This is a genomic window from SAR86 cluster bacterium (assembly GCA_023703575.1).
Taxonomy (GTDB): Bacteria; Pseudomonadota; Gammaproteobacteria; order Magnimaribacterales; family Magnimaribacteraceae; genus Magnimaribacter.
The window spans coordinates 1498594-1556264 of sequence record CP097969.1; the positions used below are offsets into that span (position 1 = coordinate 1498594).

General features: G+C 36.5%; 63 protein-coding genes (2 of these 63 only partly in view). 38 read left to right on the forward strand and 25 right to left on the reverse strand.

Features of this window, described 5'->3' with window-relative positions; all coding sequences use genetic code 11:
* The 3 genes from M9C83_07670 to zapE form a co-directional block, all read left to right on the forward strand.
* Positions 1–304: the final stretch of a hypothetical protein gene (locus M9C83_07670; GenBank protein ID URQ66516.1), read on the forward strand. Its footprint begins 365 nt before the window's first position; only the last 304 of its 669 coding nucleotides appear in the window; its start codon lies beyond the left edge, outside the window; its stop codon occupies positions 302–304.
* 63 nt (positions 305–367) lie between these two features.
* On the forward strand, positions 368–1237 hold the full coding sequence (locus M9C83_07675; GenBank protein ID URQ66517.1) for a DUF1295 domain-containing protein: 870 nt from the start codon (positions 368–370) through the stop codon (positions 1235–1237).
* Between the two features lie 13 nt (positions 1238–1250).
* Positions 1251–2309, forward strand: a complete 1059-nt coding sequence (zapE, locus tag M9C83_07680) for a cell division protein ZapE (protein ID URQ66518.1) — start codon at positions 1251–1253, stop codon at positions 2307–2309.
* Here zapE and M9C83_07685 read toward each other — a convergent pair whose 3' ends face one another.
* The gene (locus tag M9C83_07685; protein URQ66519.1) at positions 2310–2591 is read right to left on the reverse strand and encodes an antibiotic biosynthesis monooxygenase; all 282 of its coding nucleotides are present in this window, start codon (positions 2589–2591) and stop codon (positions 2310–2312) included.
* A gap of 75 nt (positions 2592–2666) precedes the next feature.
* On the opposite strand from M9C83_07685, the gene M9C83_07690 reads away from it, so the two are divergent.
* Together M9C83_07690 and hspQ are read left to right on the forward strand one after the other, a co-directional pair.
* The gene (locus M9C83_07690; protein URQ66520.1) at positions 2667–3878 is read left to right on the forward strand and encodes an FAD-dependent oxidoreductase; all 1212 of its coding nucleotides are present in this window, start codon (positions 2667–2669) and stop codon (positions 3876–3878) included.
* Positions 3878–4210, forward strand: a complete 333-nt coding sequence (hspQ, locus tag M9C83_07695) for a heat shock protein HspQ (GenBank protein URQ66521.1) — start codon at positions 3878–3880, stop codon at positions 4208–4210. The genes M9C83_07690 and hspQ overlap by 1 nt, the downstream gene beginning before the upstream one ends.
* Positions 4211–4214: 4 nt before the next feature.
* Here hspQ and M9C83_07700 read toward each other — a convergent pair whose 3' ends face one another.
* Positions 4215–5411, reverse strand: a complete 1197-nt coding sequence (locus tag M9C83_07700) for an aminotransferase class I/II-fold pyridoxal phosphate-dependent enzyme (GenBank protein URQ66522.1) — start codon at positions 5409–5411, stop codon at positions 4215–4217.
* 223 nt (positions 5412–5634) lie between these two features.
* Between M9C83_07700 and gcvT the strand changes: the two genes are divergently transcribed.
* Genes gcvT through gcvP form a run of 3 tightly spaced genes read left to right on the forward strand, consistent with a single transcriptional unit; the run spans position 5635 to position 9946 of the window.
* Positions 5635–6729, forward strand: coding sequence for a glycine cleavage system aminomethyltransferase GcvT (gcvT, locus tag M9C83_07705; protein ID URQ66523.1), 1095 nt, complete (start codon positions 5635–5637; stop codon positions 6727–6729).
* Positions 6726–7109 (forward strand): glycine cleavage system protein GcvH, encoded by a 384-nt coding sequence (gene gcvH, locus M9C83_07710; protein ID URQ66524.1) that lies wholly within the window; start codon positions 6726–6728, stop codon positions 7107–7109. Before gcvT ends, gcvH begins: the two co-directional genes overlap by 4 nt.
* A 5-nt stretch (positions 7110–7114) precedes the next feature.
* Positions 7115–9946: an aminomethyl-transferring glycine dehydrogenase gene (gcvP, locus tag M9C83_07715; protein URQ66525.1), complete on the forward strand. Its 2832-nt coding sequence runs from the start codon at positions 7115–7117 to the stop codon at positions 9944–9946.
* Here gcvP and M9C83_07720 read toward each other — a convergent pair.
* A complete protein-coding gene (locus M9C83_07720; GenBank protein ID URQ66526.1) occupies positions 9927–10598 on the reverse strand; it encodes an HAD-IB family hydrolase in 672 nt (223 codons plus the stop codon). The genes gcvP and M9C83_07720 overlap by 20 nt on opposite strands.
* 28 nt (positions 10599–10626) lie before the next feature.
* On the opposite strand from M9C83_07720, the gene M9C83_07725 reads away from it, so the two are divergent.
* Entirely contained in the window at positions 10627–11121 is a 495-nt protein-coding gene (locus tag M9C83_07725) for an RNA pyrophosphohydrolase (GenBank protein ID URQ66527.1), read from the forward strand.
* Here the strand turns inward: M9C83_07725 and M9C83_07730 are convergent.
* Positions 11118–11876: an NRDE family protein gene (locus tag M9C83_07730; protein URQ66528.1), complete on the reverse strand. Its 759-nt coding sequence runs from the start codon at positions 11874–11876 to the stop codon at positions 11118–11120. The two genes, M9C83_07725 and M9C83_07730, sit on opposite strands and share 4 nt — an antisense overlap.
* A gap of 56 nt (positions 11877–11932) precedes the next feature.
* Here M9C83_07730 and M9C83_07735 point away from each other — a divergent pair, with 56 nt between their 5' ends.
* Genes M9C83_07735 through M9C83_07760 form a run of 6 tightly spaced genes read left to right on the forward strand, consistent with a single transcriptional unit; the run spans position 11933 to position 16874 of the window.
* Positions 11933–12718 carry a sulfite exporter TauE/SafE family protein gene (locus M9C83_07735; GenBank protein ID URQ66529.1) on the forward strand — a complete coding sequence of 262 codons (786 nt, stop codon included), beginning with the start codon at positions 11933–11935 and terminating at the stop codon, positions 12716–12718.
* Positions 12719–12976, forward strand: coding sequence for a DUF4212 domain-containing protein (locus tag M9C83_07740; GenBank protein ID URQ66530.1), 258 nt, complete (start codon positions 12719–12721; stop codon positions 12974–12976).
* The gene (locus M9C83_07745; GenBank protein URQ66531.1) at positions 12973–14721 is read left to right on the forward strand and encodes a cation acetate symporter; all 1749 of its coding nucleotides are present in this window, start codon (positions 12973–12975) and stop codon (positions 14719–14721) included. Before M9C83_07740 ends, M9C83_07745 begins: the two co-directional genes overlap by 4 nt.
* Complete coding sequence (lgt, locus tag M9C83_07750) at positions 14721–15488, forward strand: prolipoprotein diacylglyceryl transferase (protein ID URQ66532.1); 768 nt, start codon at positions 14721–14723, stop codon at positions 15486–15488. The genes M9C83_07745 and lgt overlap by 1 nt, the downstream gene beginning before the upstream one ends.
* 4 nt (positions 15489–15492) lie before the next feature.
* Positions 15493–16395: a thymidylate synthase gene (locus M9C83_07755; protein URQ66533.1), complete on the forward strand. Its 903-nt coding sequence runs from the start codon at positions 15493–15495 to the stop codon at positions 16393–16395.
* Positions 16395–16874 carry a dihydrofolate reductase gene (locus tag M9C83_07760; GenBank protein ID URQ66534.1) on the forward strand — a complete coding sequence of 160 codons (480 nt, stop codon included), beginning with the start codon at positions 16395–16397 and terminating at the stop codon, positions 16872–16874. The genes M9C83_07755 and M9C83_07760 overlap by 1 nt, the downstream gene beginning before the upstream one ends.
* Here M9C83_07760 and M9C83_07765 read toward each other — a convergent pair.
* The 6 genes from M9C83_07765 to M9C83_07790 all read right to left on the reverse strand — a co-directional run bounded on the left by M9C83_07765 (position 16871) and on the right by M9C83_07790 (position 22116).
* Positions 16871–18340 (reverse strand): tetratricopeptide repeat protein, encoded by a 1470-nt coding sequence (locus tag M9C83_07765; GenBank protein ID URQ66535.1) that lies wholly within the window; start codon positions 18338–18340, stop codon positions 16871–16873. The genes M9C83_07760 and M9C83_07765 overlap by 4 nt on opposite strands.
* 6 nt (positions 18341–18346) lie before the next feature.
* Complete coding sequence (locus tag M9C83_07770; GenBank protein ID URQ66536.1) at positions 18347–18901, reverse strand: energy transducer TonB; 555 nt, start codon at positions 18899–18901, stop codon at positions 18347–18349.
* A 92-nt stretch (positions 18902–18993) separates the two neighbouring features.
* Positions 18994–19404 carry a biopolymer transporter ExbD gene (locus M9C83_07775; GenBank protein ID URQ66537.1) on the reverse strand — a complete coding sequence of 137 codons (411 nt, stop codon included), beginning with the start codon at positions 19402–19404 and terminating at the stop codon, positions 18994–18996.
* Positions 19405–19414: 10 nt separating this feature from the next.
* Positions 19415–19939 (reverse strand): MotA/TolQ/ExbB proton channel family protein, encoded by a 525-nt coding sequence (locus M9C83_07780; GenBank protein ID URQ66538.1) that lies wholly within the window; start codon positions 19937–19939, stop codon positions 19415–19417.
* A 19-nt stretch (positions 19940–19958) separates the two neighbouring features.
* Positions 19959–21350, reverse strand: coding sequence for a MotA/TolQ/ExbB proton channel family protein (locus M9C83_07785; GenBank protein ID URQ66539.1), 1392 nt, complete (start codon positions 21348–21350; stop codon positions 19959–19961).
* A 1-nt stretch (position 21351) separates the two neighbouring features.
* On the reverse strand, positions 21352–22116 hold the full coding sequence (locus tag M9C83_07790) for a DUF3450 domain-containing protein (GenBank protein ID URQ66540.1): 765 nt from the start codon (positions 22114–22116) through the stop codon (positions 21352–21354).
* 339 nt (positions 22117–22455) lie between these two features.
* On the opposite strand from M9C83_07790, the gene M9C83_07795 reads away from it, so the two are divergent.
* The 10 genes from M9C83_07795 (at position 22456) to rdgB (ending at position 30717) form a co-directional block, all read left to right on the forward strand.
* Entirely contained in the window at positions 22456–23085 is a 630-nt protein-coding gene (locus M9C83_07795) for a DUF1295 domain-containing protein (GenBank protein URQ67412.1), read from the forward strand.
* A complete protein-coding gene (gene asd / locus M9C83_07800) occupies positions 23082–23915 on the forward strand; it encodes an archaetidylserine decarboxylase (GenBank protein ID URQ66541.1) in 834 nt (277 codons plus the stop codon). The genes M9C83_07795 and asd overlap by 4 nt, the downstream gene beginning before the upstream one ends.
* A gap of 9 nt (positions 23916–23924) precedes the next feature.
* Positions 23925–24488, forward strand: coding sequence for an elongation factor P (efp, locus tag M9C83_07805; GenBank protein ID URQ66542.1), 564 nt, complete (start codon positions 23925–23927; stop codon positions 24486–24488).
* Positions 24489–24520: 32 nt separating this feature from the next.
* Entirely contained in the window at positions 24521–26242 is a 1722-nt protein-coding gene (gene argS / locus M9C83_07810; protein URQ66543.1) for an arginine--tRNA ligase, read from the forward strand.
* Positions 26243–26245: 3 nt separating this feature from the next.
* Positions 26246–26920 carry a YggS family pyridoxal phosphate-dependent enzyme gene (locus M9C83_07815; GenBank protein URQ66544.1) on the forward strand — a complete coding sequence of 225 codons (675 nt, stop codon included), beginning with the start codon at positions 26246–26248 and terminating at the stop codon, positions 26918–26920.
* Entirely contained in the window at positions 26917–27735 is an 819-nt protein-coding gene (gene proC, locus M9C83_07820) for a pyrroline-5-carboxylate reductase (protein ID URQ66545.1), read from the forward strand. Before M9C83_07815 ends, proC begins: the two co-directional genes overlap by 4 nt.
* Positions 27735–28310: a YggT family protein gene (locus M9C83_07825; protein ID URQ66546.1), complete on the forward strand. Its 576-nt coding sequence runs from the start codon at positions 27735–27737 to the stop codon at positions 28308–28310. Before proC ends, M9C83_07825 begins: the two co-directional genes overlap by 1 nt.
* 116 nt (positions 28311–28426) lie before the next feature.
* Positions 28427–29536, forward strand: a complete 1110-nt coding sequence (locus M9C83_07830; protein ID URQ66547.1) for a homoserine O-acetyltransferase — start codon at positions 28427–28429, stop codon at positions 29534–29536.
* A complete protein-coding gene (gene metW, locus M9C83_07835) occupies positions 29537–30124 on the forward strand; it encodes a methionine biosynthesis protein MetW (GenBank protein ID URQ66548.1) in 588 nt (195 codons plus the stop codon).
* The gene (gene rdgB / locus M9C83_07840; GenBank protein ID URQ66549.1) at positions 30121–30717 is read left to right on the forward strand and encodes an RdgB/HAM1 family non-canonical purine NTP pyrophosphatase; all 597 of its coding nucleotides are present in this window, start codon (positions 30121–30123) and stop codon (positions 30715–30717) included. The genes metW and rdgB overlap by 4 nt, the downstream gene beginning before the upstream one ends.
* Here the strand turns inward: rdgB and trmB are convergent.
* Together trmB and rpoH are read right to left on the reverse strand one after the other, a co-directional pair.
* Positions 30695–31360, reverse strand: a complete 666-nt coding sequence (gene trmB, locus M9C83_07845) for a tRNA (guanosine(46)-N7)-methyltransferase TrmB (GenBank protein URQ66550.1) — start codon at positions 31358–31360, stop codon at positions 30695–30697. The two genes, rdgB and trmB, sit on opposite strands and share 23 nt — an antisense overlap.
* A gap of 1 nt (position 31361) precedes the next feature.
* Complete coding sequence (rpoH, locus tag M9C83_07850) at positions 31362–32255, reverse strand: RNA polymerase sigma factor RpoH (protein ID URQ66551.1); 894 nt, start codon at positions 32253–32255, stop codon at positions 31362–31364.
* Positions 32256–32316: 61 nt separating this feature from the next.
* Here rpoH and M9C83_07855 point away from each other — a divergent pair, with 61 nt between their 5' ends.
* On the forward strand, positions 32317–33312 hold the full coding sequence (locus M9C83_07855) for an NAD(P)H-quinone oxidoreductase (GenBank protein ID URQ66552.1): 996 nt from the start codon (positions 32317–32319) through the stop codon (positions 33310–33312).
* On the opposite strand, the gene cysQ is transcribed toward M9C83_07855, so the two are convergent.
* A complete protein-coding gene (cysQ, locus tag M9C83_07860) occupies positions 33304–34113 on the reverse strand; it encodes a 3'(2'),5'-bisphosphate nucleotidase CysQ (protein URQ66553.1) in 810 nt (269 codons plus the stop codon). The two genes, M9C83_07855 and cysQ, sit on opposite strands and share 9 nt — an antisense overlap.
* Positions 34114–34173: 60 nt before the next feature.
* Between cysQ and M9C83_07865 the strand changes: the two genes are divergently transcribed.
* Both M9C83_07865 and M9C83_07870 read left to right on the forward strand, forming a co-directional pair.
* Positions 34174–34341 (forward strand): hypothetical protein, encoded by a 168-nt coding sequence (locus tag M9C83_07865; GenBank protein URQ66554.1) that lies wholly within the window; start codon positions 34174–34176, stop codon positions 34339–34341.
* A 16-nt stretch (positions 34342–34357) separates the two neighbouring features.
* On the forward strand, positions 34358–35209 hold the full coding sequence (locus M9C83_07870; GenBank protein ID URQ66555.1) for a crotonase/enoyl-CoA hydratase family protein: 852 nt from the start codon (positions 34358–34360) through the stop codon (positions 35207–35209).
* Here M9C83_07870 and yaaA read toward each other — a convergent pair.
* Complete coding sequence (gene yaaA, locus M9C83_07875; protein URQ66556.1) at positions 35206–35979, reverse strand: peroxide stress protein YaaA; 774 nt, start codon at positions 35977–35979, stop codon at positions 35206–35208. The two genes, M9C83_07870 and yaaA, sit on opposite strands and share 4 nt — an antisense overlap.
* Positions 35979–37193 (reverse strand): acyl-CoA dehydrogenase family protein, encoded by a 1215-nt coding sequence (locus tag M9C83_07880; GenBank protein URQ66557.1) that lies wholly within the window; start codon positions 37191–37193, stop codon positions 35979–35981. The genes yaaA and M9C83_07880 overlap by 1 nt, the downstream gene beginning before the upstream one ends.
* A 54-nt stretch (positions 37194–37247) precedes the next feature.
* Here M9C83_07880 and M9C83_07885 point away from each other — a divergent pair, with 54 nt between their 5' ends.
* Positions 37248–37748, forward strand: a complete 501-nt coding sequence (locus tag M9C83_07885) for a TRAP transporter small permease subunit (GenBank protein URQ66558.1) — start codon at positions 37248–37250, stop codon at positions 37746–37748.
* On the forward strand, positions 37741–39114 hold the full coding sequence (locus M9C83_07890; GenBank protein ID URQ66559.1) for a TRAP transporter large permease subunit: 1374 nt from the start codon (positions 37741–37743) through the stop codon (positions 39112–39114). The genes M9C83_07885 and M9C83_07890 overlap by 8 nt, the downstream gene beginning before the upstream one ends.
* 3 nt (positions 39115–39117) lie before the next feature.
* Here the strand turns inward: M9C83_07890 and lipA are convergent, their stop codons facing one another.
* Genes lipA through uvrD form a run of 4 tightly spaced genes read right to left on the reverse strand, consistent with a single transcriptional unit; the run spans position 39118 to position 43963 of the window.
* Entirely contained in the window at positions 39118–40068 is a 951-nt protein-coding gene (lipA, locus tag M9C83_07895; protein ID URQ66560.1) for a lipoyl synthase, read from the reverse strand.
* Positions 40068–40682 (reverse strand): lipoyl(octanoyl) transferase LipB, encoded by a 615-nt coding sequence (lipB, locus tag M9C83_07900; GenBank protein URQ66561.1) that lies wholly within the window; start codon positions 40680–40682, stop codon positions 40068–40070. The genes lipA and lipB overlap by 1 nt, the downstream gene beginning before the upstream one ends.
* Positions 40679–41776 (reverse strand): TRAP transporter substrate-binding protein, encoded by a 1098-nt coding sequence (locus M9C83_07905; GenBank protein ID URQ66562.1) that lies wholly within the window; start codon positions 41774–41776, stop codon positions 40679–40681. Before M9C83_07905 ends, lipB begins: the two co-directional genes overlap by 4 nt.
* A 15-nt stretch (positions 41777–41791) precedes the next feature.
* Complete coding sequence (uvrD, locus tag M9C83_07910) at positions 41792–43963, reverse strand: DNA helicase II (GenBank protein URQ67413.1); 2172 nt, start codon at positions 43961–43963, stop codon at positions 41792–41794.
* 119 nt (positions 43964–44082) lie between these two features.
* On the opposite strand from uvrD, the gene M9C83_07915 reads away from it, so the two are divergent.
* The gene (locus M9C83_07915; protein URQ66563.1) at positions 44083–44496 is read left to right on the forward strand and encodes a nucleoside triphosphate pyrophosphohydrolase family protein; all 414 of its coding nucleotides are present in this window, start codon (positions 44083–44085) and stop codon (positions 44494–44496) included.
* On the opposite strand, the gene hemA is transcribed toward M9C83_07915, so the two are convergent.
* The gene (hemA, locus tag M9C83_07920; protein ID URQ66564.1) at positions 44497–45747 is read right to left on the reverse strand and encodes a 5-aminolevulinate synthase; all 1251 of its coding nucleotides are present in this window, start codon (positions 45745–45747) and stop codon (positions 44497–44499) included.
* 108 nt (positions 45748–45855) lie between these two features.
* Between hemA and hemC the strand changes: the two genes are divergently transcribed.
* Genes hemC through hemJ form a run of 5 tightly spaced genes read left to right on the forward strand, consistent with a single transcriptional unit; the run spans position 45856 to position 50663 of the window.
* On the forward strand, positions 45856–47352 hold the full coding sequence (hemC, locus tag M9C83_07925) for a hydroxymethylbilane synthase (GenBank protein URQ66565.1): 1497 nt from the start codon (positions 45856–45858) through the stop codon (positions 47350–47352).
* A 49-nt stretch (positions 47353–47401) separates the two neighbouring features.
* Positions 47402–48397, forward strand: a complete 996-nt coding sequence (hemB, locus tag M9C83_07930) for a porphobilinogen synthase (protein URQ66566.1) — start codon at positions 47402–47404, stop codon at positions 48395–48397.
* Positions 48398–48401: 4 nt separating this feature from the next.
* Positions 48402–49421 (forward strand): uroporphyrinogen decarboxylase, encoded by a 1020-nt coding sequence (locus M9C83_07935; GenBank protein ID URQ66567.1) that lies wholly within the window; start codon positions 48402–48404, stop codon positions 49419–49421.
* 3 nt (positions 49422–49424) lie between these two features.
* Positions 49425–50237 (forward strand): oxygen-dependent coproporphyrinogen oxidase, encoded by an 813-nt coding sequence (gene hemF / locus M9C83_07940; GenBank protein URQ66568.1) that lies wholly within the window; start codon positions 49425–49427, stop codon positions 50235–50237.
* A complete protein-coding gene (gene hemJ / locus M9C83_07945; protein ID URQ66569.1) occupies positions 50238–50663 on the forward strand; it encodes a protoporphyrinogen oxidase HemJ in 426 nt (141 codons plus the stop codon).
* Between the two features lie 111 nt (positions 50664–50774).
* Here hemJ and M9C83_07950 read toward each other — a convergent pair whose 3' ends face one another.
* Positions 50775–51758, reverse strand: coding sequence for an aldo/keto reductase (locus M9C83_07950; protein ID URQ66570.1), 984 nt, complete (start codon positions 51756–51758; stop codon positions 50775–50777).
* Between the two features lie 88 nt (positions 51759–51846).
* Between M9C83_07950 and M9C83_07955 the strand changes: the two genes are divergently transcribed.
* On the forward strand, positions 51847–52830 hold the full coding sequence (locus tag M9C83_07955) for a phytanoyl-CoA dioxygenase family protein (protein URQ66571.1): 984 nt from the start codon (positions 51847–51849) through the stop codon (positions 52828–52830).
* On the forward strand, positions 52827–53708 hold the full coding sequence (locus M9C83_07960; protein ID URQ66572.1) for a phytanoyl-CoA dioxygenase family protein: 882 nt from the start codon (positions 52827–52829) through the stop codon (positions 53706–53708). The genes M9C83_07955 and M9C83_07960 overlap by 4 nt, the downstream gene beginning before the upstream one ends.
* Position 53709: 1 nt before the next feature.
* On the opposite strand, the gene M9C83_07965 is transcribed toward M9C83_07960, so the two are convergent.
* The 4 genes in view from M9C83_07965 to rlmN are tightly spaced (at most 6 nt apart) and all read right to left on the reverse strand, a layout consistent with a single transcriptional unit that may run on beyond the window.
* On the reverse strand, positions 53710–54342 hold the full coding sequence (locus M9C83_07965; GenBank protein ID URQ66573.1) for a VTT domain-containing protein: 633 nt from the start codon (positions 54340–54342) through the stop codon (positions 53710–53712).
* Complete coding sequence (locus M9C83_07970; GenBank protein URQ66574.1) at positions 54342–55700, reverse strand: MFS transporter; 1359 nt, start codon at positions 55698–55700, stop codon at positions 54342–54344. The genes M9C83_07965 and M9C83_07970 overlap by 1 nt, the downstream gene beginning before the upstream one ends.
* A gap of 6 nt (positions 55701–55706) precedes the next feature.
* Positions 55707–56858, reverse strand: coding sequence for an FAD-dependent monooxygenase (locus M9C83_07975; protein ID URQ66575.1), 1152 nt, complete (start codon positions 56856–56858; stop codon positions 55707–55709).
* Positions 56858–57671: the 3' portion of a 23S rRNA (adenine(2503)-C(2))-methyltransferase RlmN gene (gene rlmN, locus M9C83_07980; protein ID URQ66576.1), read on the reverse strand. Its footprint extends 308 nt past the window's final position; the window shows 814 of its 1122 coding nt (coding positions 309–1122); its start codon lies beyond the right edge, outside the window; its stop codon occupies positions 56858–56860. The genes M9C83_07975 and rlmN overlap by 1 nt, the downstream gene beginning before the upstream one ends.

Below are 57671 nucleotides of genomic sequence, written 5' to 3' on the forward strand. Positions count from 1 at the left end.
AAATGATACTTACTTAAAGCTATTACAAGCATGCATGGGGATATTTGTTGTAGGTTTGGGAAGTGGAATCTACCTGATCAGTAATCTTGGACCCGGACCGAGAGATGGCTTGATGATAGGGCTACAAAAGCAGACTGGTACTTCAATACCGCTAATAAGAACCATTTTAGAATTGTCGGCTGTAATTTCGGGATGGTTCCTTGGCGGAGTTGTAGGCATTGGGACGGTTCTATTTGTTTTTGGTATTGGCCCTTGTGTAGGGATAGGACTCACACTTGTAGAAAAGATTTCAAAGAAACCTTAAATTAAAGACTTGAAAAGAAGGTTATTGTTCCTTCTAATGACCTAATAACTAATAGAGATACACATGAAAAGAACTGTAACCATACCAGCAACATTTATAAGTATAGCCTTAGGAGTCATTATTGCTCTAGCGGGCAGTCAAGGGTCAGAGCTCTACAACGGAGTAGCACTATTTGCTATATGTGCAAGTGTTAGCTATTTGCTGCACTGGATAATATTCATACCCTCTTATATTTATCAAACAGAACATTATTTTGATCTAACAGGTTCAATTTCTTATCTTAGTGCTATAGGTTTGGGTTTTTATCTCAATCCATCTATGGACCCTAGGGACTTACTCATTGGTGTTTTGATAGTGATTTGGGCTGTAAGACTTGGGACATTTCTTTTCTCAAGAGTTAAACAAGATGGGAAAGATGGAAGATTCACAATCATGAAAACTCAATTCCATTGGTACATCATGACTTGGACTTTGGGAGGTCTATGGGTCTTTCTAACAATGGCAGCAGGATTAGCTGCAATTACATCTAATGTAAATATTCCTCTTGGAGTCATGGCTTATCTGGGATTAGCTTTATGGATTCTAGGCTTTTCGATTGAGGTTATTGCTGATAAGCAAAAAAGGGATTTCAAGAAACAACAAAATAAAGAAAAAGAATATATAACTTCTGGTCTTTGGGCCTGGTCTAGACATCCCAACTATTTTGGAGAAATCACCTTATGGGCAGGACTGACTTTAATAGCACTTCCAGTATTGAGCGGGTGGCAGTTAGTCACCCTCATCTCTCCAATTTTTGTCTATGTTCTCTTAACAAGAATAAGCGGCATTCCGATGCTTGAAAATAGAGGAATGAAAAAATGGGGCTCTGATCCAGAATATATCGACTATTTGGAAAGGACGCCTTCATTGCTTCTAAAAAAACCCAATAAATAGTTTATTTCTCACATTGAAGCCCACCGATCTTTATTCCAACTTGATTGCAGATGGGCAACTAAGCTTTGATAAAGAGCAAAAAACTCTCCTTAACAAGCTAGATAAATTAAATGGGGCTCTAATAAAGCGCTCTAAGTCTTGGTTTAAACGTAAAAGTATAAAAGGGTTATACATCAGAGGAGAAGTCGGAAGAGGCAAAACTCAAATGATGGATATCTTCTTTGAAACTTTAGATTTGAAAAAGAAGAAAAGAATTCATTTCCATAGGTTTATGAAATTACTGCATGAAGATCTAGATGAGCTTTCAGGAAAGAAAGACCCACTTAAGATTGCAGCCGACAATATATCTAAAGATACTGAAGTGTTATGTTTTGATGAGTTTTATGTTGAGGATATTGGTGATGCTATGCTTCTTGGTAGATTCATTAACGAACTATTTGAAAAAAAAGTAACTCTAGTTACTACTTCTAATACTCATCCCGATAATCTTTATAAAGATGGTCTTCACAGAAGTAGATTCCTGCCTGCAATTGAATCAATCAAGAAAAATTGTGAGATTTACGAATTAGACTCTGCGCAAGATTATCGTCTTAGAACTCTAGAACAACTAGAAATATTTGTCATTGGGAAAAAAGAGGAAGGGGCAAGTGAACTTGAATCAAATTTTTCAGAACTTACAAATGATGACTATCTTGAAGGAGAAAATATTGAAGTTCTTGGAAGAAAGATTAAGACAATAAAGCTTTCACAAGGTTCCGTTTGGTTATCTTTCAGCGAGATTTGCGAAGGTCCCAGAAGTGCTAAGGATTACATTGAAATTTGCAGTGAATTTCATACTCTCTTTGTATCTGATGTTCCGGTCTTTCAATCATCTAATGATGATTCAGCACGAAGGTTTATCGCTTTAGTAGACGAATGTTACGAGAGAAATGTAAACCTAATCCTTTCTATGAAGACGGGATTAAGTGAATTGTATGCAGGAGAAAGGTTATCTGAACCTTTCAAGAGAACTATTAGTCGTCTTGAAGAAATGAGGTCAAGAGAGTATCTCTCGAGACCTCACATCATGTAATTAGACTGATTGAAGCATTTTTATTTCAGGCGCCCCTGCCATGAATGCACCCATTTTTGCACCAAGCTCTCTGAAATAATCAGTTTTCCCGTGAGCATCTTGTGCCTCTTGGTCTTTATATCTTTCAAGAAAAACATAAGTTGTGTCATCTTCTTTATATAAATCGTAATAGACCACACCATCTTCATTTGCATTCACTTTCTCAACCAATTGAGATGCTACGGCTTCGAAATCTGCTCCAGAACCTTCTTTAATTTTTAAAGTAGCAACTACTCCTATCATTTTTTTCTCCCTTATTTATAAATTAAATGTAGACTTTAGATAGTTTCAAAGAAATAATCGAGAACTTTTTTTAGCATGGAAAACTTACTTATTATTGGAGCGGGACAATCCGCTATCCAATGCATTTCGACTTTAAAGAAAGAAGGTTACTCTGGCTCAATCACTTTAGTTGGAGAAGAGGAACACCTTCCATATCAAAGACCGCCTTTGTCGAAAGGGTTTCTAGAAGATAGTCTCAACAAAGAAAGACTATATTTTAAGAAACTTGAATTTTTTAAAGAAAATAAAGTTCAACTCTATCTTGGGTTATCTGCTGAAAAATTGGAAATCAATAATCAAAAAGTTTACCTCTCAGATAATTCAGTGCTTGAATTTGATAAATTAGTTTTTGCTACTGGCAGTAGAGTTAGATATCTAGATTTTCCGGGCAGTGAGCTTAAATCAATATTCTATTTGAGAGATCTAGATGATGCCGAGGCAATAAAAAAAGATTTAGAAACTAGTGAAAATTTAGTAATCATAGGTGCTGGTTATATCGGACTTGAAGCTGCAGCAATCGTGGCAAAAAAGAATAAAAAAGTCACTATTATTGAAATGGCTGATCGAGTGATGAATCGAACAGTTGACCCTCAGATATCTGAATATTATTTAAATCTGCATAAAAGTTATGGGGTTAAATTCCATTTCAATACCAGCTTAGAAACTATTAATGAAGTATCTGATTCGTTGGAGGTAGTTTGCTCTGATGGTACTGAAGTGAAAGCAGATTCTGTACTTATTGGTGCTGGCGTTGTTCCTAATATAGAGCTTGCAGAAGAAGCTGGTATCAATTGTGACAATGGAATAATCGTAAATGAATTTGGTCAAACTAACTTTAAAAATATATATGCTTGTGGAGATTGCACAAATCATCCTAATAAAATTTTAAATAAGAATCTTAGATTAGAGTCAGTTCATAATGCTATGGAGCAAGCAAAAACTGTAGCCTCCTCTTTGATGAATAATCCGATGGAATATAATCAAGTGCCTTGGTTTTGGTCAGATCAATATGATCACAAGCTTCAGATTGTTGGACTTTCTGGCGATCATGACGTGGTTACCATGAGGGGTAACACTAATGATGCCAAATTCATGCTTTTTTATACTAAAGATGAGGAATTAATAGCTGTTGACGCAATAAATAATCCAAAAGAGTTCTTAATTAGTAGAAAGCTTGTAGCAAATAAAGTTAAAATAAAACCCAAGGTAATTTCCGATCTAAATACAAACTTAAACGATTTAATTTGATGAAAAAAACTATCGAGACCGAATACGCGCTTGGACAAGTTGTTAAGCATAAATACCTCGACTTTAGAGGAGTGATTTATGATGTCGATCCTGAATTCAATAATACTGAAGAATGGTATCAATCAATTCCAGTTGCCATAAGACCTAAAAAAGATCAGCCTTTTTATCACGTATTTGCTGAGAATGATCAAGTATTTTATTCTGCGTATGTCTCTCAGCAGAATCTATTAGTTGATGATAGTCGTATTCCAGTAGAACATCCTGATGTTCCAATTTTCTTTGGGGGCTTTGATGGAAAGTCTTACGAGATACTGGAAAATAGTAAAAACTAGACTTTTACTGGGCCTGTTCATAGGCCAAACCTATACAACATAAGAAAACATCCATAGCAGTATCTAGCTCATCTAAAGAACAGGCTGTGGGAGCTATTCTGATAAATCTGTCTTCTTCGTCTATGCCATAAGGATGAGTAGCTCCAGCTGGAGTTAGTTTCAACCCAAGCTCTGAAGCCAAGTTAATTATTTTTTTTGCTAAGCCTTTGTTAGCTTCGAAAAGTAAAAAATAGCCTCCTTTAGGTCTTGTCCATTTCCCAAATTTTTGTGACTCTAATTTATTGATAACAAGATCAAACTTAGGCTTGATTATGTCAGCATGTCTTTTCATATGATCCTTTAAATCAACTTGATTAAAAAATCTTACATGCCTCGCTTGATTTAATTTATCAGGACCTATCATTAAGGAAGAATAGAATGGTAGAAAAATATTCTGATTATTAAGCGACATAGCAATGAATGCTATTCCAGCACCAGCAAAAGTGATCTTAGAACTAGAACCAAACTGGACAACCACATCTTCGCAGCCTTTGGTTTTAGCCATAGCAAATATGTCATCAAAAGATGGGTCACCGTACAGATCATGAACAGCGTAAGCATTATCCCAGAATATCAGTGTTTTATTTTTTGTTTTGCTAAAGATTTCAAGTAAACCATCTATTGTCTGATGACTGTAAATTTCTCCAGTTGGGTTTGAGTATTTTGGTACACACCACATCCCTCTAATAGAATCATCTGAATCAATTAATCTTTTAACTTCCTCTAAATCAGGTCCAGTACCTGTCAAAGAAACTGGGATCATATTAATACCGAATTTTTCGCAGAGATTAAAATGTCTATCATAACCAGGGACGGGACATAATACTGATACTCTTTTCTTGCTATTCCAAGGGCCCTCTCCAATGCCCTCTACAAATAGAAAAGACATAAATTGAGACATTAAAGATAGGCTGCTATTGCCTCCAGCCCATACATATTCTTTGGAACATCCTAAAATCTCTGCTCCTAACTCACGACAAGAATCTAAGCCTTTAATTTCGCCATAATTTCTTATATCGACACCATCATATAAAAAGTCATTTTCGGAGAAACTCATCAATCCATTTGATAAATCAAGCTGATCTGATGATGGTTTGCCCCGAGTAAGATCTAGTGAAAGTTCCTTAGATTTGAGCTCTTCAAACTTTGAAAGATAGTCCATTTATTTGAGTTGGATTTAAAAAAAATGAGATTTTAACATTGGCTTTAGTCGATAGATATATAAAAGACGTATGATCAAATTTCATACAATCACTTCTTAAGCTGATAATAATTGACTATCAAGAATCCGTTAACAAACTTATCCACATAAATGGGGGATAAAGATCATATTCCGTGAGACATATTTTAGAGGAAATAGTACAATCTACGTTCAGCAAAGACCCTTGAATAAGAAAACTTCTCTATATCAAAACCACCTGGAAGCCAAGGCTAAAATGGTAGACTTTCATGGCTGGGATATGCCAATTAATTATGGCTCTCAAATCGAAGAGCACCATGCAGTGAGACAAGGTTGTGGTATTTTTGATGTATCTCACATGACAATTCTTGATTTTGAAGGCAGCGAATCCGAACTTTTTATCAGAAAACTGATTGCAAATGACGTAAGAAAACTTCAAGAGAACTATTCTGGTCTTTATTCTGCTATGTTGAACGATAAAGGCTTTGTAATAGATGACCTAATAGCCTATCGCATGGATAAAGGATTTAGACTGGTTGTTAACTGTGCAACCAGAGGTGAGGACTTAAAATGGATATCTGCGAGGGCTAAAGAATATGAAGTAAATATGCTAGAAAGAGATGATCTGTCAATGGTCGCTATTCAAGGTCCTCAATCTCCAAATGTCCTTAAGAACTTTCCTGCACCAATAGATTTTCTTAAAGAGAAAAAGAGACAGCAAGGAATTTTTCAAGATGATATCTTTGCAGCAAAAACCGGTTACACCGGGGAATTAGGTTTTGAAGTGATACTGCCTAATGAAAAAGCCATAGATCTTTGGAATATAGCAATCAGTGAAGGAGCCAAACCAATCGGCCTTGCAGCTAGAGATACACTTAGACTTGAAGCTGGAATGAATTTGTATGGTTTTGAGATGGATGAGACCATCTCGCCTTTCGAATGTAATATGGGCTGGACAGTTTGTTGGCAAGATGAGCAAAGAGATTTTTTTGGTAAAGAAAGTTTAATAAAACAGAAAGAATCAAATGATCTTAAAGAACTTGTTGGTATAATTACAGACGAAAAGGTGATCCTAAGGCAAGGACAGAAAATACACCTTGAGAAAGAGAATCATGCACGCGGAGTTGTCACTAGCGGAACTTACTCACCAAGCCTAAAGATGCCTATAGCATTAGCAAGATTACCAAAAAGTGATAGCACTTCTTGTTTTGCTGAAATTAGAGGTAAAAGAGTAAAAGCTATAATAGGTTCACCGAAATTTATTAAAGAGGGAAAAGTTATTTTCAAGGAAAAAGTATGAGTTCAGATAACGAAGTGAGATATTTATCAAGTCATGAATGGGGCAGAATAGACGAAGAAGGAATTCTTACTGTAGGGATCAGTGATCACGCACAAGATCTTCTCGGAGATATTGTATTTGTAGAGTTGCCAGAAGTTGGTGATATGTTAGAAGCAGAGGGAGAGTCTGCAATAGTGGAGTCTGTCAAGGCAGCCTCTGATGTATATTCACCTCTTACTGGTGAAGTTATCGAGATTAATGAAAAGCTACTTGATGAACCGGAAATAATTAATAATTCTCCATTAGAAGATGGTTGGTTTTTCAAAATTAAAATTGATGATGATCTACAATTTACTGACTTGCTAACAGAAGAAGAATATAACGATACTTGCGAAGATTAAAATTATTGGAAAATTTAAATAAAATAAATCTCTTTTCAAAACGCCACCTTGGTTCGAGTGAAGCCGATATTAATTATATGCTTCGGGAGGTTGGATACGACTCTATGAGCTCTTTTATTGATTCAGTAGTTCCCGGATCAATCCTCAAAAGAAATGCCGTTCAAATAGGTGAAGAAAGGACTGAAGAAGGAGTTTTGGAAGAATTGAAAGAAATAGCTTCTAAAAATAAGGTATTCAAAAGTTTTATTGGTCAGGGTCATTATGATAATTTCACACCATCTGTAATCCTTAGAAATGTTTTTGAAAATCCTGGGTGGTACACCTCTTATACACCCTATCAACCTGAAATATCTCAAGGAAGATTAGAAGCTTTAATTAACTTTCAAACAATGGTTAGTGATCTTACCGCTATGGAATTATCTAATGCTTCTTTACTCGATGAAGCAACTGCAGCCGCTGAAGCGATGACATTAGCTAAGCGCTCATCTAAATCAAAGTCTAATTCTTTTTTTGTGGATGAGAATAGTTTTCAAAATACAATAAATGTTCTTAAAACTCGAGCAGAGCCTTTGGGCATAAAGCTTATATTTGGAAATCCTATTGACCTTCCAAGCCATGAGGTTTTTGGTGCATTTCTTCAGTATCCAGGTTCAAATGGAAAAATTACTGATATGAGCCAACATATTAAATCATGCCATGACCAATCTGCTTTAGCCGTTATAGGTTCTGATCTTTTGGCATTAACAATTCTTAAACCCCCTGGTGAAATGGGGGCAGATATTGTCATCGGGTCCTCTCAAAGATTTGGCGTACCTTTAGGGTGCGGAGGACCTCATGCAGCTTTTATGGCAGTTAGCGACAAATTGAAAAGATCAATGCCAGGCAGAATAGTTGGAGCATCAGTAGATTCTAATGGAGATGTTGCCTATAGATTAGCTCTCCAAACAAGAGAACAACATATAAGACGAGAAAAAGCTACAAGTAATATTTGTACTGCTCAGGCATTGTTGGCCATTATGGCGAGTTTTTATTCGATCTATCATGGCAAAGAGGGATTGATTGAGATAGCAAATAAGGTTAACCACCTTACTTCTTTGTTAAAAAAGAATTTCGAAGTTAATGGTATAGATTGTCTTGAAGATAACTTCTTCGATACCTTAATAATTAGATCCGGCCAACAAACAAAAGAGATACATAAACGCTCTCTAAGCAAGAATATAAATCTTAGAAGAATAGATGAGGAACATATAGGTATCTCATTAGACGAGACCACTTCCATGAAGGATATAGAAAATATCTTGGAAATATTCACAAATCAAAAAATAGATTCTAATTTGAATTTTAAATCTTCAATACCAAAAAAGCTGAAAAGAACGTCCTCCTTCTTAGATCATGAGGTTTTTAAAAAACACAGGACAGAAACAGAGCTAGTAAGATACATTAGAAAATTAAGTGACAAAGATATAGCACTCGATCGAGCTATGATCCCTCTTGGATCTTGCACAATGAAACTAAATGCTACTTCAGAAATGATTCCAGTGAGTTGGCCTGAGTTTTCGAAAATTCATCCTTTCGCTCCTAAAGATCAGCTCCAAGGGTATAAAGAGCTAATAGAGGATATGGAAAAGATGCTTGTTGACCTTACTGGATACTCTAAGATTTCTTTACAACCTAATGCCGGATCACAGGGAGAATATGCTGGTCTTTTAGCGATAGATGCATTTCATAAAAAAAATAATGAATCTCATAGAAATATTTGCTTAATACCTAAGTCTGCTCATGGTACTAATCCTGCATCAGCTCAAATGGTAGGCCTTGAAGTCGTACCGGTCGAGTGCGATGAAGATGGAAATATCGATATTGATGATTTAAAACAAAAAGCAGAGATTCATGAGGAAAATCTTTCCTCTCTAATGATAACGTATCCTTCAACACATGGTGTTTTTGAAACGAATGTCAGTGAGGTTTGTGATGTTATTCATTCAAAAGGTGCCTTTGTCTATATTGATGGAGCAAACTTTAATGCAATGGTTGGAATTTGCTATCCGGGATCCTTTGGCGGAGATGTTTCGCACCTGAATCTGCATAAAACCTTTTGCATTCCGCACGGAGGCGGAGGTCCAGGTATCGGACCAATTGGTGTTGTCGAAAAGCTTAGTGATTTTGTCCCTTCACATCATGATAAAAGTGACCCAGCTGTGGGACCTGTCTCTGGTACTGACTGGGGAAGCGCAAGTATACTGCCAATCAGTTGGATGTATATGAAGATGATGGGTTCTGAAGGATTGACTCAAGCAACTCAACTGGCCATTTTAAATACAAATTACATAGCTAATAGGCTTAAAGATCATTATAAGATCTTATACAAAGGTTCTAATGATTTAGTAGCTCATGAATGTATTATTGATGTTCGTCCATTAAAGGAAACAGCAGAAGTTGAAGTAGAGGACATTGCTAAAAGATTAATCGATTATGGATTCCATGCACCAACGATGTCCTGGCCTGTAACGGGCACCTTAATGATTGAGCCAACAGAAAGTGAATCTCTGAGTGAGATAGATAGATTCTGTGACGCAATGATTTCAATCAGAAATGAGATTAAAGATATTGAGGAAGGTAAAGTTTCTAATCAAGATAATCTATTAAAGAACTCCCCTCACTGTGCAAAAACTCTTTTACAACATGAATGGGATCATCCCTATACAAGGGCTGAAGCTGCATTACCTGCGAAGAGTTTACATGAAAATAAATACTGGCCACCTGTTGGAAGGGTAGATAATGTTTATGGAGATAGAAATTTGATATGTAGTTGTCCTTCTATGGAAGACTACCAATAGCATTTCTTCTGCCTTCAACCAACCAATTTCTTTCTTCTGCAATTTTACGTAATTTATTATCAGGGCTTACAGCCGAAGGCATGTCCGAAAATTCAAGCAATGGTAAGTCATGAATTGAGTCTGAATAAGCGAATATCCTTTCAAAATGGTCTGACTTCATCCAAATCTTAATTCTTTTAACTTTCTCCTCAGAAAAGTTAGGAATTCCTTCAACCTTACCTGTAAAAAAATTATCTCTATACTCAGGGTCCGTACCAAAACAAGTTTCAATACCCATTTTTTGGCCAATAACTTTCACAAGAAAGGTTAAAGAGCCAGATGTAAGAATTTTTGTATCGTCCCGATGTCTCAATAATAATTCTTCAGTTAATTCATCCGTAAGCCTTTCTATAACATCGGAAGTAAATATGTCGATTTTATGCTCTAATTCTTTGAGACTTTTTCCTACTAATGGGCTGAGTAAGAATTCGGAATACTCGTCTACATTTAAGTCACCCTGTCTGTAACTTTTTTCAAAACTCTCCATTTTATTGAAAAATTCAGAATCTTGGATCAGTCCAGCCTTATCCATATATTTTACCCACTCACCTTCTGTGTCTCCATCAAAAAGAGTGTCATCTAAATCAAATAAGGCTAAATTCTTTTTTTTCATTATTATATACACAGAACAAGACTGAAGTATGGAAACAACATTATACAGACCTAATGCTGGCATTATCATTTTTAATAAAGAGGGGAAATTATTATGGTGTAAAAGAAAGAGTGGAGATGGATGGCAATTTCCTCAAGGAGGAATTGATGATGGAGAGACTCCGGAAAATGCTATCTACAGAGAAGCTTATGAGGAAGTGGGACTTGGAAAAGATAAGATTAAAATAATCAAAGAAAATGAAAAGTGGATAAAGTACGATGTCCCAAAAGAAAAAATACCTAGATATTTTTCTTTTAAAAACAGAAAATTTAAAGGTCAATCTCAGAAATGGTTTTTAGCTCAATTTCTAGGGCAAGATAATGATATAGACCTAACTGTACATAACCAAATTGAATTTACAGAATGGATGTGGGCGAGTTACTGGCATCCGGTATCGGCGGGTGTGGAATTTAAGAAAAATGCTTACAGACAAGTGCTCACAGATTTCCTTCCCTTCTATAAAGATCAAATGAAAGTTTATTAGTCTTTTACATTAAATGAGAAATCGACACGAGTTCCTTCTATACCCTCTTTCTGATATGTAAGTTCTGAAATATTGATTAAGCCAGATGGTTCAGACGTAAATACTGTAGTGCATCGAGTTCCATATATAGGTGATCTTATAAATCTAAAGGGAATTTCTTCTCCATCCCTGACTTGCAGTTCTTTTTTAGTTTTCTCATGAAGATTTCCATACTCTTTCCTCATAACATGGAAGCCTTTATCCATTGCAAAACCCTCATGAAGAATTTGGTTAAAATCATTCTTAATTGATTCTATTTTTTTTGTTGAGGAGTTTAAAGTTAAATTTCCTAGGGCATGGATTCCCTCAGAAATAAAAAATATACCTTCTAGTCGATTGCACAAATAAAATAATCCACTTTTATCTCCAACAATTAAATTAAAGCCGGCGTAATTATCTTTGTTAGGTTCTAGTGCTTCAAGGTAAGACTTTGCAGAAATTTGAGACTCTAGGAATTCCGTTACAAGTGATCCCCGTGAATTTGAGTACTTGATATCAGTTTCCTCTTTAAGATTTGTAATTGCACCAAACTTGCCTTCTTTACTTACACCAAGCCATGTTCCTCCAGCCTCTTCGTCTCTTCCTGCAAGCACAATATTGTTTGACCACCATCTCATTCCGCTAGTTGGTCTTTCATGATATTCATCTCGGTTTGCGATTATCTTGTAAAAATATGAATCTTTACCGCTCCAATCTTTACTTTTTTCAACTGACAAGGCTATTAAGCACATAAATTAGAGAGTGTAATTACACTTAATGTTAAAATAGATTTTTGGAAATTCTATTATACTTTTTACTGGGAACATTCTCTGGCATCTTAGCTGGTTTATTCGGTATTGGTGGGGGAATAATTATAATTCCAACTTTTTTTTATACATTCTCTTATCTGCAATTTCCTGAACAAATTCTATCACATATGGTTCTTGGCAGTTCACTTGGAGTAATAGTCTTTAGCTCATTATCTTCTACTTTCTCTCACAACTTTAGAGGTGCCGTAGATTGGGGCCTCATAAAATTAGTAGCACCAAGTATAGTGATTGGATCATCACTTGGGGGAATCACAGCTGGCGCCTTAGACAGTGATACGCTTCAAGGATTGGTTGCCTTATTTCTTGTGGTTGCATCCATACAATTAATCTTTGAGTTCCCTCCACCGCCCCAAAATCCAAGAACTAACTTAATTGGCCCAGTATTAGCAGGAGGAGGAATAGGATGGCTATCAGGAGTATTTGGAATTGGAGGAGGTATATTTTCAGTACCGTATTTCTATCACAGAGGCTTGTCGATGATGAAGGCCATTGGTACTTCTGCAGCTTGCGGCATACCTATTGCTTTAGCTGGGTCCTTATCTTATATGATTATAGGGCATGAAAATACAAATCTCCCTGAGAATAGCATTGGTTACGTATATTTACCTGCCACTATAATCGTTGGATTAGTTAGCTCAGTAACCGCAAAATATGGTGTAAAAATAGCTCACAGAATGAAACAAAAGAAACTTAGGATAGGGTTTGCTTTTTTAGTTATGCTAATGGCATTGAACCTATTAATGCGTTAAATGAAAGATAAAACTCAGCAGTATTGGAAGGCAAATTTAAAAATTGTTTTTTCACTTCTAGTAATCTGGTTTGTTGCTTCCTTTGGATTTGGAATTATCTTCTCCGATACTCTGGATCAAATAAGGTTAGGCGGATTTAAACTAGGATTTTGGTTTGCTCAACAAGGTAGCATTTATATATTTGTAATAATCATATTTCTTTATGTGTGGTTGATGAAGAGGCTTGATAAAAAACTTTCTGAAGAAGAAGAAATATGACAACCCAGCTTCTTACATATTTTTTTGTAGGTGCAACCTTTGCCCTTTATATAGGTATTGCTTTATGGTCGAGAGCAAGATCTACAAATGATTTTTATGTAGCTGGTAAAGATGTCCATCCAGTGGCAAATGGCATGGCTACTGCAGCGGATTGGATGTCTGCGGCTTCTTTTCTTTCTATGGCAGGTTTGATTGCATTTCTAGGAAAAGATGGATCCGTATATCTAATGGGCTGGACTGGAGGTTATGTTTTATTAGCACTTCTTCTTGCACCGTATTTAAGAAAGTATGGTAAATTTACTGTCCCCGATTTCATAGGTGAACGTTATTATTCCAAGACAGCCAGAAAATTAGCTGTTGTGTGTTTAATATTCATCTCTTTTACCTACATCGCCGGGCAGATGAGAGGAGTAGGAATAGTTTTCTCTAGATTTTTAGAGGTTGATATTAATACAGGTGTCATAGTAGGAATGGCCATAGTTTTCTTTTATGCGGTTTTAGGAGGCATGAAAGGTATTACATATACTCAAGTAGCTCAATACTGCGTACTTATTTTTGCCTACTTAGTGCCTGCTATATTTATTTCAATCTTGATGACCGGCGAAGTTATTCCACAAATTGGCTTTGGAAGCACTCTAGTTGATAGTCAAGTATACCTTCTCGATAAACTAGATCAGGTTACAAAGGAGCTAGGTTTCATTGCTTATACTGAAAATGCTAAAAGTAATATTGATATTTTTTGTATAACAGCAGCCCTAATGTTTGGTACCGCGGGATTGCCTCATGTCATAGTGAGATTCTTTACGGTTCCTAGTGTTGGTGCAGCAAGAAGATCTGCTGGTTACGCGCTAATTTTTATAGCACTTTTATATACAACAGCTCCTGCTGTTTCTGCTTTTGCAAGAATGAATTTAATCGATTCGATTCAAGATCAGCCTTATAGCACTTCACCCTCCTGGTTTAAGAACTGGGAAGAAATAGGTTTAATTGCATGGATGGATAAAAATGAAGATGGAAAAATTCAGTATTCATCTGGTGATGCCCTGGAAAATGTAAAACCTTCATATCAAAAACTTAGAGGGCCTAATGGACAGAGGCTTCTTGAAAATGAACCCAATTTATCTAATGAAAATGAGATTTATATAGACAGGGATATAATCGTTTTGGCAAATCCTGAAATAGCTCAACTTCCGAGCTGGGTTATAGCTTTAGTGGCTGCTGGAGGTCTTGCAGCAGCTCTTTCAACGGCAGCAGGGCTCCTGTTAGTAATATCTTCGTCTGTTTCGCATGATCTTTTAAAGAAAACCTACATGCCTAAAATTACTGAAAAACAAGAACTCAAGTATGCAAGAATAGCAGCTGCTGTAGCAATAGGCATAGCTGGCATTTTTGGCATCTATCCTCCGGCATTTGTGGCACAGGTTGTGGCTTTTGCCTTTGGGCTCGCTGCAGCAACATTCTTTCCAGCACTTTTTCTGGGTATATTCTACAAAAGACTCAATAAGGAAGGAGCAATTACCGGCATGCTTGGAGGTCTACTATTTACTGCTTCTTATATTATTTATTTCAAATTTATTAATCCAGATATCAATAATTCAGACTTTTGGTTATTGGGTATCTCGCCTGAGGGAATTGGCTGTATAGGCATGATCTTGAACTTTGCACTCGCATTAAGTATTTCAATTTTTACTAAACCTCCGCCCAAAGAAATTTTTGATATGGTGGATGAAATCAGGCAGCCATAATGTTAATTCCTGAATTAGATCCTGTAGCTATACAAATAGGGCCATTAGCAATTAGATGGTATGGCCTGACATGGTTGGCTGCCTTTTCAACTATCTACTTCTTAATCAAAAGATACCAAAAGGACCTAGATGTAGATCAAATCAGTGACCTAATGTTTTATAGCCTCCTAGGTGCGATATTAGGTGGAAGAACAGGGTATGTTTTCTTTTACTCGATAGAGCAATTTATATCTAATCCTCTATCTATTTTCTTTATTTGGCAAGGAGGATTATCCTTTCATGGAGGTCTTCTGGGAGTTTTAATTGCTTGCTTCTGGCTATCAAGAAGCTGGGGTGTTCAATTCTTCTGGTTGATGGATAGAGTAGCTCCATTTGTGCCTCCTGGCCTGGGATTTGTAAGAGTGGGAAACTTTATGAATTCAGAACTTCTAGGCAGGCCAACTGATATAAGTTGGGGAGTTATATTTCCTTCAGATCCATTTGGATTAACGAGGCATCCATCTCAGTTATATCAAGCTTTTGGAGAAGGTATAGTGCTTTTTATTTATATGCTTCTTATCTCAAGGAATTTAAAACCTAAAATGAATATATCTGGACACTTCCTGTTAGGATATGGAGTCATTAGATTCTTCACTGAATTCTTTAGAACACCAGATCAACATATAGGATTTATTTTTGAAATTTTTACAAGGGGGCAACTCCTATGCCTTCCAATGATAGTAATTGGTGTCCTTCTAATTTATTATTCGTACAGAAAAAATACATGAATTAATGGAACAATATTTAAATCTACTTACAGAAATAAAATCTAAAGGAACTAAAAAAGAGGATAGAACCGGAACAGGAACAATCAGCATATTTGGACATCAAATGAGATTTGATTTGAATGATGGCTTTCCACTAGTAACCACCAAAAAGGTAAACTTTAATGCCATCTTGCATGAACTTTTATGGTTCATAAAAGGCGATACAAATATTGAATATTTAGTAAAAAATAATGTAAACATTTGGAATGAATGGCCATTTCAAAGTTGGTTGGAGAAAACAAATCAAAAAGAAGGGCTGATCATGCATTCAAATGAGTGGAAGGAAAAATTACAAAAATTTGTTGATCTAGTAAAAAAAGACAGTTCCTTCGCAAAAGAGTATGGAGATCTTGGACCAGTATACGGCAAGCAGTGGAGAGATTTTGAAGGAGTTGATCAATTAGCTTTGGTAATAGAGGATCTAAAGAATAGTCCTAACTCTAGACGACATATTGTCTCGGCTTGGAATCCAAAAGAAATTCCAACCATGATTAAGTCAGGCTTGCCGCCGTGTCATACACTCTTTCAGTTCTACGTGGCCAATGGAAAGCTATCTTGTCAGTTGTACCAAAGAAGTGCCGATGTATTTCTAGGTGTTCCATACAATATCGCGTCTTACGCCCTTCTTACTTTCATGATAGCTTCGGTCACAGATCTAGAGGTAGGAGAATTTGTTCACTCTTTAGGTGACACACATATTTATCTGAATCATCTCGATCAGGTTGATGAACAGCTATCTAGAGAGCCACATAAACTACCCAAAATCGAGATAAATAAAAAAGATATTTTATTCGATTATAATTTTGAAGATTTCAAACTTGTAAACTATAACTCTCATCCTTTTATTAGTGCTCCCATTGCTGTTTAATGGAAATCATATTAATTGCAGCCGTAGATAAAAATCTAGCAATTGGCAAAGACGGAAAAATCCCTTGGGAAATAAAAGAAGATCTAAAGTTTTTTAGAGAAAATACAGAAAATACATCCATAATTATGGGTCGTGCAACTTTTGATTCAATTGGCAGACCCTTGCCCAAAAGAAAGAATATTGTAATGACGAGAACATTTAAGAAGAGAGAGGGAATAATTGAAGTTAACTCAAGTAAGGATGCCTTAGAGCAGGCAAAAAGTTACTCTGAAAAGATTAATATCATTGGTGGAGAATATATTTACAAAGAATTTCTACCCTTAGCTACAAAACTTCTAATAACAGAAATAGATATTGAAGTGATTTCACCAGATGCTTTTTTTCCTGAGTGGGATAAAAATCAATGGAAAGAAATCTCAAGAAAACAAAGTTCTGAAAACGGACTTAATTTTAGTTTTGTGGAATACCAGAGGCATTAGACGCCTAAAGCTTTTCTTTTTAACTTAAGAGCTTCAACTCTTTCTTCTTCACCTTCAGTATATGTCACCCACTTCCTAGCTTGATCTTGAACTCTTTTCTTCTTCTCTTTTTGCTTTTCTTTTTTATCATCAAATTGTCTTTCAGCTACATCTATACATTTTCTGAAAGATTCAATTGCAGATTCCCATTTTTGGTTTTCGAAATTTATTTGTCCTAAGAGCATATAAGCTGCAGCTTCATCTTTCAGCTTGCCTTTTGCTAAGCCATCCTCAATCGCTTTTTCAGCTTTATCAAATTCATCTAAACTAAAATGAACTTGCCCTAGAAAGATGAACAGCTCGCCCTCCTTAGATTTTGTTGCTGCCTGTAAATAATAGGGTTTTGCTCTTTCGAGTTCTTTGGCTGCGTGCCAGTATTGAGCAGCAGCCTTTAATGTCTTCTCTTCTTTTTTGACTATTCCGCGATTTAAACCATCTTCTATGACTTTGGCAGCTTTACGAGGGTTTTCAAACATAAAAAGAAGTTGTGACAGTGCTGTAAACTCTCTTTGTTTATCTAAAAGATTGTCATCATAAGCAGCTTCAAGGGCACCCATTTGATCCATTTGTCTATCTCTTTGTCCGTATAAACCAGATAGATTAGTCCAGTATCTCTTTTTCGGATAGTATTGAACAAGAATCTCATAAATTGGTAAGACTTCAAGGTCTTTCTTTAATTCGGAGTAGAGTGCCATTTTGAGCAAATAATGATTTTCTTTAGCTACTCCTTTTCTTGTTTCTCCTGTCTCAATCATCTCCCCTGTTTCATTGCCTTCAGCATCAAGAACTGCGACTTTTATAGGTATATCTCTAGATTCTTGAATTTCTATTGCAGTATCTATCGCTTCAACAGATTTTTGAAAGTTTTCTACTTGATAGTAGGCTTGAGCCAGAAGTCCGTACCCATCAGAACTTGGCTCTTCTTCATTATCAAGCCATTCTAGTAAATAACTGATGGAGCCCTTGTAATCTTCTGCAATATATCTGAGTTGTGATAAGGAATATATGGCTCCCTGTCTCTCTTGATCGCTAGAGTCTTCCTCTGCAATCAAATTCTTATAAGCTCTTTCAGCAAGGCTGTAATCTTCTTTTGAAAAATAGATGTATCCTCTGTAATAGTACATCTTCGACCTATCTGTGCTGGTAAATTTGGAATCTACAACAGCAACAGGCTCGAGTGCAAGCAGAGCTTCGTCCCATTGTTCATTTTCAATTAAAGGAACTAAGCCTTGCAAAATTCTTTGCATCTTTTTACTAGGAAGTTTTGTACGTCTTCTTTTCTTTTTCTTCTTAGTATCATCATCAGCTGCCTCAAGAGATGCACCTTTGTAGTCTAGAGGTGATACTCCTAAAGTAACTGGCAATAAACTTATCACTGTTGCAATTAGAAATATTTTTAAGGGGTAATTTAATTTTAATCTTTTCATAACTATTTATGCACAGCCTTCAGGAACATAATCCGCCGGCTTACTAGGATCTTCAATCTTAAATACAATGATTGTTCGTACATTCGGTACTTCTATGGCTTCACCATCTCTTATCTGAGGTTTGTATTTATACTTTAACGCAGACCTCATTGCTGCTCTGTCAAAAATCCCTGGAGGCACTGACCATTCAACTTCGGGTTCTTTTGTAGAACCAACTTTCGTGACGGTGAATTTGAGCATTACACATCCTTCTATTCCTCTTTCTAGAGCTCTCCTAGGGTATACAGGTGGAACTTGGAAAATGGGAACATATGAACCATCGGCAAATACCCCTGCCTTCTTTCCTTTGAACCCTAAGTTTGGTCTAGCTGCAGATGTATCTAGGTCAGCTGGAGGGGTCATATCAAATTCAGGTGGCATTGTTTCAGGCGGAGGCTCCTCTTCTTGAGGACGCTCCATATCCATCATAAGTTCTAGCTCTCTTTCAGGCATAGTGACATCAGCTATTTTTATTGACTTGTCATTTAGCTCTACGTCACCAACGTCTATTAACCATTGCATAGCATAAAAAATGGCAACTGTGAGGAATAAAGACCCACTTAAAGTGGCTCCTAGCATTTTAAGATTTTGTTCCGCAAAAAATCCCATAGAATCTAAAATTTCGGTTCAGATGCTAATGAAATTGCATACACTCCAGCTTCTCTGGACTGGTCCATAACTTGTATGATTGCGTCAGCCTGAGCCTTTTCGTCGGCCTGAATAACAACAGATCCTTGGGGGTTATCAGCCAATAGCTTAGTAATATTTGCTTTTACTTGTCTTACATCCACCCTTCTACCATCTATCCAAATATCGTTTGTAGCGCCGATAGCTATGAGAATGGCAGCATTTTCTTGGATATTAGAAGTTTCAGCATCTGGCCTGTTAACCTCTAAACCCGGTTCCTTAATAAAATTAGCTGTTACGATGAAGAAAATCAGAAGAATGAAAACTACGTCCAACATAGGCGTTAAATTTATATCTTCTTCTTCAGCTACAGCACTACTAATTGGTGATCTTCTCATAATTAAATTCCTATTCTGCGACCAACTGATCAACCAGTAGATCTTTTTCTTTTTGAGCCCTATTGACTAAAAATTGATTTGCTAATGTCCCGGTTAAGGCAACCGCCAAACCTGCCATAGCAGGTATTGTTGACCTTGAAACTCCTCCGGCCATGGCCTTGGCATCGCCACCTCCAGTAACTGCAAGTAAGTGAAAGACTTCAATCATTCCAGTGATGGTTCCGAATAAACCAAACAAAGGTGCTATACCAACACACATTTTTATAAGTCCGAGATTTTTATCAATTCTAATTTCGTTCTCTGAAATTAACATGTCTCTTATGGCTTTAGAATTCCAAGAGCTTTTATCTTGTCGAGAATCCCATTCTGTCATTGAGGCTCCAACATAGTTCTTGTGAGTATAGAAATAGAACCACATTCTTTCAAAAATGAGGAACCACATAACGAAGGCTAATAGTCCTATTAAGTAAAGAACATCTCCTCCTCTTTGCATAAAAGCGAAAAGAGCATCAGAAAAGTTATAAAAAAATTGCATCCTTTTATTTCTTTATAATTTAATTAGTCCCCTCTGAACGTTTAGCTGCCATTCCTGTACTTGACTCTTCAATAGTACCTAGAATTCCCCTAGAAATATTATTTACTGTCGCATACATAAAGGTGGTCGGAATAGCGACCATCAAGCCAAGCCATGTTGTTACAAGAGCAGTGGAAATACCACTTGCCATTGTTTTTGGATCTCCAGTACCGAATAAGGTTATCATTGTAAAGGTTTCAATCATACCTATGATTGTTCCAAACAGACCCATCAAAGGTGCTACAACTGAGACAATCTTGAGAACCCAATTTAAGCCCTCTACTGTTGGCCTTTCTTTAAGTATTTGCTCAGCCATTTTTAACTCTAAAGTCTCAGTATCGGCCTCTTTATCTTCTTCGGCAATTTTTAGAATTCTTCCTAGTGCATTGTCATTACTCAACATCGAATTTCCAGCTTGAGCTATCACGCCACCCCTAATATTCCATAGCTCATAGAATCGCCATATAAATAGTAGTGTTGCAAGTAGACCTATTATCATCAACATATATCCAACTGGCCCACCTTCTTGCATCTTGCCCCATGTGCTTGGCATAGATATCAAACTAGCAAGTAGAGAGCCCCCTTGAGGTCCGGTAGGATCTACGGCAAACTGAACAGGAAATGAGTCCCCGTTCAGGATATCTGAGGTTTGAGACGTATATCTTCCTGCAGGTTGTGAAGGAAGTTCTGAATAAGCACCCCTTGAAGGAGAATAAGTCAAATACTGTCCATCGGAAACCACATTAAAGTTACCAACTCTTACAACATCTCTATTTTCCACATTACCATCAGTGGTTATAACTTCGGTATTGAATTTGACAACCTCACCAGATGCATTAATTTCTCTTTGAAGTTCGTACCATAATGTTTCAAGTTCCTGAATTGAGGCTAATTTAATTCCTTCATTCATTTTAGAACCAAGAGCAGTCATGAATTCTTCTCTTTCTTTACCAAATTGAGCAGCTGTAATTGACTGCTCCATGATATTTCTAGCTTCAGTAGTATTACCAGCTAGGTGACCAAATATCTCATTTAATGAACCGAGTCTTTCCCTTAATTGCTCTTCTGCAACAACCAATAATGCCTCGTTCGCTTCGAATTGTTGTTCGAGTCTCGCAGCTTCCCTCTCTAATCTTGCTCTTTCATCTTTTGCGTCTGAAAGTAGTTTAGCTTGTTTATTTTTTTCATTTCTAAATGCAGCCTCTCTCTCCCTTTGTTCCTGAGTATCAGCAAACTGACCTTGTTTTACTATTTCAAGTAATTCTTGAGGGTTTGAAGGCTGTGCAGCCTCTTCTTCACCTTCTTCGGAAAAAGTATAAGAAGATATTAAGCCGAAGCTTACAAGAAATATAAAAAGTTTAATCTTCTTCATTTTAGTTTGCCTCCGTTGCTGCTGGCAAAGGTAATTCCATTAAATCGACCGTTGCTAATTTATTCGCAATCCTAAGACCACGTCTTGTTGGATTCCTGTAACTGTTATCTAATTCTTCCCATGCTCTTGTAGAATTATTCCATGCGTGGGTTTGGGTTTCGTCAGCAGTTTGAAAAACCATAGCAAGTCTTCCAACTCTCAATACATTACCTTCTATTAATTCTCCATCAATGACGATGCTGTCTTTGTATGCATCTATCTTTCTACCGTATTCTGCTTCAACATTGAATGCCTCTAGAACTTGCCTTAATCCTTCAGCAGGAGAAACAGTCGGATTATCTAAGGCAGCCTTAGCAAATGCTATTCTTTCTTTCCTTTCTGCAAGGTGAAAAGGAAGATCCAACTCTATAGAAGTCTCCACACCAGCCAACATTCTTCGTGTAAAAGGAGGTATTTGTCTTTGCATCACTTGTGCTTCTTTTAAAGTTCTATCAATTTCTTTTAAGCGTTCTTCTTGACGTTGTATTTGTTGTCTCATTTGAGCGTTATAAACTCTTAAACCCTCTATTTGCTTACTTACAGTTTTGAATTCACTTACAATCACTGAAGTTTGTTCATCCATTTCATCAATTTTCGATTGAGATGTTTTTTCTGCAACTTGTCTAGCAGCTCCTACATCTAGCAAAGGTTGTATTTGATCGGTAAAGCCTAAGTTTGCTACTGATATTCCGGCCAGTATGAAAACAATTTTACACAGACGCGACATAGCTATCTCCTAATATCTAAATTCCTATTTCTTATCTGTTCACAAAGTAGATGAATTATATGTAAGGCAAATATACTTCATGAGATTTTGCACCACACAAATTCAACATTCCCCGCTGCGAACGGTTAAACTATAGAGAGAAATAAGGTTCAATGCAACGAGAAATAACTGTAAATCATGAAAATCTAAAAGATGTCAAATTTTGAGTTTTTATTGATTTTATTATTTTTCAATTCAATTATCTTAATTGGTTTAGTCTCAATATCTATTAAGAAAAAAAGTCCTAGAATTTTAATTAAGTTTTTTTTTCTACCAGTGCTTGCAAGTTGTTTATTTGGCATGATTGTCCAAGCCGTATTTCAAGTTTCTGAAATTTCAAACAGACAACTCGTAACAAATATTTTTCTAATGTTATGGTGCTTGAAATCTTTTTCTTCGTATAAATCAATTAAATCACTATTATTAGAGGACTTTCTTACATTGGTTAGATACCAAATTTCAAATAAAAAGTATTTTGTCCTATTAATCAACATCATTCGACTCTCTTCATTTCAATTAATATGCTTCAGCTCTGTTTTTTCTTTAAATTATTTGTCAGGGTTTTCGCTACTAAGCTTTTTTGACAATATCGGGGTAATTTTATGTTTAATAGGATTCTTCATTGAATACATAGGTAATAAGCAGATAAAAGAAAGAACCAAAAGAGCTGGCTTCTTTATCAAAGGGTCAAGAACCTATGTTCTACATCCAAATATTACTGGCATTATTTTCTTTCTTTCAGGACTTCAAATTCTTGCTTTTGGAGGCGTGGGTTCAGAATGGTCATTTATAGGACTATTAATTGCAATCTTCATCATTTATAGGATTCTAATACCTAAGATTGAAGGGAATTTATTAAAGAAATATCCTGATTATTCTTCTTTCATAATTAAAATGCCTAAATTATTTTCTTTCAAAAAAATTATATGATGCAAAAGTTGATCCCTCATATTTTTCTAACATTCATGGCTGGAGCATTAGCTAACTGCAAGATAAAAATCATCAAGAATTTGTTAATAAGAACTTTTATAGCCTTCTATAAACCAAACCTTGAGGAGGCAATGAATAAGAATATAAATAGTTACAGTTCTTATAATGAATTTTTTACTAGGAAATTGGCAAAGGAGTCAAGGAAAATTGAATTATCAAAAAACAGTTTTATCTCTCCTGTAGACGGTGAAATTGTAAGTCATGGTTTTATTGAAGACGGGAAACTTTTGCAGGCAAAGAAACATAACTATGAACTAGATGAACTTGTAGGGATAGAGTATCAAAACAAATATAAAGGGGGCTATTTCATAACTATTTATCTAGCTCCAACAGACTACCACAGAATACATTGTCCGTGGGATGGGGAGATAATTCATTCAAATCATCTGGGGTCTTCACTATATAGTGTCAATAAGAGAGCCCAAGAGTCCATTCCACGCCTTTATATAAAAAATGAGAGATCTGTTTTACACATTGTATCAAACAGTCTTGAATACGCTCTAGTATCAGTGGGTGCCTCTGTTGTAGGCAGTATTGTGCCCTTTTGGATTGATAGTAAAGAGTGTTCAAGAAAAGAATTAGTCGAAGAGTGGAAAATAGGTCCACCCAAAGATACTAATGTTAAAAAAGGAGATGAATTGGCTTATTTCCGAATGGGATCAACAGTAATACTAATTTTTAAGGACTCATATAAAATAGATTTAGATTCCTTGAAAGAAAATAAGCTTGTAAAATTTGGAAACAAACTAGTTTCATTGAAAAATATATAGGAAGAAATCTTGGTATCGTATTCTACTAGTGACTTCAAAGTCGGTTTAAAAATAATAATCGATAACGACCCTTGCGTGATTATTGAAGAAGAATTCAATAAACCTGGTAAAGGGCAGGCTTTTAGTAAAATTAAGTTTAGAAACTACCTTACAGGAAGGGTTGGAGAAAAAACTTGTAAAGTTGGTGAATCTCTTGAAGCAGCAGATATTGAGGAATTAGACATGCAATTTCTATACAGCGATGGTAGTGCGTGGTTTTTTATGCATCCCGATACTTATGAACAAATTCCAGTAGCTCTAGATATAGTTTCTGATCTTGAGAAATGGGTTACTGAAGAGGATATTTGTAAAGTACTTCTTTGGAATGAAAAACCAATATCTGTAGTCGCTCCTACTTTCGTTGATCTAAAGATCACACAAACAGATCCTGGGGTGAAAGGGGATACTGCCACAGGAGGCACAAAGCCGGCAACGCTTTCAACTGGAGCAATAATAAAAGTACCTCTATTTGTATCAGAAGGTGAACTCGTCACAATTGATACGAGAAATGGAGAGTATCAAGGTCGAAAATAAACTGCCCCATGAAAGAAAAAATTAAGGAGAGCTTGCGTAGCATAATAATAGATTTATATGGGAGTTCAGAATCCATTCATGATGAATTTGAAATAAGCATCCAAGATAATAAAGAGAAGCAATATGGTGATCTCGCTAGTAATGTAGCTTTAGTGCTAGCCAAACCCCTAAAAAGAAATCCTAAAGAGATTGCAGAAGAAATTAAAGACAAATTTACAACTAACAACGAAATAGTAAAAGTTGATGTTGCAGGCCCTGGCTTTATAAACTTTTTCTTGTCTAAAGAGTCGCATGGTGCAATTTTGAGAGATATCTCAATTCAAAAAGATAAGTTTGGAAAATTTGAATCCAATAATAAAAAAGTTCTTATTGAATACGTTTCAAGCAATCCAACAGGTCCTTTACATGTTGGGCACGGAAGAGGTGCAGTTTTTGGATCTGTATTGTCGAGGCTTTTGAAGGAAGCAGGATTTCAAGTAGATGAAGAATATTATGTAAATGATTTTGGGAGACAAATGAATATTCTTTCTGTGAGCTTATGGATTAGATATGCACAGATATTCGATAAGAATATAAAAATGTTAAATAATGGTTATCAAGGCGATTATCTTATTGCCATTGCACAAAATTTAAAGAAATTAAGATCTGATGAGCTGTTTGATGATGATGATGAGATAAAAAGCCTTCTAGAATATGAGAACGAAGAAGCTGAAAAACATACTGACGAGGTTATTGATAGGATCAAATCTAAGCTAAATGACGAATTTTCTTACGTGAGAGATTTTGCTCTCAGAGAAATATTAGAATTAATAAAAGAAGATCTATTAGAATTTGGAGTAGATCACAATAACTGGTTTTCAGAATCTACACTTTATAAAAGTGAACCGCATGATCTTAGCAAGGTTGATCAATCTATTGATGAGCTTTCATCTAAAGGTTTCGTATACGAAAAAGAAGGTGCTATTTGGTTTAAATCTTCAGAACTTGGAGATGATAAGGACAGAGTTTTAAAAAGAGGCAATGGTGAATTTACTTATTTTGCCTCTGATGTTGCCTACCACTTAGACAAATATGATCGCGGATACGATAGGATAATCAATATTTGGGGTTCAGATCATCATGGCTATCTTCCAAGAGTGAAGGCGGCCATGGAAGCAAGTGAAAAGAATGTAGAAAAGCTTGAAGTGGTCTTTATTCAATTTGCTAATTTAATTAGGTCAGGAAAAAAAGTGACTATGTCTACTAGAAGTGGTGAATTTATTTCACTCAAAGAACTCATAGAAGAGGTTACATCAGAAGCAGCAAGATTTTTTTATATTAATAGAAAAGCTGATCAACATTTAGACTTTGATTTAGACCTCGCGAAAGAGCAGTCTAAAGACAATCCTCTGTACTATATCCAATATGCGCATGCTCGAATATGCAGCGTTTTACGTAAGTCCAAAGCTCAAGAAGAAGAATTGACTGCATCAGAGCTTGGATTATTGGATTCCAACAAAGAGATAGAAATACAGAAAATTCTTAAACAGTATCCACCTTTAATTGAAAGAGCAGCTATAGCAAGCGAGCCTCATTTAATTTGCTATTACTTAAAGGACTTGGCTAGTATTTTTCATAGCTACTACAATACTGAAAAATTTATAGTTGAAGACCAGAAGCTTATGAACTCTAGATTGTTCTTGCTGAATGGAGTAAAGCAAGTTATTCATAATGGGCTCACTGTTCTGGGAATAAATGCTCCTCATGAAATGTAGAAAGTGATCTCCAGCAACTTACACAAAATTAATCAGGGTATTGAAGAAAATTGTAAGCTTTCTGGCAGAAAGACCGATGAAATAATCTTGATAGGTGCAAGTAAAGCTCAGACAATCGATAGTATAAGAGAAGCTTATGAAAGTGGTTTAGCACATTTTGGTGAAAATTATCTACAAGAGGCTGAAGAGAAAATTAAAAATTTGCCAAAAGATTTAGTCTGGCATTACATAGGATCTATTCAGTCAAGAAAAGCAAAAAGAATAGCTGAAATTTTTGACTGGGTGCATACCGTCGACAGTGTAAAAGTAGCTATGAAACTTAATAGCGCAAGACCTAAATCAAGAGGTTTTCTAAATGTGTGCCTCCAACTCAACATAGATAATGAAGAAAATAAGTCTGGTTTAGATCTTAAAGAAATTGATTGTTTCATTGAACAAATTAAAGCCTTACAAAATCTGAAAATAAGAGGATTGATGGTAATACCCAGACCAAGAGAAGCTCTAGAAGAGCAGAAAGAAATTTTCGGAATCGTGAAAAATATATTTTCAACATTAAATGAAAAAGGAAACAACTTTGATACCCTATCAATGGGCATGTCATCAGATTATGCTGCAGCTATTCAGGAAGGGGCTACAATGATAAGAGTGGGCACAGGTATATTTGGTCAAAGAAAATGAAAAATATTAAAGAAACTATAGGGTTTATAGGTGCCGGTAATATGGCAACTGCACTTATATCTGGCTTAATCAATAGTGATCAAAGTGCCTCTAAGATCATTGCCTCTTCGCCAGAACAGGAACATTTAGAAAAACTTTCTAAAGACTTCGGGATAAAAACTACAAATAATAATCTCGATATAGTGGATATTGCCGATATAGTCATTCTCGCTGTGAAGCCAAATATCGTCCAAGCTGTAATTGATGAAATAAAAGGTGTAGTTACAGATAAAGATATTCTGATAATCTCTATTGCTGCTGGAGTAAAGATTGAGAAGATAGAATCTCAATTAGGATCTCCCATGAGAGTGATAAGGGCTATGCCAAATACTCCTGCTAGTATAATGGAAGGTGTAACTGCAATTTGTGCCAACAGTAATGCACAATCAAGTGATATTGAAAATGCCAAACTTTTATTTGAATGTGTAGGAAAAATTGCTCATATCAATGAAAAAGATATAGACATTTTTACAGCCCTAATTGGATCAGGCCCAGCATATGTATTTTACCTAATTGAATCTTTACTGGACTCCTCAAAAAACTTACATCTTTCGGAACAAGAAAAGAAAAATTTACTAGCGTCGATGATTTCGGGCGCTGCAAATCTGGTTCTTAATTCAGATGATTCTCCTAATGTTTTAAGAAAGAAAGTTACCTCACCAGGAGGAGTAACCCAAACAGCAATAGAAGAATTTGAGATAGAGGGGTTAAAGGAAATAATAAGCAAATCTATGATAGCTGCTGAAAAGAAATCAATTGAATTAGGAGAAGATTAATGTCGGAAGCAACCTTTTTCCTTTTCAAAGCTTTAATGGATGTTTTTACACTTGGTGTAGTTTTTAACTTTATGTTCCGTCTTCTTAAAGTTGATTACTATAATCCGTTAGTCCAAGGAATAATTAGGGCAGTAGACTTGCCGAGTCAATTTCTTAGATCGGCTATAAAACCCTTCAGGAACATAGACTTCGCCTCATTTCTAGTAGCTGTTTTTATTCAGTCAGGAGCCTTTTATTTAGCTGTCATGGCAGGATCGGTCGATTATGATCCTGTAAAGATTTTTATGTGGTCTACCTACTCAGTTATTTTATTAATGCTTAAAATGGTTTGGTGGATTTTATTGGGAGGAATAATTTTAAGTTTTGTAGCTGGGAATAATTTTCATCCAGCCATAGTTTTAATTAGACAAATGTCGGATAAGTTTTTTAGTCCATTTAGAATATTCTTGCCCCCTATGGGAGGGCTAGACTTTTCACCTATATTCGCTTTCATCTTATTGAACTTCTTGCAATCAATATTTGTTCAGTTTGCTATTGAATCTGGATTACCAGTTTGGTTGTCAGTTGGTTTCTAATGATAGTTTCAATATAATAGTGTTTTCGCCGATTTGACACAGCTTGCGGGCGTTTAATTGAAATACAGCTAATGCATTAAATTAAACCTGTTTTGCTGAGGCAAACAGGTTTTTTTATGAGTAATTCGATAGGAAAAGTAAAGGCACAAAAAGTTACTCTTGAGGGTAAATTTGAGCTTGAGTGTGGTCAAAGTTTCAATGATATAGAACTTGTCTATGAAACTTATGGTGCTCTTAATGCAGATTCGACGAATGCAATACTTATCTGCCATGCGTTGAGTGGCAATCATCATGCCGCTGGAAAATACGAACACGAAGAAAAACCAGGCTGGTGGGATTCTCTTATTGGCCCAGGTAAAGCGGTGGATACAAACAAATTTTTTGTAGTTTGCCCAAATAATATAGGTGGTTGTCACGGTTCTCTTGGACCAAGTTCAATTAACCACGATACTGGAGAGTATTATGGACCTGACTTTCCAATTATTACAGTAAGAGATTGGGTAAATTCACAAGCCAAACTTTCTGATTTATTGGGCATAGAAAAATGGCATGCTGTCATGGGAGGCAGTCTAGGTGGAATGCAAGCTCTAGAATGGTCCTATCTTTATCCTAAAAGAATAAAAAAAGCAGGAATTATTGCTGCAGCACCGAAGTTAAGTGCACAAAATATAGCTTTCAATGAAGTTGCAAGACAAGCCATATTAAATGATCCAGATTTTGAAGGCGGTAGATATCTAGATAAAAGTAAGTACCCAAAACAAGGTCTCAAATTAGCGAGAATGGTAGGACACATTACTTATCTCTCTGAGGAAGCAATGAGGAGCAAATTTGGAAGAGAGCTGAAAAAGGAAAAATTAAATTTTGGTTATGATGCGGAGTTTGAAATAGAAAGTTATTTAAGGTATCAAGGTGATGTTTTTTCAGAGAGTTTTGATGCAAACACTTATCTTCTGATGACAAAGATTCTAGACTACTTCGATCCAGCAAGTAATTTTGAAGGCAAATTGGTAAGTGCTTTTGAGTCCATTGAGGCGCAGTTATTAGTGGTATCTTTCTCAACTGATTGGAGGTTTGCTCCTGAAAGATCAAAGGAAATTGTAAATGCCCTTATCGAAGCCAAAAAAAATGTGAGTTACCTTGAAATTGATAGTCCTCACGGACACGACTCATTTTTGTTCGCAAATGAAGATTATGTAAAGGGTTTAGCGGCTTTTCTAGAAAATTAAATGAATACAATTGAAGTTATAAAAAATTGGATAGATAAAGAATCTGAAGTTCTAGATCTAGGTTGTGGAGATGGTGAGATAATGAATATTTTATCGAAAGAATGGGGGTCTACGGTACTAGGAGTAGAAATAAATCAAGATGATATTAATAAATGCATCCAGTCTGGTCTAAATGTTATTCATCAAAATATTGATGAAGGTTTAGGGAATTTCAGTGACAAGAGTTTTGACATAGTGATTATGAGCCAAACTATTCAAGTCTTAAGGGAACCCAAGAAAGCTCTTCAAGAGGTAACAAGAATTGGAAATGAGAGTATTGTTACAATTCCTAATTTTGGTTATTGGACTACAAGAATTAATCTCTTACTATCAGGTAAGATGCCTGTGACAGGAACATTGCCAAATACCTGGCATGATACCGATAATATTCATTTATGTACCATTAAGGATTTTGAGAATCTTTGTAGTGAATGCGGAATTAATATAAGAGAAAAATGCTTCTTTAATAAATTTGGGAAAGAAAGTGTATTGGCTAAAGTTGTGCCAAATTTATTTGCCACAACTGCCATGTATAAGATCTCTAAATGAAAATAGCAATTGCTACGAAAAATAATGGCAAACTTAAAGAGTTCGAGGAATTGGCAAAAGGCAAACCTTACGAATTCATTAAAATCCCTGAGATCATAAAAGATCTACCACCGGAAACAGGAAATACCTTCTATGAAAATGCTCTCATAAAAGCTGAGTTCATTTCAAAACAACTAGGTATACCTGCTATAGGTGATGATTCTGGACTAGAAGTTGATGCATTAAATGGCAGTCCTGGAATATTCTCTGCGAGATATTCTAAAACGGGCTTAGACAATGATAATTGCTTGAAATTAATTAAAAATTTAGATGGGCTGCAGGAAGACAAAAGAAGTGCAAGATTTCGATGTTGTCTGGTTGGATATTTTGAAGGAAAGATAATTCAAAGTAATGGTACCCTTGAAGGATCAATTGCCAGAGAATTCAAAGGAACGAATGGCTTTGGATATGATCCAATTTTTATTACAGAGAACGGAAAGCATCTAGCAGAGCTTGAGAAAGATGAGAAAAATAGTATCTCTCACAGATCTGAAGCTTTTAAATCGCTGCTCAACAAAATCTCTGAATTATTTAACAAGTCTTTTGTAGAATAAGCTCATTTAATTTTCTCTTTGCCTGAAGGGCCTTATTTTCAAAGGATGTCCTAGGTAGGTTCACTAAATACTCCTCGAGATTTTCTTTTTGTAAAACTCTCCAATTTGGATCATTATTTAAAAGCTTCTTCGTTTCATCGAAGTAATCAATCCAGTCTGTTTTAAAGTAGAAGGTGCCATTTTGTTTGAGTTTTTTATTTATTAAATCAATAAAGTCTTTTTGTAATAATCTTCTTTTATGGTGCTTCCTCTTTGGCCAGGGATCAGGGTAAAACAATATGATTAGATCAAAGCAGTTGTCTGATACTTTATCTTCTAAAAAAGGAACAATATCTGAGTTTAATATTTTAATATTATTTAGTGACTCTTCATTTGCTTTACTTAAAAGAGATCCTATTCCAGACAGATAAACCTCTGCTCCTAAAATTAACATTTCGGGGTTTATCTTAGCTAAATATGCAGTAGTCTCTCCTGACCCAAAACCTATATCTAAAACTGAAGGGTTTTTTTTCCAGATATTACTAAGTTTTTCTTCATTATCAAGAATGTACTTGTCCCAATGCTCTGAGAGTGCCCTTGACTGATTAGAGGTTAACCTCCCTCTTCTCAAGACAAAGCTTTTGAGTCTATCTTGTAAAGGCAAGTTATTCTCCTGCAGAGAAAGACTGCTTCACTTTTTTCATTGCGTTTTTTTCTATTTGGCGAACACGCTCAGCAGAAATATCATATTTTTCAGCCAACTCGTGAAGCGTAAGTTTTTCGTCCGCTAACCATCGATCTTGAAGTATATCTCTGCTTCTATCATCAAGCTGATTTATTGCCTCGTATAATTTACTAGTATTCGTTTCATCCAAACTATCTTTTGCAAATATGTCTGCAGGGTTAGCATCTTCATCTTCCAAATATTGAGATGGGGAGTAAGAAGCTTCATCATCGTCTGAATCTGCAAGAGGATCAAAAGGCATGTCAGTACCACTTAATCTTTTCTCCATCTCTCTTACTTCTGAAGGCTTTACCCCTAAATCTTTTGCCATGGACTCTACTTCTTCTTCTGTCAACCACCCAAGACCCTTCTTTTTACTTCTCAAATTAAAGAATAACTTTCTCTGCGGTTTAGTAGTGGCTATTTTGACTATTTTCCAATTCTTCAAAACATATTCATGGATTTCGGCTTTAACCCAATGCACCGCAAAAGATATCAATCTGACACCCATTTCAGGATTAAATTTTCTTATTGCTTTCATGAGACCTACATTTCCTTCTTGAATAAGGTCTGCTTCGGGTAAGCCATATCCTGAATATGTCTTTGCAACGTATATTACAAACCTTAAGTGGGCTAAAACTAGCTTTCTAGCAGCATCGAGGTCATTTCTATAATATAAATCTTCTGCAAGTTTTTTTTCTTCTTCAGAGGTTAAAACACCAATGCTATGCACTGAGTTTATATAAGCTTGAAGGTCACCACCGGGTGCTAGAGCCTCCATTTCCTGAAGAGCTGTACCTGCAGAATTTTCACTCTTAAGCTCTTTTTTAGGCATAATCTAAGCAAATTTTACAATTTAAGTGATTAAAGGTGCAAATTTAGATTTTTAAACTAAGTTGAGACGTCTAGATGATGATGTTTATAAAATTATGAAAGCTATAGAAGTCATAGAAAAGAAACTAGAAATTAAAGATATTGAATTACCAGTATTAAAAGATAATGAAGTACTTATCAAGGTGAAAGCAGCTGGTTTGAACCGTGCTGACATTGCACAAAAGAATGGCTTATACCCTCCTCCTCCTGGTGAAAGTGAAATTTTAGGACTGGAATGTAGCGGAATAATTGAGAGTATTGGTAAAAATGTAAATTCTAAGAAACCTGGAGATGAAGTTATTGCACTTTTGGCAGGTGGGGGGTACGCAGAATATGTAACTTGCCCTGAGAACCACACAATTCTAAAGCCACCTAAACTAAGTTGGGCTGAAGGTGCATCAATTCCAGAAGTTTATGCCACTTGTTGGTTGAATCTTTTCACAGAGGCTCATATGAAAGAAGGAGATAAAATTGTCTTTCACGCAGGAGCAAGTGGTATTGGAACAGCCGGGATACAGTTAGCCCGGGCTTTTGGTTGCGATAGTTTTGTGAGTGCAGGAACCCAAGAGAAAATTGATTTCTGTCTTAACTTAGGAGCTTCAGCAGGAGAAATTAGATCAAAAGATATATTTTCAAAGATTAAAGAATGGTCTCCAAACGGAGTAGATATCATCTTAGATCCAGTAGGTGCAGAGTATTTTGAGAAAAACTTAAGTGTCCTCGGATTAGAAGGAAAGTTAATTATTATTGGTTTAATGAGTGGTGCCAAAGCAAATATAAATCTTGGGCATTTAATGATAAAAAGGCATAGGGTAATAGGATCAACCATCAGGGCAAGAAGCTTGGAGACGAAGACTAGAGTTATGGAAGATCTCTCAAGCAAAGTTATGCCACTATTTGATTCAGGCGCTCTTAAGCCGATTATCTATCAGATTCTGTCCTTCGAAGATTGTGAAAAAGCTCATTCAATAATGGAATCAGACGAAAATATCGGAAAGATTATTCTTAATTTAGATTAACTTTGCGAAAATATCTTGCCAGGGATATGAGGGATCACCTGAGCAATAAAATAAAGGATTTTTTTTCTCTGAAATAAAATCATAAGTCAAAGCTTGACCATTTAAACTGGATATAAGCCCACCGGACGCTTCAACAACTGCTTGTCCGGCAGCGATATCCCATTGATAAGTTGGACCTAACCTACTATAAATATTTGCCTTGCCTTCCGCGACTCGACACAACTTTAAAGAACTCCCAGTTGGAAGTTCTTTAACCTCAGAAAATTTTTTTTCACAGAGATTAATAAATGCCTGATCTTTTTCACTTTTATGGCTTTTGCTCACCGTCACGAGACAGAATTCTTTGCTCTGTTTTTGAGAAGTTATTTCAATCTTCTCTTTTCCTTGTATCTTGAAAGCTCTTCCCGCGAAACCTATAAAGGTTTCATTAACTGCTGGTGCCGATACTACACCGAGAATCGGCATACCGTCTTCAATAAGTGCAACATTTACTGTAAATTCTCCATTTTTATTAATGAATTCCTTCGTCCCGTCTAAGGGATCAATTAACCAAAACAAATCCTCTTTATTTTCTTCAGTGTCACCCTCTTCGGACAATATAGGTATATTGGCATCAATAGATTTAAGGTACTTGAAGAGGATTTCGTGACATTTCTTATCGGCTATCGTTACCGGAGACCCGTCATGTTTGTCCTCTACTTTAAGATCACCAGAATTATATATTTCCATAACAATATCCGAAGCCAGTTCTACAGCCTCAAGAACTAAATTTGACATTTCTGTTAATTTTGAAACTTCCATTTCTTGAATCTCTCTTTTCTTCTACAATATATCATCAGAAGGAAATATAAAAAAATTCATATGGAAAACAAAACTAAGTTGATAGAGAGTGCCCAAGAACTAAAAAAAGGTTTAGACCTACTTAGCAGGGAAAGAAAAGTTGTGATGCCTCACAACAAAGCGTTTGATCATGTTGATCAACTAAAAGTAAAAGTTGATGAAATCATTAATTTAGCTGAAACTGTCTAGCAATACGGAGATAAAAATGGAATACACTTGCTTTGATTTAGAAATTACAAACAAAATAGCTCATATCAAAATGTCTAGACCAGACGAATTCAATACCATGAATAAAGCTTTTTGGTCCGAGCTTCCTCACTTAGTTGAGAGTATCTCAGATGATGCATCTGCGAGAGTTATAGTATTGTCAGGAGAAGGTAAACACTTTTGTGCAGGAATGGACTTAGCTAACTTCTCTCCATCAGATAAACAACCCAATGCTCATATGGGTATGAGGAAAGAATCTGGATATCGAGTGACACTAGATCTACAACACACAATTACTTGCTTGGAAAAGGCCAGAATGCCTGTAATTGCAGCTGTACAAGGTGCTTGTGTAGGTGGTGGTGTAGACCTCGCTACAGCTACAGATATGAGATACTGCACATCGGATGCCTTCTTCTGTATTCAAGAAATAAATATCGGTATGGCTGCGGATGTAGGTACCTTACAAAGAATTCCCAGACTAATACCTGAAGGTGTGGTCAGAGAATTGGCTTATACAGGTAGAAGATTCCTTCCAGAAGAAGCAATGAAACATGGTCTTGTAAATGAAGTATTTGAAACTAAAGAAGAAATGATGAAAAGGGTTATGGAGGTGGCTGCTGAAATTGCGTCAAAAGGCCCTCTTGCTATCGCGGGAACAAAAGAATCACTCAATTATGGAAGAGATCATACTGTGGAAGAATCATTGAATCATATAGCATTGTGGAATACTGCAGTTGGAATTAGCGACGAAATGTCAGTTGCTTTTAAAGCAAAGGCAGAGAATACTGAACCAGAATTCGAGGATATGCTTCCAAGAAGAAAATACTTGGACGGAGAGGTAGGCGTTTAAACTTTTCTTAAGAAGACGGGCGAATATTCTTTAGAATCCTTTTTGCTGAAGCGATAACCATCAATATTAAATTCTTGAAGCTCATCAGCTTTTTTTATCTTATTTTGAATAATAAATCTAGCCATCGTTCCCCTAGCCTTCTTGGCGAAGAAACTTATAATTTTATATTCGCCATTTTTAAAATCCTTAAAAACAGGATTGATAACTGGTAAATCTATTTCTTTATTTTTGAGAACTGAAAAATATTCTACAGATGCTAAATTTACAATTGCTTTTGATTTATTATCTTTAGCAATCCGATTAATAGAGGTACTAATCTTCGTTCCCCAAAAATCATATAGATTATTACCCCGTTCAGTTTTAAATTTAGTCCCCATTTCCAATCTGTAAGGGTACATAAGATCCAACGGCTTAAGTAAGCCATAGAGTCCCGATAATATGCATAGATTTTCTTGAGCATAATTAATTTCTGACTTGGAAAGAGAAAGCGCGTCTAAGCCTTGATAAACATCTCCTTTGAAAGCGAAGATTGATTGCCTAGCAGTACCATTTGGTTTGATAGGCTTAGTCCAATTCATATTTCTTTCAAAATTAAGAGCAGATAATTTTTCGCTTAACCCCATTAAGGAGGATAGGTCTTCCGGACTCTTTTTCTGTAATTCTTTTATGAGAATCTCACTATCAGAAAGATGTGAGGCTACTGAGAAGTCATCAAAATTTATATTAGACTCGTAATCTAGAGTCTTTGCAGGAGAAACTAATATCAGCATTAACTTAAACCTAAAACTAGTTTTGCCATTATATTTCTTTGTATTTCATTAGACCCAGCATAAATACTAGCCTTTCTATAATTGAAATATCTTGGTGCTGCAGTATTAGCAAATCTGCTGCCTATGGCGGGTTCATTATTTCCGATCTCAGGACCAGGATTATGAAATGGCAATCCGTAGTAACCGACCAGTTCTACCGCCAGTTCTGTTATAGCCTGACCTATCTCAGTCCCTCTAGTCTTTAAGAGAGATGACTCAGGACCGACATTCTGTCCGGCTGATAGACTTCCTAAAATCCTTAACTCAGTTGCTTCCATTGCATTAATTTGCACTTCTAATTTAGCAATTTCTTCCATAAAACTTTGGTCATCCGATAACTTGTTACCATTAACATCTTCTAAGTCCGCCTTTGCTTTCAGCTGTTGAAGTTGTTGGTAAAGCTCTGAGGAATAGCCGTTACCTCTCTCAAACTCCAATAAATACTTTGCATAAGTCCAGCCCTTGCCCTCTTCACCAATTAAGTTTTCTTTTGGTACTTTGACATCCTCAAAAAACACAGTATTGACTTCATGATGTCCTATTGGAGTATTGTCTAAGGTATTAATCGGTTGGACTTCGATTCCTTCAGAATGCATATCAATGAGTAAAAAAGAAATTCCTTTCTGCCTTATATCTTCCTGACTTGTTCTAACAAGACAGAAAATCATATCGGCATGTTGCGCCATTGTTGTCCAGGTTTTGGCTCCATTCACAAGGTAGTGATCCCCTTTATCTTCAGCTTTTGTTTTAAGTGAGGCAAGATCCGAACCAGATCCTGGTTCAGAATAACCCTGACACCACCACACTTTTGAAGAAAGAATATCGGGAAGATATTTTGCTTTCTGTTCATCAGTACCAAAAGCCATGATAACGGGGGCAACCATTGAAATGCCAAAAGCAGTAAAGCCAGGGGCTCTTGCTGCCGCCATCTCTTTACTAAACAAATATTTTTGTGAAGCAGTAAAAGAAGCACCACCATATTCTTTAGGCCAATTTACACCAGCCCAACCTTTAGAATAAAGCGCTTGTTGCCATTTAACATGTTCTTCTTTAGTAACATGGCCATTAGGAGAGTTCATGAGTCTATCTTTCATATCTTCAGGATAATTTTCCGTTATCCAGTCTCTTACTTCCTTTTGAAAATCTAATTCTTCTTGTGTAAATTGTAAGTTCATAAATACCTCCCCTCAATTATAATTGAATTTCTCGTTAACAAAAATAGATTTACCTTGGAAGGCGTTAGTAGATACTTAGATAGATTTTCAGAATTAACTGGAAAGATTTGCTCATGGTTCGTTGCAATAATGGTTCTTATAACTTGTCTCGTGGTTATTATGAGATATGGCATGGATATGGGTTCTGTTTTCTTGCAAGATGTAGTTCTGTATCTTCATGGTAGTTTATTCCTACTGGGTGCTGCGTTTGCCCTAAAAAGAGGAGCTCATGTCAGAGTAGACATCTTCTATAGAAATTTTAATGAGTCTAAAAAAGCTCTTGTAGATTTACTTGGTAATGTCATTTTTCTCCAACCGGTATGTTGGACAATACTTTTTTATTCATGGGGTTACGTGGAATTCTCATGGAGAATTATGGAGGTTTCACCCGAGCCAGACGGTCTACCCTTTGTTTACATACAAAAATCTTTGCTAATAGCAGTTGCTGTTCTACTCTCGCTTCAAAGTCTTTCCGAAATCTTAAAATCATATCTAGTTATTAAGCACCATGGTTGAATTCATACCACTGTTAATGTTTGGTGTAATTTGCTTAGTCTTACTAGCAGGCTTTCCTGTAGCCTTTTCATTAGCAGGAACTGCACTTATTTTTGCTGGATTAGGTGTAATCACAGGAACCTTTGAAAGCGCTTTCTTAGGAGCAATTCCAAATAGGCTTTATGGAGATATGACAAATATGACTCTTGTCGCGGTTCCTTTATTTGTTTTCATGGGTGTTCTGCTAGAAAAATCAAATCTAGCTCAAGACTTACTGAGTAATATGGCGGAGGTTATTGGTGGTTTTAGGGGTAGCCTAGCTATATCTGTCATATTCGTTGGAGCCTTAATTGCAGCAAGTACAGGAATAGTTGGTGCCACAGTCATAGCAATGGGATTGATTTCTTTGCCTATCATGTTGTCTAGAAACTATGACCCTAGTCTTTCTGCAGGAACTATCTGCGCGACTGGGACTTTAGGTCAAATTATTCCGCCTTCAATAGCATTGGTGATATTAGGAGATGTTCTTTCTGCTGCTTATCAACAATCTCAGCTGAGTATTGGTAATTTCTCCGCAAGAACTGTTTCAGTGGGTGATCTGTTTATGGGGGCAATTATTCCCGGCCTTATTTTGGTTTTTTGCTACGCATTTTATGTAATCATTAGAGCTTATCTTTCGCCTAAAATGGCTCCGTCTCAAGTAGTAACTATAGTCTCTGGAAAGTGGAAAATATTACTGACATCTTTACTTCCTCCATTTATCCTAATAACTTCTGTATTAGGATCTATTCTTTTGGGTATTGCTACCCCAACAGAAGCGGCTGGTGTTGGAGCTCTCGGAGCTATTTTACTAGCTGTAAGCAAAAGCAGTCTAACTAGGGCAAACCTCACTGAAGCTGTTGAAACAACAACAGAAATTACTGCTATGGTTTTTATGATACTTTTAGGGTCATCAATTTTCTCATTGGTGTTTAGAGGATTTGGAGGAGATGACCTCATAACCGGTATCTTTACAGAATTACCGGGAGGAGCGTTTGGAGCCGTCTTGGTAGTTATGGTGATAATTTTCTTACTAGGTTTCATATTAGATTTTATTCAAATTACACTAGTCGTGGTTCCTATTGTTGGACCGGCATTATTAATGCTGGGAGTCGATCCCATTTGGTTGGGTATAATGATTGCCATAAATCTTCAAACATCTTTTTTGACTCCTCCATTCGGTTTTGCTTTATTTTATTTAAGAGGTGTAGCACCAGATACCCTCGCAACGAAGGCTATATATAGAGGGGTTATCCCTTTTATTCTTATTCAGCTGGGAGTTTTGATAGCTCTAGCTATTTTTCCAGAGTTGGTGACTGCACTACCACAAGCAGTTTACGGAAATTAGTTTTCAAATAAGATGGGCTATTCTATCGGCCCTATAGGATGAACGTACCATTGGTCCAGAAGCAACTTCTAAAAAGCCAATTTCTATTGCAAGTTTTTTAAAATATTCAAATTCATCCGGTGTATACCACTTTTCAACTGGTAAGTGATTTATAGTAGGTCGCATATATTGACCGAGAGTGAGCACATCTACTCCTACTCTTTTGATATCTTCAAAAGCTACCAAGATATCTTCTTCAGTCTCACCGAGTCCAAACATTAAACTTGTTTTTGTAATAATTTTTGGAGAGTTCTGCTTTGCATGATTCAAAACTTTTAAGGTTTGATCATATCCAGCTCTCGGATCTCTTACGCGTCTAGTCAATCTTCTTACTGTTTCAAGGTTTTGAGCAAATACTTCTAAATTTGAATCTAAAAGTATTTCTAAAGATTTCGTATCTCCAAGGAAATCAGGAACTAATGCTTCGATAATTACTTTTGGAGCTTTTTCTTTAATGGCTCGAATGGTATCAGAAAAATGTCCTGCACCTCCATCGCTCAAATCGTCTCTGTTGACAGAAGTTAAAACGGCATACTTTAAACCCATATTAGCAATTGAGTTAGCAACTTTCATTGGCTCGTCTTCATCTAACTTACCCTTAGGGTTTCCAGTATCAACTGAACAAAATTTGCAGGCACGAGTACAAACAGAACCCAGCAACATAAAGGTTGCTGTGCCATGACTCCAACATTCCTGAATGTTTGGGCACATCGCCTCTTCACAGACAGTATGAAGCTTCTTATCGGTGACAATACTCTTTATCTCTCTGAACTTTCTTGAGTTTTGTGATTTTACTCTTAGCCATGTAGGCTTTCTTTCAATCGGAATAAGCTTATTTGAATTGGGTTTTATGCCATTCTTTACAGCAACTACGCCATTTTCTTTAATAGTTTTAGTAGGTATTAAGTTTTCCATTATGCAGCCTCAGAATCATACTCTCTTAGTATGTTCACCAAGTCTTGTTTAATTGTTTTAATTGATACGGGCGATAGATCTTTAAGTTGAGTTACTTCTAGGGAGTCAAATCCACATGTAGCTATTCCTTCAAAAGGCTTTAGGTCCATATCTACATTAAAACTTATACCATGGTAACAATGACCTTTTTTTATTTTGAGACCTATTGAAGCTATTTTTTTTTCTTGAACATAGATACCTGGTGCACCAATTTTTCTTTTTGCATCTACTCCGTATTTACTTAAGAGATCAATCATTATATTTTCGAGCTCACAAATTAATTTTTTTGGACCCCAACCCAACCTTCTTAAATTCAAGAGGAAGTAGATCATCAGCTGTCCTGGTCCGTGATAAGTTACCTGACCACCTCTATCTGTTCTCACTACTGGAATATTATTATTTTGAATTATATTTTTCTCTTCAGCAGCATGTCCTAGAGTGTAAACAGGATAATGCTCCGCAAACCATAACTCATCTGGTTCATTTCCCAACTTTTGATTTACTGTGTCCTGCATTCGCTTCCAAGTATCTTGATACTTTTCCAAACCTAAATCTCTAAATTCTAAATTCTTCAATCCAATTCTCTTGTATCTATGTATGCCTTCTCAGAAATCCTATGATAGTTGATTACTTGTTCTTTGAACTCGGTATAAGATTTATAAACTCTCTGTGCCATTGGATCATCTTTTATGAAATCTTCCATAACTTCCTCAGTTATTTTCTTCAATTCTATGAGGACGTTGTCTGGTAACTTCCTAAGATCAACATCATGCTTTTCAACAAGCTCTGTAAGAGCTTTGTTATTTCTAGCAGTATATTCATCAAGCATTTCTTGATTAGCCGATTTAGCAGCATATTTAATTATTGCCTTTAAATCGTCTGGTAGAGCTTCATAAGCTTGTTTATTTATTATAATTTCCATAGTTGAGCCAGGTTCATGCCATCCAGGGTAGTAGTAATAATCAGCGACTTGATGAAAGCCGAAGGTCAAATCATTATATGGTCCAACCCACTCTGCAGCATCAACCACGCCTTGTTGCAAAGAAAGAAAAATTTCATTACCCGGCAGGGTTACCGTTTCTGCACCTGCTCTAGTGAATACTTCACCAGCTAAACCTGGTATCCTCATTTTAAGTCCCTTTAGATCGCTCAAAGAATTAATTTCTTTTTTGAACCAACCAGCCATCTGGACTCCGGAATTACCTCCAGCTAATGGGATTATATTAAAAGGCTCATAAGCTTCTTCCCAAAGCTGCATACCCCCTCCATAGTGAAGCCAACCATTCATTTCTTGAGCAGTGAGTCCAAAGGGTACTGCGGTAAAAAATTGAGAAGATTTTACTTTTCCTGTCCAATAGTAAGATGCTCCATGTCCAAGCTGGACATTTCCTTGTGAAACGGCATCAAAAACTCCTAAAGCAGGGACGAATTCTCCAGCTCCGTAAACTTTTATTTGCATCCTTCCACAAGTCATTTCATTTACGTATTTAGAAAAATTTTCTGGCCCCATGCCAAGCCCAGGAAAATTTTTAGGCCAAGTAGTCACCATAGTCCATTTATAATTCTTTGCTCCATTTGAAAAACATCCTTGATCTTCACTGGTGAATTCTTCTGTGCTCGAGCAAGAAACCAAAACAAAGAAAGTCCCTATAGCTAATATTCTTTTCATATTAAGTACCTTATTTTATATATTTTGCAGTTTAGCGTAAGCAACCATGAGCCATTTAGTTTTACTTGTATCAAAATTAACCTCTACTCTCGCATTGGCCCCTTCGCCTTCGTAATTGAGAATCACACCTTCTCCGAAAGCCTCATGCAGAACCCTTTGTCCTAATTTAAAATTTGTATCCGGAACTTCTCCAGAAACTCTACTTGAACTAGTTTTTGCAGTTCTAGAGACATTGCCACCTGTGCGAACCTCAACGGTTAGCTCATCGGGTATCTCTCTTAAAAACCTTGAAGCAGGATTAAAATTCTCCGAGCCGTATAAATTTCTCATTTCTGCATGAGTCACAAATAATTTTTCCATAGATCTGGTCATACCTACATAGCAGAGTCTCCTCTCTTCCTGTAACTGATTTGGGTCTTCTATAGATAATTTATGTGGAAAGAGTCCTTCTTCAAATCCGGTTATGAAAACCATAGGAAATTCTAGTCCTTTGGCAGAATGCAGTGTCATAAGTTGTATCGCTGACTCGTGCTCTGAAGCTTGAGTCTCACCTGCATCAAGGGCAGCATGATCTATGAACATCTTTAAGGCACTCTCCTCCAGTTCATCAAAAGAATCAGGTTCAAAATCTCGGGCAGCACCAACTAACTCCGATAAATTTTCAACTCTTGTCCTGCCTTTTTCACCAGCTTCTTTCTTGTGGTATTCGATAAGCCCACTTCTTTCAATAGCCATATCAACTATATCTCTGAGTGGTAAATCTCTCGTATCTGACTCAAGAGTATTAAAACTAGACATAAACCCTTGAATGGACTGAGATGCTCTAGCTGTAAACTCTTCGACATCTATCAATTCTTCACAAGCTTTCCATAGAGATATATTTTTTTCGGCGGCTTTAGCTCTAATTATATCTATGGTCTTAGCACCTATACCCCTTGGTGGAATATTGATAACCCTTTCAAATGCTGCGTCATCTTCTCTACCGTATAAGAGTCTTAAGTAACTCATAGCATTCTTGATTTCCGCTCTTTCATAGAATCTCAAACCACCATAAATCTTATAGGGTAAAGATTCTCTTAGAATTGCCTCTTCAAGTACCCTTGATTGTGCGTTGGACCTATAAAGGATAGCAACTTCATCAAGACTTCTTCCTTGGTTTACCCAATTCTGTATGCTGCCGACAACATACCTAGCTTCATCATCTTCGTTGTAAGCTGAATATATAGAAATTGGTTCTCCTTCTTTCTGATCAGTCCAAAGTTCCTTTCCCATTCTTCCTTGATTATTTTTAATGACTGCATTTGCAGCATTTAAAATAACTGAGGTTGATCTATAGTTTTGCTCTAGTCTAATTATTTCAGTATTTTTATAATCAGTTGTAAATCTATTTATGTTTTCACTTTTTGCACCTCTCCAACCATAAATTGATTGGTCATCATCTCCTACAGACATAAAGCATGCGCCACCATCAGCTAGAAGTCTCAAAAACTGATATTGGACTTCATTAGTATCTTGAAATTCATCTACCAATATATGGCTAAACCTTCTTTGATAGTGCTTCAAGACCTCTTCGTTGCTTTTGAGTAATATATAAACTCTAAGAAGTAATTCTCCAAAATCTACTAAACTTTCTCTCTCGCAAAGCTCTTCATAAACCTTATATACTTCGGCCATCTTTTCAGCGAAATAGTCATCTGCTACTTCTACATCTTTTGATCTTCTGCATTCATCTTTTTGCTTATTTATAAACCATTGTATCTGTCGTGGAGGCCACTTGGTATCATCCAAACCCATTGACTTAATGACTCTCTTAATTACCCTGTATTGATCCTCTGAGTCCAGAATCGCGAATTCCTTTCTCAGCCCAGCTTCTTCCCAATGTGTCCTTAATAATCGATGCGAGATTCCATGAAAAGTTCCACACCAAAAATTTCCCATCTCTTCTTGAACAATGTCTTCAATTCTCCCTCGCATCTCTCTAGAAGCTTTATTGGTAAAAGTAACAGTTAAAATTGAATGTGGATTTATATTTTCAGCTTTGATAAGCCATGCCACTCGATGGGCAATAACTCTTGTTTTTCCTGAGCCTGCGCCCGCAAGAACGAGTAAATTCTTAGATTCGGAGGTTACTGCATTCCTTTGGGGTTCATTTAAACTTTCGAAGATTTCTGATACATCCACACGTATATTCTAACTAAGAATCGTTTTCCAATCTTGAGTTATTCGGTCTAAATCAGAAAAAAATTGGTTCATTAAAATTTTTTAAAGCACCTATGAATATCATATTCTTTAGGTATCATTGAGCTATGAAAAATACAGAAAAATTCTTTGAAACTTATTGTGATTTTGTAACAAAAGTAACTAGTGATCCGAGCTTAAAAATAGAGGACTTAAAAAAGTCTTTAGATGAAATTCAAGATAATTCACCTATCGATACCCCTCGTTTACTTACTGCTGCTCTTGGTCTGGGAAGTGAGACAGGAGAATTTGTAGAAATAGTAAAAAAAATGATTCTACAAGGTAAGCCGGCCGATCAGGACAATATCTTTCATATGAAAAGAGAATTAGGAGATGTGATGTGGTACTGGGTTACAGCTTGTATGGCTTTAGACCTTAATCCAGTCGAAGTGATTTCAGAAAATCAAAAGAAACTTGAGGCGCGATATGGTGAACAGTTCACAATAGACCAAAGTGAAGTTAGAGCGAAAGGAGATCTGTAGCTAGTAGATTCTTGAAACTGCCTTTTTTTCTGCTTCTGTAGGCTCTGCCCTTTTTAAATCCATAGATTTCCAAACATCATCTAAAGCATTCAAAAAATGATCTATATCACTTGCTTCATGTCGGGGCGTGATAGTAACTCTAAACCTTTCATCACCTTTTGGAACAGTAGGATGGAAAACAGGTTGAATATATATTCCATGTTTTTCAATCAAAAGATTAGCCGCACCTTTACATAACCTAGGATCATATAAATGTATTGGGATGATATGACTATCATTTTCGAGAAAAGGAATTTCAAGATCCCTTAAGCCCGATCTAATTCTGTCTGAATTATGTCTAATATTATCCCTAAGATGCTCAGATTGCATTGCAATTTTTATACTAGTAATTGAGGCGGCTGCTATAGATGGGTTCATAGAAGAGGTAAAAATAAATCCAGGTGCAAAGCTTCTTATATAGTCAATGATGTCAGAATTAGCTGCAACATAACCGCCCATTTGACCGAAGGACTTAGACAAAGTGCCGTTGATAATATCTATATCTTCCTCGAGCCCTTTTTCAGCGGTAATACCTCTACCCTCTGGCCCATATAGTCCAACTGAGTGGACTTCGTCTAAATACGTTAAAGCATCATACCTTTTAGCAAGTTCAATAATCTTTTGAAGAGGAGATCGGAGACCTTCCATTGAATACAATGATTCAAACACAATTATTTTTGGTGTGTTTGCATTAGCTGTCTTTAAAAGCTCTTCCAAATGCTCGGTGTCATTGTGCCTAAAGACATGGCATTCAACATTCGCATTCTTTATACCTTGAATTAAAGAGGCATGATTCAACTCATCAGAGAAAACTTCAACACCCTCTAAATTTTTACAAAGTGTCCAAAGAGTGGACTGATTGGCAGTGTAAGCTGAAGGGAAGAGTAATGCCGCTTCTTTCCTGTGCAAATCTGCTAAGAGTTGTTCGAGATCAACATGGTAAGTAGATGTTCCGGATATGTTTCTTGTTCCACCTGACCCTGTGCCAAGTTCATTTATCACTTGGACGGAAGTTTTGGTAACCTCTGGATGCTGACTAAGATTCAGGTAGTCATTACTGCACCAAACTTCAACTTCTCTTTCATTCCCCTCGAAACGTTCAGTAGCTTTTGGGAAGCTCGTTTTATTTCTATTTATAGCTCTGAATTTACGGTAAAGCCCTTGAGATTTCAATGATATGAGTTCGTCCGAAAAGAATTTTTTATAGTTCATGAATTAATTACTAATAAAAGTTAATATAATTATGGTTGACGCGGACTGCATTGTAATTGAAATCTACTGCGCCAAAGTAATTAAGAATTATTCTCATTTAACCCTATTTTGAAAGTCTTAAAAATTTTATCTAGAAAAAGTCCTCTTGCAAAGATTCAAGCTATGCTTGTAGCTGAACGAATATTAACAGCTTTTCCTAACATTGAAATATTGCATCTGCACAAGAAGACTCTCGGTGATGAAGATTTGACTACTCCCTTAAATAAAATGCCTGATATTGGAGTGTTTACAAACGATATAAGGAATGATCTTCTCAACAATGTTGCGGATATCGCTGTGCATTCATGGAAAGATTTGCCAGTAGACCTTGAAGAAGGCACAGAGATAATTGGTACACTTGAACGAGCAGATATGAGAGATATGATCTTTTTGAAGAAAGATAGTATCGATAAAAATAACCTCTCAATCCTGAGCTCTTCGCCAAGGAGAGCAAAGAACCTATCCACCTTCTTGCCATCAGCATTACCTTTTAAGTCAAAGGTAAAATTTACAGATGTCAGGGGTAATATTCATACTAGACTAACAAAGTTGATTGAAGGAGATGATGATGGTTTGATAGTAGCGAAAGCAGCCATTGATAGATTCATGCAAGATAAGAGTGGCAAATTCGAAGATGAAAGAAACTCTCTGCTTGATATGCAAAAAAACCTTAGATGGATGGTATTGCCCTTATCGCAAAATCCCTGTGCTGCTGCCCAAGGAGCACTGGCTATCGAAGCTAGACAAGAGGATGAAAGGGTAAAAGAAATTATTTCTACTATCTCAAATAAGGAAATTTTTGATTCAGTAGAGAAAGAAAGAACTTTATTGAAATCTTATGGTGGTGGATGTCATCAAAAGATAGGTGTCAGTCATGAAATCCTTGAAACTACAGAGTTATTGACCGTAAAAGGTGAGACTGAAGATGGAGAAGAGTTATCCAAAAGGTCACTTCAGAATAACGACATTAACTATTTTAGTTCTATAAATAATTCTAATTATTTTCCAAGCAACAAAGAAGAGCAAAAGTTCTTTGAAAGAAAACCAATTGTCGATTCTAAGAAGGCCTTGAAGAATGTCAAAAATAAGGGTATTTATATCAGTAGATCGAATGCAATCGAAGACTCTGGCCTCATAGATGACTCGAATATCATCTGGACAAGTGGTATCGATACTTGGAAGTCGCTAGCAAAAAAAGGGTATTGGGTTAATGGAACCTCGGATAGTCTTGGTGAAAATAATTCTCCTGAAGAAAGTTTGTTTGAAGACATCACCTGGCTGAAAGTAACACATAAGGACAATGAAGATCGGGAGAAACAAATTTTAGCAACTTACGAATTGAAGGCTCTAGATATATCCGAAAGACTTTTGGAGTGTGATTACTTTTATTGGATGAGTACAAGTTCATTTGAAATTGCCATAAATAAATATCCTGAGCTTAAAAATAGAAAACATGCTTGCGGACTAGGAAAGACTTTCAAATCTATACAGAAGACCATTCCAGGAGTTACACCCTTTCTAGACTTCGATAGCTGGCTCGAAGCCGTAAACAAAAAGATAAGATAAAATACCGGATTCGCCTGAGGTATAATGGTGAATTCTTAATTCAATTAGTATGAACGTATCAAGAAAATTCCCTCAATCAAGATTAAGACGAAATAGGTTTACTTCGTCCATAAGGAGTTTAGTGGCAGAGAATAGCCTGTCAGTAAATGACTTAATACAACCTATATTTGTAAAGGAAGATTTAGATGGAGTAGAAAATATAGATTCTTTGCCGGGAATTAGTAGATACGGACTTAATGCTTTAGATGAAGAAATAGAAAAGATTCAAAACAATAAAATAAAGGCAGTTGCTATATTTCCCGTCATCAATCCCAATAAAAAAGATGAGACAGGAAGCGACTCATTAAATGAAGATAATTTAGTATGCACTGCCATCAAGCAAATCAAGAAAAACTCTGGACTGGCCGTTATAGCAGATGTTGCTTTAGATCCTTACACTTCACATGGGCATGATGGTGTACTGGATAAGAATGGATATGTTGAAAACGATAAGAGTCTTTCTCTGCTCATAGAACAAGCCCTCACTCTTGCCAAAGCTGGAGCAGATATGGTTGCTCCTTCAGATATGATGGATGGAAGGATATCCGGTATCAGAGATTCTTTAGAATCTAATAACTTTTCTAATACAATCATTCTCTCTTATTCAGCAAAATACAGTTCGAAATTTTATGGTCCATTTAGAGACGCCGTAGGATCCTCCGCAAATCTTGGTGTGGGCAGTAAAGATACCTATCAGATGTCAGTTGCAAATATCGATGAAGCATTGCACGAAGTGAAAATGGATATAGAAGAAGGTGCAGATATAGTGATGGTTAAACCAGGGATGCCTTATCTTGATGTCATTAAGGCAGTTAAAGATACTTTTAAAGTTCCAACATTTGCTTATCAGGTAAGTGGTGAATACGCCATGCTCAAAGCTGCGATAGAAAATGATTGGTTATCCGATGAAGTAATACTTGAATCCTTATTAAGTTTTAAAAGAGCTGGGGCAGATTGCGTTCTAACCTATGCTGCCAATGAAATAGCAATAAAGTTAAATCAATAGAGACTTGCCTAATAAAAAATTCATAAATGCTATAGAGAGAAAGCCACAGGCCTGTCCTCCAATATGGCTAATGCGTCAAGCAGGCAGATATCATGCTCACTACCAAAACTTAAAAAAGGATCACACTTTCGAGGAACTCTGCAAAAAACCAAAACTTGCTGCTGAAACTGCTATGGGTCCTATTAACGAATTTGATTTTGACGTTGCAATTCTATTTAGCGATATATTATTTCCCCTTGAAGCGCTCGGTATGGACTTATCTTATAACCCAGGGCCTCAATTTGGCCTTCACCTAAACGAGGATAATGCTGAAAGCTTAATCATTAATCACAATCCTATAAACTTTATGGAATTTCAGGGTGAGGCAATAGAAAGAACTATCGAGAGACTGCCCAATGAAAAATCATTAATAGGCTTTGTTGGCGGACCTTGGACTTTGATAGCTTATGCATGCAATATCAGTAAAGATTCTAGTGATATTCATTTGAATAATTTTCAAATAGGACTTTTAGATAACGTGATTCTTCCACTTCTAAAACAGAATGTGGAATTGCAATTGAATGCTGGAGCCGAAGTCGTGATGATCTTTGATTCCGCTGCACATCAGCTCGCAGAAGAAGACTTAAATATCTACCTAGACAAGACCTTCAATATGTTAGTCAAAGAATTTCCCAATAAGGTTGGCTACTATGCAAAAGATGGGGTTGACTACGAAACTATAATTGCGAAACAAGATAACCCTCAAATAAACCTAGCAGGAATCGGTATAGACTCTAATGTCGATCTAAGAGATTACTTTAAAAAAACTTCAAATGGCTTCGTACAAGGTAATTTTAGTGAGTATTTCTTAACCCTCCCCCATGAAAAGTTCTTACCAAAATTGGATAATTTCATAGCACAAATGTCAGTGCTATCACCAGAAGAAAGATCGGGTTGGGTTTGTGGACTAGGTCATGGAGTTCTGAAAACAACTCCTCAGGAAAACGTCAAAGAATTTGTACAAAGAATTAGAGCATCCTTTTAAAGAATGGATATTGAAGAAAAAAAATCCTTAACTTCGTCTTGGTTTAGAGAACTGAGAGATATGTTCTGTGAAGAATTTGCAGATATAGATGGTGGGAGTTTTGAAAGAAAAAACTGGAATCATAAATTTGAAGGGGGCGGAGAGATGAGCCTCATGAAAGGTGAAGTCTTTGAAAAGGTTGGTGTAAACATATCTACGGTATCTGGAAAATTTGATAATGATTTTAAATCTGAAGTTAAGGGTACAGAGGAAGCGCCTAACTACTGGGCAAGTGGCATTAGTCTTGTGGCACACATGCAATCACCCAAAGTACCGGCATTTCACTTTAATACGAGATATATAGTTACTGGAGATTCCTGGTTTGGAGGTGGAGGAGATCTAACTCCAACAATTAAAAAAGAAGATGAAATTAAGTTCTTTCACAAATGCATGAAGGAAGCCTGTGATTCGGCTGATCCAGATTATTACGAGAGATATAAAAAGGCTTGTGATGAATATTTTTATCTACCGCACAGGTCAGAAGCCAGAGGTGAAGGTGGGATATTTATTGATCATTTAAAAACAGAAGATTGGAATAAAGATTTTAGCTTTATAAAAGAAGTAGGTTTATCCACCTTAAAAGCAATTACAACAATTATCAGAAACCTTAAGGATGAGGAATGGACGGAACAGGAAAAAGAGCAGCAACTTATCAAAAGAGGTCGTTATGTTGAGTTTAATTTGCTTTGGGATAGAGGAACTGCATTTGGCATAAAAACTGGGGGCAATTCGGATGCTATATTGATGTCTATGCCGCCTACTGCCAAATGGGATTAGATGAATACCTACTTAATTTTTAAAACCATTCATATAATCTCGGTAATTACCTGGATGGCTGCCCTATTCTATCTTCCAAGACTATTTGTATATCACTCCACCAAAGAAATAGGCTCAGATGCTTCTGAGACATTTAAAGTAATGGAGTCTAAGTTACTAAAAATCATTGCTAATCCATCTCTCATTCTGGTTTGGATCTCAGGTCTAGCCCTTCTGAGCTACAAAGGTTTAGAAATTTGGCTGGTTCTAAAAATGTTTCTTGTCATGGGCATGACTCTTTTTCACTTTTATCTTCATTTTCTCAGGGTAAGTTTTGAAGCCGATTACAACACAAAATCAGAAAAGTTTTTTAGGGTTATAAATGAAATACCGACGATACTGTTACTGATAATAGTAATACTGGTTGTCTTTCAACCCAGATTTTAAAACTCTACAACCTCTCAAGGCGTTAAAACTCGAAAGAATTCTTCAGATAAACCTAGTTCTTTAAGGGATTGCTTCTAGTGATTGTGGATTATTAGCCGAAAGAAGTTTGCTTTATCTCGATAAAGCTTTATCTATTGCACTAATATGATCCTGGTCAAGTTCTCCGAGTGATTCTGCTTGTATGCATTCTAAAAGCTCCTCCCTATTTTTTACACCTAATATTACAGACGACACTTTTTCGGCGCTAAGAGCATATCGGTGTGCAAGAATGGATGGATTTATATTCCATTCGGAAGCTAACTTTCTGAAAGGTTCAGCTTTATCATAATCCTCAAAATCTTTTATATCAAAGCCCGATGGGTGAGGTTCTCTATCCATTTCTAAAGTTAATGCCCCAGCCTGAACCGCTCTAATTCCAAGTATCGGTACTCCAACTTTCTGACTTTCAGTGAGAATTTTTTGAGGATCAAAATCTTGATCAACATATCCTATGGCACCTGCTGAATTCAAGGGATTAACAACACACTGAACAGCTTCAGGTTGAATATCATGATTTAAGACCTCGAGTATTGCTTGAGTTTGACCTAATCCGCCTATACCCCAGCTACCGATCTTTCCTTCATCTTTTAATCTTTCAAAGGCTGGTATAACTGCATTGTAATAACAAGAAAGTGATGTTGTATTAGTCTCTCTATATTCATTAAGTGTGTATAGCTGGAAATCATCTTGTCGTAACTGTGAATGCAGTAAGAAAAGATCAACCCTTTCCATATTGAGATTATCAAGGCTCTTATTGAGAGATGAAATTAAGCGCTCATAAACTTCATCATCTGGCAATGTTCCCAATCTACATTTTGTAGTAATTTTTACATCTCCTAAATCTTTCCCTTTAAAAACTTCACCAACAACTCTCTCGGCCTCTCCTTTTCCATACATTGGTGCAACATCGAGGTGAGTTATACCCTTTTCAATGGCAAGATTTACTGTCGCAACTGCTTCCTCTCTAGATGTTTCACCCCAGACCTGTCCAAGGCCTCCACCACCTAGGGTTAAAGCGCTTATATTTCCAAATGGCTTAAAACTTCTTTTTTTCATTTAACAATTTAAATTCAAAAATATTATAACGGAACGCTCATTCTGAATATTGAAGAAAACAATTTTTTCATGCTACCATCATGTTTCTATGATTTTAGAAGATGGTCCAAAACACACAAAAGATTTAAATCAAGCTAAGCTAGACTTAGATAAATTTGGTTATTGTTTAATACCAGATGTTCTAAATGAGAATGAAATAAGAATTGCTAAAAAACGACTTCTTGAGCAAGCTGAAGCCGAGGAAGAACTAGGTCTTTCTTTTCGAGATGGAGGGGCAGATCAAGAGGTACAGTTCAAAGAGGGGCGTGTAGACAAAACTTCATTCACTAAGAGCAACGGAGGGGTGAACCAAAGGCTTTGGATGTTAGCGAATAAAGGTGAATGTTTCAGAGAGATGGTTACTCACCATCTAGTAGATGAACTTGTCGGTCATATTTTGGGTAATGATTTTATTTTATCCACTCACTCAGCAAATATTGCCAAACCCGGTGGAGTAAGAATGGGTTTGCATACAGACCAATGGTGGATGCCTCAACCGGTAAGGGCTGGAGAAAGTTATATAAGGCCCTCAGAAATAACAAGAAAGGCTGATGTAAATTTTGTTGAGCCTGATGTGTCACTTGGCATATCACCCCCGGTTGTAGCTAATTGCATGTGGATGCTCTCAGATTTCTCTCCAACGAACGGGGCTACTGAGGTAGTTGCAGGATCTCATCTAACCGGGGCGCACCCCAACCAAGAGGACCAAAGTATGTATCCCATAAATCAACCTGAGGCAAAGGCAGGCTCTTTAATGGTTTTTGATGGAAGACTTTGGCATGGTACTGGAGCTAATACTGGCAATACTGACAGACTCGGAGTGTTGACAACTTTCTGCTCGCCTCAGTTTAGACAACAAGAAAACCAAACACTTGGGCTCGATAGAGATCTTTGGGATTCTTGTTCGGAAAAACTAAAGTCCAGACTTGGATTCAAAGTTTGGAATGCATATGGAAGAATTGAAAGCTCTATGGACTATCTTATTGATATTGAACCTGAAAGAATAAAAGAATTAAAACCGACCAAGCAATGAATCTTGAAAAGCTAGAGTATCCACCCTTAACCGAAGATGTTGAAGAAGCCAAAAATCACTTAGATAAATATGGTATGGCTTTGATCGCCAACGTATTGAGCTTTGATGAAATTGATGAGATGGATAAAAGACTCAACGAACAGTTCTTAGGCGAGGAAAAATATAAGGTAGGTTCAAAAATTAGAGGTGATGAGGGATTGGGAGTAGAGTCATCTGATGAAGAAAAAGTAAGTAGATTAGTTTGGAATTTAATAAATAAAGGTGATTGTTTTTTAAAGCTTATAGATCATCCAAAAATACTGCCGCTCATTCAGCATATAATCGGAGACAAAGTGTGTCTTTGTTCAATGGGAGCACATATGAATGGAAGTGGCAACGAGAGAATGGCGCTTCACCAAGATCAATGGCCTTTGGTACCTCATCCTATGGACTTTCCTTTCATGGCGAATGTAATGTACTTAATCTCAGATAACTCTCCTGAAAATGGTGGTACAAGGCTTATACCTGGATCACATAAATGGCCACTTATAGATTATCGCACGGCAAATGGTGAAGAGATTCAAAAAATGGCTAATTCTCTAACCGCACCGAAAGGTACAGCAATAGTTTGGGAAGGAAGGCTTTGGCATGGTAATGGTTTAAATAGATCAGGATCCATGAGAAGCAATATCTCGACAGCTTTCTTGCAACCCTGGGTGAAACCGCAAGAAAATCATCAATATAGTATCCGAGATGAAGTGCTCGGTAAGATAACCGAAAAACAAAAACACATATTAGGTTTCAGTTCTTTTGGGACACTCGGCGGGCATGACGGATCTAGCGTTTCACCTGCAGAATTTGATCCCAAAAAGGAGTCCATAGGGATACTTAAGCCTTGATCTAGTTGCTTAATTTCCTATATAAAAAATAGAGTAAGGCAGGTAACAAGGACGCTCCAAAAAAAGCTAAAGTTGATGAACCGCTTGATAGTGCTGCAGCTCCTAGTCCAGAAAATACTATAGCTACACCTATATTAGATAAAATCATTACATAGACAAATTTCATAAAGGGCATATTAGTAATTCCGGCAGCAAGTGTACTGAGTTCAGCAAATGCTGGAACAGGTCTAGCAAGAATTAAGCCCATGACATCAATATCTCTAGCCGAATCTTCAGCTTTTTTTAAATCTTCGACACCAACTATCTTTTGAGCGAGCGGCCTTGCTGCAAATCTCCCTACTATGTAGCCAAAAACAGCTCCTAAATTTAGACCTATCCATACAACAACAGAAGCAATTGCCCAGCCCAAACTAGCTCCTGCTAAAGTATTTGTTAATCCATTTGGAACAGGGAGAAACACATCAGCAGCTAGAGCAATCATAACTACAATCGAAGTATAGACAGTATTTTCACCTGCCCAAGCTAGTGCTGTTTCTCCATATCTAGAAAATGGTGTTTCCAAAAGGATTGCTGGAATAACAATGGTCGTAAATAAAACTATAATAAATGTAAGCCATTTAAATAATCTGGTCATTAAGCTCTTTCTTGAATCTGTTGTTTTATTGCTGCGTGTTCTTTTTCACCAAACTTAAATTTTTTATATAAAAGATAAGCTCCTAAACTGTAAAAAACTAAAGGCACAAGGCCATAGAGACTAATCAGTGCAATTTTTACTTCCATCGTCTGAGGTTGATTGGGGATAAAACCAGAAAACTGCAGAACAAAGCCAGTTACAAGAAGCATAATCCCTGTTGCGCTTTTAAAGACAAAATTAAGAGCTGCAAAATAAGAACCTTCTTTCCTCTCTCCTGTTAGGTACTCATCATAATCTATTACATCACCTTTCACAGAAGGCCCAATTGCTCCTCCACAGCCTGCAGCCATACCACCTAAAGCTGCCCCAATAAACATAACAATCAACCTATCAGTTATAGAGTCCAAAAAAGGAATAATAAAAATTCCGCCGAATGAAATACCAGTAAAGGCAAGACTAAAAACCCATAATCTTATTTTCCCAAATCTCCTTGATAATGGTATCCAAAGAGGAACAGATAAAGCTGACGGAAGCATATAAGCAAATATAATTAAAGGCGCCCAAGCAGGAGCTTCAACTATATATTGAGTCACATAAAGGGTGAGCACTCCTATAACTGCCCCACCTAAATTTTCAATAAACAGAACTATTATTAATATTTTCGCATGTGGGTTTATCCATACATCTCTAAATGCCTTAAATGGATTTTTATTTACTCGGTTTTGAAATTCAGGATTTTCTTTAAGTTTTGAGACTGCAAAAAATATCATTAGAGACATTGCACCGATGGCATAAAAAGCGAGACTACCAGCCAATTGTCTAACATCTCCATCAGGGTTATTTTCTTCGCTAATCAGCAAACTCATTGAGACTAATGCAAGAATTGATCCCAACGTAAAACCTATATGTCTTATCCCAAAAAGCCGAGTCCTCTCATGATAATCTTCTGAAAGTTCAGCTCCTAAAGCCATATGCGGTACGTTAAGTAGAGTTATTGCGGAATAGAAACTGAGTATTGCTATCATCATCCACAAATCAAGAGATTGACCTTGCATAGATTCGGGTGGCGAAAAGACTGCCAAAAATCCAAACGAAATGGGAATAAAGCTTATTAGCATCCATGTCCTTCTTCTGCCAAATTTAAAGGTGGTCCTGTCGCTTAAATATCCTGCAATGGGGTCTGATACGGCATCCCATATCCTAGATATACTAAAAATGACTCCCATTACAGCTGGAGCAATAAGTAGTACGTCGGTGGAAAATTTCATTACGTAGAGGCTCATTAAAAGATACATATAGCCTGCACCCAATCCCGGCATGCCGTAAGCTATAGTTGTTCCTAATGTTACTTTTCTCATTTAAATCTACTTTAATTCAGAGAGTTCTTTAATAAGATTATATGAATGCAGTTTATTAACACTATTATTCATAATTATTTTTGTAAGTAAGTTTCTTATCTTTGCCAGTATGGGGTTGGAAATATGATTAAATATCCCCTGAAGTTTTGATCTTTTTTGTATCCATCTACTTCTACTATTTCTCAACCTATCATATTTACGAACTATACTGCTCAGATCTTCTTTGTCCTTTATTAAAGACGCTAAACAGTAAGCATCTTCAATCGCAAGACACCCACCTTGTCCTAGAAAGGGAGCCATAGGATGAGCGGCATCTCCTAGAAGCAAGCACTTATCTCGATACAGTTTTTTTGGGAGAGATCTCTCAAAAATACCCCATTTATATATTTCTTGAGACGAATCAAACATAGAAAGTAATTCTTCGTTCCATCCAGCAAAGCAATTAAGAAATTCAGATTTATTACCCTTTATTTTCCAAGACTCTTCAGACCAAATTACATTATGCTCAATAGCAATGAAATTAATAAGATCTCCTCTGCCAGTTGGATAATGTACACAATGACCTCCAGGGCCGTAGTAGACATTGACCTTGTCATTACCTTCGAATTTAGGAAGGTTCTCTATCGAGGTCATACCTCTCCATGCTACATATTTTGTAAATTGAGGTTTTTGGTCATCAAAATAATGCTCTCTTAAAGAAGACTTAATACCGTCGCAAATTAGGATTAGATCATAGGTCTTTTTTTCATGATTAGGTATTATGATTTCTCCTATAGCAGGATCAATTGACTCAATCTCACTATCGAGGATTATATTTCCACCAAGCTCTTCAAATTTATTTGAGAGTGTTAAAACAAGATCTCTTCTATCTAAAGTTATAAAATTTTTATCAAGTGTCTGGAACTTTATTACCTTAGCTTTCTTATAATCCCGTATGAAGGAACCCAAAGGATAGTGACCCTTAGAAGATAAACCTTCCATAAGATCCAGATCTTGCAACAACAGAGTAGCGTTCTTGGAAAGTGTTATACCGGCTCCAAATGAATCTATAGATTGCGATCTTTCAAAAATTTCAACTTCTAAGCCTATTTTTTTTAATGCATACCCAGCAGTTAGACCAGATACTCCTGCTCCTATTACTGCAATATTTCTTAACACTAGATTGCCTTAGTCTTAATTTGATTTTTTTGTGCTCGTTCTTTTCTGCGCGTCTTATCATTAACTTGTCCAACTAATTGTCCACAAGCAGCCATGATGTCGTCACCTCTTGTTGATCTAATGGTCGTAACATAACCCTCATCTTGGAGATATTTTTGAAACCTTTTCACTCTATTTCCCGAGGGTTTTAGATAACCTGATCCTTCAAAGGCATTAAAAGGAATTAGATTTATTTTGCAGGGTAATTGTCGCAATAACTTTGCCAACTCTTCTGCATGTGTCATTTCATCATTAATACCATCAATCAGAATATACTCGATTGTTGTTATTCTCTTATCATCGCATGAATCGACATAACGCTTCACTGAATCCAGCAGCTCTTGAATGGGATATTTTTTATTTATAGGAACCAGCTCATTTCTAAGTTCATCATTAGGAGCATGTAAGGATATTGTAAGAGCAACATCACTTACCTTACTTAAGTCATCAATTTTAGGAACAATACCTGAGGTGCTCAAAGTAACTTTTCTTTTAGATAGACCATAAGCGTGATCATCTGTCATTAAATCCATGGCATTTACAACAGGTTCAAAGTTTAACAATGGTTCTCCCATTCCCATCATTACCACATTTGTAATATGTCTTGAGTTAGGCTCTCTAGGTAAGCCAAAGGAATTAGCAGCAACCCAAACTTGTCCTATTATTTCATCTAAGTCTAAATTTCTTGAAAAGCCCTGCTTTCCAGTAGCACAAAAACTGCAATCTACCGCACACCCAACTTGTGATGAAACGCATAAAGTGGCTCTATTCTTT

Coding starts and splice junctions, on each gene's coding strand:
- M9C83_07830 (URQ66547.1), top strand. CDS start 28,427: ATGAGTAATTCGATAGGAAAAGTAAAGGCACAAAAAGTTACTCTTGAG.
- M9C83_07825 (URQ66546.1), top strand. CDS start 27,735: ATGTCGGAAGCAACCTTTTTCCTTTTCAAAGCTTTAATGGATGTTTTT.
- asd (URQ66541.1), top strand. CDS start 23,082: ATGATGCAAAAGTTGATCCCTCATATTTTTCTAACATTCATGGCTGGA.
- M9C83_07745 (URQ66531.1), top strand. CDS start 12,973: ATGACAACCCAGCTTCTTACATATTTTTTTGTAGGTGCAACCTTTGCC.
- lgt (URQ66532.1), top strand. CDS start 14,721: ATGTTAATTCCTGAATTAGATCCTGTAGCTATACAAATAGGGCCATTA.
- hemF (URQ66568.1), top strand. CDS start 49,425: ATGGATATTGAAGAAAAAAAATCCTTAACTTCGTCTTGGTTTAGAGAA.
- M9C83_07915 (URQ66563.1), top strand. CDS start 44,083: ATGAAAAATACAGAAAAATTCTTTGAAACTTATTGTGATTTTGTAACA.
- M9C83_07725 (URQ66527.1), top strand. CDS start 10,627: ATGGAAACAACATTATACAGACCTAATGCTGGCATTATCATTTTTAAT.
- M9C83_07890 (URQ66559.1), top strand. CDS start 37,741: ATGGTTGAATTCATACCACTGTTAATGTTTGGTGTAATTTGCTTAGTC.
- M9C83_07775 (URQ66537.1), bottom strand. CDS start 19,404: ATGAGAAGATCACCAATTAGTAGTGCTGTAGCTGAAGAAGAAGATATA.
- M9C83_07755 (URQ66533.1), top strand. CDS start 15,493: ATGGAACAATATTTAAATCTACTTACAGAAATAAAATCTAAAGGAACT.
- M9C83_07780 (URQ66538.1), bottom strand. CDS start 19,939: ATGCAATTTTTTTATAACTTTTCTGATGCTCTTTTCGCTTTTATGCAA.
- M9C83_07700 (URQ66522.1), bottom strand. CDS start 5,411: ATGGACTATCTTTCAAAGTTTGAAGAGCTCAAATCTAAGGAACTTTCA.
- M9C83_07675 (URQ66517.1), top strand. CDS start 368: ATGAAAAGAACTGTAACCATACCAGCAACATTTATAAGTATAGCCTTA.
- proC (URQ66545.1), top strand. CDS start 26,917: ATGAAAAATATTAAAGAAACTATAGGGTTTATAGGTGCCGGTAATATG.
- hspQ (URQ66521.1), top strand. CDS start 3,878: ATGAAAAAAACTATCGAGACCGAATACGCGCTTGGACAAGTTGTTAAG.
- M9C83_07765 (URQ66535.1), bottom strand. CDS start 18,340: ATGAAAAGATTAAAATTAAATTACCCCTTAAAAATATTTCTAATTGCA.
- gcvH (URQ66524.1), top strand. CDS start 6,726: ATGAGTTCAGATAACGAAGTGAGATATTTATCAAGTCATGAATGGGGC.
- M9C83_07870 (URQ66555.1), top strand. CDS start 34,358: ATGGAATACACTTGCTTTGATTTAGAAATTACAAACAAAATAGCTCAT.
- M9C83_07950 (URQ66570.1), bottom strand. CDS start 51,758: ATGAAAAAAAGAAGTTTTAAGCCATTTGGAAATATAAGCGCTTTAACC.
- hemJ (URQ66569.1), top strand. CDS start 50,238: ATGAATACCTACTTAATTTTTAAAACCATTCATATAATCTCGGTAATT.
- M9C83_07690 (URQ66520.1), top strand. CDS start 2,667: ATGGAAAACTTACTTATTATTGGAGCGGGACAATCCGCTATCCAATGC.
- rpoH (URQ66551.1), bottom strand. CDS start 32,255: ATGCCTAAAAAAGAGCTTAAGAGTGAAAATTCTGCAGGTACAGCTCTT.
- yaaA (URQ66556.1), bottom strand. CDS start 35,979: ATGCTGATATTAGTTTCTCCTGCAAAGACTCTAGATTACGAGTCTAAT.
- M9C83_07880 (URQ66557.1), bottom strand. CDS start 37,193: ATGAACTTACAATTTACACAAGAAGAATTAGATTTTCAAAAGGAAGTA.
- M9C83_07790 (URQ66540.1), bottom strand. CDS start 22,116: ATGTCGCGTCTGTGTAAAATTGTTTTCATACTGGCCGGAATATCAGTA.
- metW (URQ66548.1), top strand. CDS start 29,537: ATGAATACAATTGAAGTTATAAAAAATTGGATAGATAAAGAATCTGAA.
- M9C83_07970 (URQ66574.1), bottom strand. CDS start 55,700: ATGAGAAAAGTAACATTAGGAACAACTATAGCTTACGGCATGCCGGGA.
- hemA (URQ66564.1), bottom strand. CDS start 45,747: ATGAACTATAAAAAATTCTTTTCGGACGAACTCATATCATTGAAATCT.
- M9C83_07685 (URQ66519.1), bottom strand. CDS start 2,591: ATGATAGGAGTAGTTGCTACTTTAAAAATTAAAGAAGGTTCTGGAGCA.
- M9C83_07720 (URQ66526.1), bottom strand. CDS start 10,598: ATGAAAAAAAAGAATTTAGCCTTATTTGATTTAGATGACACTCTTTTT.
- M9C83_07905 (URQ66562.1), bottom strand. CDS start 41,776: ATGAAAAGAATATTAGCTATAGGGACTTTCTTTGTTTTGGTTTCTTGC.
- M9C83_07770 (URQ66536.1), bottom strand. CDS start 18,901: ATGCAATGGTTAATAGACGTTGGTGACGTAGAGCTAAATGACAAGTCA.
- hemB (URQ66566.1), top strand. CDS start 47,402: ATGAACGTATCAAGAAAATTCCCTCAATCAAGATTAAGACGAAATAGG.
- M9C83_07785 (URQ66539.1), bottom strand. CDS start 21,350: ATGAAGAAGATTAAACTTTTTATATTTCTTGTAAGCTTCGGCTTAATA.
- M9C83_07795 (URQ67412.1), top strand. CDS start 22,456: ATGATTGTCCAAGCCGTATTTCAAGTTTCTGAAATTTCAAACAGACAA.
- M9C83_07960 (URQ66572.1), top strand. CDS start 52,827: ATGAATCTTGAAAAGCTAGAGTATCCACCCTTAACCGAAGATGTTGAA.
- rdgB (URQ66549.1), top strand. CDS start 30,121: ATGAAAATAGCAATTGCTACGAAAAATAATGGCAAACTTAAAGAGTTC.
- M9C83_07965 (URQ66573.1), bottom strand. CDS start 54,342: ATGACCAGATTATTTAAATGGCTTACATTTATTATAGTTTTATTTACG.
- M9C83_07740 (URQ66530.1), top strand. CDS start 12,719: ATGAAAGATAAAACTCAGCAGTATTGGAAGGCAAATTTAAAAATTGTT.
- lipA (URQ66560.1), bottom strand. CDS start 40,068: ATGGAAAACTTAATACCTACTAAAACTATTAAAGAAAATGGCGTAGTT.
- M9C83_07865 (URQ66554.1), top strand. CDS start 34,174: ATGGAAAACAAAACTAAGTTGATAGAGAGTGCCCAAGAACTAAAAAAA.
- cysQ (URQ66553.1), bottom strand. CDS start 34,113: ATGGAAGTTTCAAAATTAACAGAAATGTCAAATTTAGTTCTTGAGGCT.
- M9C83_07955 (URQ66571.1), top strand. CDS start 51,847: ATGATTTTAGAAGATGGTCCAAAACACACAAAAGATTTAAATCAAGCT.
- M9C83_07760 (URQ66534.1), top strand. CDS start 16,395: ATGGAAATCATATTAATTGCAGCCGTAGATAAAAATCTAGCAATTGGC.